A 57,671-nucleotide genomic window follows, 5' to 3' on the forward strand; every position below is an offset into this window, starting at 1 on the left:
CAGCGCTGCCTTTGTGGTCGCCATCAGGCCGATCAGGTTGAGCTCGATCATGCGGCGCCAGTCGTCGAGATCGGCTTCGGCCGCGGGCGCGAGCAGCATGACGCCGGCATTATTGACGAGGATGTCGAGCCGGTCCCATTCGGAGACCACCTTGTCGACCATGGCGGTGATATCGCCGCTACTGGCGATGTCGGCTTCAATGGCGAGCGCGGTGCCGCCGGCTTTGCCGATGCGGCCGGAGAGCGTTGCGAGGCGATCGATACGGCGGGCGGCGACCGCCACCTTCGCGCCGGCGGCGGCAAGGGCGGCAGCGGTCGCCTCGCCGATGCCGGATGAGGCGCCGGTGACGAGCGCGACCTTACCCGCAAGAGGGGAATTTGCGGATGTCATGAGATTTCTCCAGGTGCCCGCCCTTTCCTTCACATAGGCCGCGCAGCCCATTCTGGAAGCCCGCCATCGGAGCAGTTGACGCAATTGCGGCCAGGCCTGCCGCGCAGTGGAAATGCTCTAGTCCTGTTCGTGCGGGCCCGGCTCCGGCCAGGGCTCCTTGGCGGCCTCGGCATACCAGTGCCGCATTGCCGGCGTCGCCAGCACGGCGTCGACATAGGCGCGGGTAACCGGCGCAAGCTCGCCGCCATAGGTATCGAAACGGGTGACGATGGGCGCATACATGGCATCCGCCACGGTGAAATGGCCGAACAGGAAGGGGCCGCTCCGGCCATATTGCTCGCGGCATTGCCGCCAGATCGCCTCGATCCGCGCCCGCTGCGCCTCGCCCTCGGTATCGAGCGGCTTATAGGCCTTTGGCCGGCGCAGGTTCATCGGCCAACCATAGCGCAGCTCGCGGAAACCGGAATGCATCTCGGTCGCCACGGAACGTGCCAAGGCACGGGCACCGACATCGTCCGGCCAGAGCTTTTTGTGCGGAAAGAGGTCGGCCAGATATTCAAGGATGGCAAGGGTTTCCCAGACGATCCTGCCATTGTGATTCAAGACGGGCACCAGTCCGGTCGGCGACACCCTGGCCAGATTGGCGGCGGTCTCGGGCGTGCGCAGGCGCACGAAGCCTTCCTCGAAGGGGATTTCCAGATGCCGCATCGCCACCCAGGGCCTCAGCGACCAGGAAGAAAAGCATTTGTTGCCGATATAGAGCGTGAATTCCGCCATGGTTGCCCCTGATGCCGATTGCGGTGTCAGGCTAAAGTAATTCCAGGAAAAGTGTGAAACGGTTTTCTGTCCGGAATTGCGTAAAGCAAGGAGATCGCTTCGCCTTCCCGCCGAAAGTCTTTGCCGCGACGTGGCGGGCCGCGCGGAACCCAAACGCCGGCCGCTCGTTATCGAAACCGGATGCGGCAGCCGCATCCGCTCCCAGACGACCCAGGAGATGCGGATATGGTGAACAGGGATCAGGTCGCCGGCATCGCCAAGCAGGTGAAAGGCACGCTCAAGCAAGCAGCCGGCAAGGCCACGGGCAGTCGGCGCATGCAGGTGGAAGGCGTATCCGAAAGGATCGCCGGCAAGGTGCGCAAGGCCTATGGCGATGTGAAGGACAAGGTCCGCAAGGCGCTCTGATCCGTTCCACCACTCTTGGCGAGGCCGGTGCGCAACCCGCGCACCGGCCTCTTCCTTGTTTCGGTCCGCCAGCGCCCAGTCCGACATCGCCGGCGCGGGCAACATCACCGCTTTCCGCCGCGGCTGTTCAGGTGGGCCAGCTCTTGGCGAAGGCGTTGGTGAAAATGACCTCGCCATTGTCGCCGGCCGCCTCGCCCAGGACGACATCCATATGGTCATCGGTCACCCGCGCCAGCGCGAAGCCGCCCATATAGGCCGCCTTCGGCTTGACGATGTCGAGCCCGTCTCGCTGGTAGATCATCGGCACCTCGTGCTGATGGCCGTGGAAGACGGCGATCACATTGTAGCCCTTCAGCACCGCAAGCAGCGCCTGGCGATCGGCCTCGCTCCACCAGTGCGGCCGGCCCGTGCCGGCATCGTCATAGCGGCGCTTTGCCGGATCCCAGCGCTCGATCGAGAAACTGTCCCAGCCATAATGCTGGAACAGGATCACCGGACGGCCGTCGCCGGCATAGGTCGCAAGATCCTGCTTCAGCCAAGGCAGGCTACTCAGGACGCCATGGCCGGTATCGCCGGCGAAGCGGTGGGTCTGGATAAGGTGCAGGCCGCCCCAGTCCCAGGAATAGCAGTCGGTGTCGACGTCGTAGTCGGTGGCCGGCACCGGCGGCTTGAAGAAGACGCCGGTGCGATGGTTGACCTCGACATAGTCGCGCAGCTCGCGCCGATACCAGTCGACATGCGGCGGCGAGCCGTTCTGGTCGAGATCATGATTGCCGAGCCCGATATAGACCGGAATGTGGATGCGGTCCGGCCCGATGCCCTGCTGGTAGCGCTGGCTGAACTGCAGCAGCTGCGTGCCTACGCTCGGCTCGGTCACCTGGCCGCCGCCGTCGTCGGTGATGTCGCCGCCGGTGACGAGGCCAAGCGGCGTGCCGATGCGCTTGCCGGCCGACTTCAGGCCGGTGGCGACGCCGTTGATCTCTACCGGCCAGTCCTTGTCGGTCAGCGCATTCAGGGCAGCCACGCTGCGCAGCAATGCCGCGTCGGTCTTCCCCTCCTTCTGGCAGTTGGGGCTGAGCCCGTGCACCATGCGGCAGGCATGGATGTCGGCGATGAACAGGAAGGTTGCGTCGATCGGCTGGATGCGCCGGCCGGTCTGGGCGAATGCGGGGCGCGGCAAGGCGCAGGCCGCTGCGAGACCGGCCGCCTGCTTGAGGAAAATGCGACGTGAAAAAGGGATTGAAGAATGGYGATTCATAATCCTGCGATTGAACATTTTCGGCGCCGGCTCGTCCAGCTTGGCGCTGCAGAGCCCTCTTCATGCTTTGCTGCTTTACCGAGGAAGTTCGGTAGTCGGTCAGTCCGAATTTTCCTCGAGCTTTCTGAAGAACCACCCGGCTGCAATCACTGCCCCGAACCCCAATGCGGCTATGACAGCAGCAAGCGGCGTGATGCCTATCGTCAGATAGGCGAATGCTCCGATCGCAAGCCCGATGGATTTGACCCAACTGGGTAACGATTGGCCTATGTGATTTTCGAGGATGATATCGCCGCCGAACAAAACGCCGGATTGAAGGACAAACAGCCAGAATAGAGCTGCAAAGAACCCAAACTTTTTTGCAAAGAATAGTCGCTCAAGACCGTACGGGATGGCGACTGTTGCAATGGATACGATCAGAAAAAGCATCTGAAACAACTAACATTGCGCCATACGACGTCCTAACATGGACGTTGGATTTTTCCTTATCGGTCACACCCGCATAACATGGCCGGTGTCGCGCCGCCAATGACAGACGACGGCGGGACAGCAAAGGATCGCGGGCCTCCCGCGATTGTCGTCACAGCCGCTCCAGCCCCTCCAGCCCCCRCAAACACTCCCGCAGCACCCCCGTATCCTGCGYGGTCTTGGCCATCGACATGGCGCCAGAATAGGCCGCCACGGTGAGCGCGGCGAAGCGATCGGGATCTATGCCGCCCTCCCCGCCGGCTTGCTGGTCGGCGCGCACCTTGTCGGCGATCGCCTGGCGCCAGCCGGCGAAGATACCGGCCAGGGCCGAGCGGAAATCGGCATCGGCGAGCGACAGTTCATGCGCGAGATTGTTGAGGGGGCAGCCGCGCACAAAACCCTGCTGGTCGAGCTCCGCCGCCACGGCCTCGAACACCAAGCGAACGCCTTCGCGCGCGGAGGGCGCCGCCCTGAGCGGGGCGATCCAGGTCTCTTGAACTGCCGCCGCGACGCGCTCCTCGATCACCGCCAGTGCCAGCGCCTTCTTGGTCGGGAAATGATGGTGCAACGCGCCACCGGTGACGCCGGCCGCCGCCATCAGGTCGCCGAGGCTCGAGGCATGATAGCCGCGCGCCTGGAAGCAATCTTCCGCCACGTCGAGGACGCGGCGGCGCATGCCTTCGGGGTCGTTGGTGCGCTTTCTGCGCATCGCCATCTCCTCCTTCTCCCCTTGTGGGAGAAGGTGCCTGAACGCAGTGAAGGCGGATGACGGGTGTTCCAGCTTGGCAAGGACGGCACTCCGTCCAGCACCCCTCATCCGTCTTGGCGCTACGCGCCGATCCACCTTCTCCCGCAAGGGGAGAAGGAGAAGAAAATATCAGATTGACAAAACAGGACAACCGGTTTGTTTATAAACCGGATGATCATCCTGTTTAGAGATTCCAGTCATGAACCGACCCTTCAACGCCATTCTCCCGCGCCTTGCCTCGCCGATTGTCGAGCTCAGGCAATACACGCTGAAGCCCGACCAGCGCGAAACACTGATCACGCTGTTCGACCGGGAGTTCATCGAAAGCCAGGAAGCGACGGGCATGACCGTCATCGGCCAGTTCCGCGATCTCGACCGTCCCGACATGTTCGTCTGGCTGCGCGGCTTCGAGGACATGGCAGTCAGGAAGGACGCGCTGAGCGCCTTTTATGGCGGCCCGGTCTGGGCCGAGCACCGCGACGCCGCCAACGCGACGATGATCGATTCCGACGACGTGCTGCTCCTGAAGCCGGCGTGGCGGGATGCGGGCTTCGACCTGTCGGGGCTGCAACGACCGCCTGCGAACGAAGCCGGAAAGCCAAGCGAAGCTGGTCGGTTAGCCGGAATTGTTGAGATTTCGATTCATCAATTGCGCCGGGGCGCGGAGGCCGACTTCGCCGAACGCTTCCGCGCGCAGGCGCTTCCGCAGCTCACGGCAAATGGCGCGCGCCTGCTCGGCGCCTTCGTCAGCGAGCACGCCGAAAACACTTTTCCGCGCCTGCCGGTGCGAGCCGGCGAAAATGTTTTCGTTACCGTCGCCGGCTTCGACGACAAGGAAGCGCACGAGCGCTGCCATGCCAACCTCGCCAATTCGCCGGCATGGCAGGCGATCGGCGAGGCCGAGCCGGTCCGTCCCACGAAACCGGTCGAAATGCTGCGCCTGACGCCGACGGCCCGATCGCTGTTGCGGGTAGCTACCAGCTAAAGACGCGGCATCATTTCCACGACCGTTTGGGCGACAAAGGCCGGGTCTTCCCAGTGCGGGTTGTGTCCACAATGCTCCGCCCACACGAGGCGCGCGCCGGCCAGCGCTTGGGCCAGGGACTGCTGGTGCGCCTCGTCGAAAAGTGGATCGCGGCCGCCGGCGATGATCAGCGTCCGAGCCCGCACCGCCCGCGCCTCAGCGGTGAGGTCCGTGCGGCGGATTTCGTCGAGAATGGCGCGCCAGAGGGCAGCGGGCATCGCAGAAGCGTCCTCTGCCAATCCCGTCAGGAAGGCTTTCGGTACGCCTGCGTCGCACGCGTGCCACCAGTCGTAGAAAGGATCAGCCGGCGAGATCGGATCGCGCAGCGCCGCGACGCCGGCGACCAGCGGATGATCCGGCGCGAAGCCGGCGTTCAACGTGCCGGCCACGACCACGAGTCCGCCGACCAGTTGCGGATGCCGCGCGGCCAGAGCGATCGACACCATGGCTCCCAGTGAGTGGCCGATCACGACCGGCCGGTCGAGCCGCAGCCGCCGGATCAGCCCAGCGATGTCTGCGGCGAAATCGGCGATGGCGCAGCCCTCGCCCGCCTGCGAGGCGCCGTGCCCGCGCAGATCCGGCATGATCAGCCGGCAGCCGGCGAGATAGGGCACAAGCAGAGAAAAGCTGCGACTGGTGTCGGTGAAGCCGTGCACCATGACGAGCGGCGGCCCCGAACCGGCGACCTCGACATAGGCAAGGTCGAGACCGCCGACATCGACGAATTGCTTGCGACTGGCCCACGTATCTTGATCCGGCAGCGTATCCTGTTCCGGCAGGCCCAACGCCAACAGCCTCACAGTCCGAGCTTTTCCTTGACGGCGGCAAGGCCGGGCTTGCCGTCGAAGGTGGTGACGCCGGCGAGCCAAGCGTYGAGGCGACCCTTGTTCAGCGTGATCGACTTCAGCGCTCCCTCCTCCGGCTTCAGGCCGTCATTGATGAGGTAGCCCATGCCGACATTTTCCAGGTCGATGTCGAAGACGAGGTTCTTCAGGAACTGYGCGACGTTCGGGCATTCCTGCAGGTAGCCCTTGCGCGCCTGCGTGGTCACAGTCGCCGCGCCGAAATTCGGACCAAAGAACTTGTCGCCGCCGGTCAGGTACTTGAAGTCGTACATCGTGTTCATCGGATGCGGCGCCCAGCCCTGGAAGACGATGAACTGCTTCTCCTTGATCTCGTAGCCGACCTCCGAAAGCATGCCGGCTTCGCTCGATTCGACCACCTRCCAGCCGTCGAGGTGGAACTGTGGATCGGCGATGGCGTCCATCATCAGCTGGTTGGAGCCTGGTTCGATGCCGTACATCTTCTTCCCGAATTTATCGGCGAATTTGTGCAGGTCGGACAGATCCTTGACGCCGGCTTCCCAGACATAGGTCGGCACGGCGAAGGTGTATTTGGCGCCGACCAGATTGACGCGCACATTCTCGACCGAGCCGTCCTTCTTGTAGGGCTCGTAGTAGGTGACCATCGCCGGATCCCAGTAGCCGAGGAACAGGTCGAGGTCCTTGTTCTTCATGCCTTCGTAGATGACGTTGATGCCAAGCACCTCGCTCTGCGGCTCATAGCCCAGCGCCTGCAGCAGGACCTTGGCCACCCCCGTGGTGAAGGCGAGATCGTTCCAGCCGGGCTCGGCCATGCGCACCACCCTGCACCCAGCCGCCTCGGCCGCATAAGCGGTCTGAGCGGCCAGCATCAAGGCGGCGAGACAGACGCCATTCGCAAGCATGCGCAACATTCCGGTCCTCCTCATATTTTGACCAATGGGTCATATTCTTGTCCCATCGGTCAATTGTTGATCTGAACGGACGAAGATGTCAACATCGATTCGCCATGCAGGGATCGATCCGGTGAAACTCACGCGTCTCAGCGACATACGCCGCAAGGAATTGCGGCAGGCGGCATTCGCAGTGCTGGAGCGCGAGGGYATTGCCGGCGCGACGCTGGAAAAGGTCGCGGCCCAGGCCGGCGCCTCAAAAGGCATCGTCCTGCATTATTTCCGCAACAAGCAGGAGCTGTTCGAGCACGCGATGCGCGAGGCCAATGCCGTGCTCTGTGACGCCGTGGTCGCCAGGCTTCGGCGGGCGAGGACGCCGATGGAACGGCTCGATGCGGTGATCGAGGGCAATTTCGAGGAGCATTTGTTCCTGCCGCCGCTCTGCCATGCCTGGCTGTCGCTCTGCGCCGRGGTGCCGCGCGACGAGAAGCTGGCGCGCATCCAGAAGGTCATCCACGCACGCATGCGCTCGAACCTGTTGTCCGGCCTGCGCGGCCTCGCATCTGCGGAACTGGCGGACGAGATCGTGCTCGGCGTCACCGCGCTGATAGACGGCCTGTGGCTGCGGCTCGGGCTGCAGCCGGGCAGCGTATCGCGCGAGCAGGCGATCCGCCAGGTCAAGGATTTTGTCGCGGGCCGCCTCGCCCTGCGCCAGCCCTCATCCGTTGGCCTGGCCTCTGCCGGGTAAAGTTCATACGGGCCAGACAAGACCTCTGCTGGACAGCCTGCGCCGTCCGTCACTGCGTCCCTGTCATGCGGCGGGTGACTCCTGGGCTCGAAAGCTGCCGCTTTTCAGCGCCATCCCAATCCCTGAATCCGAGCGTCGCGATTTCATCGAGAACCTGCTCGCGGATCCAGCGATGCGGCGCCTCGTCGTCGTGGCGGGCGTGCCAGTACATCCTGACTTCCGGCACCGCGATGCTCAGCGGCGACTCGAAGAGCGCGAGGGGCAGGCTCCTGGCGGCGGAGACTGCGAACTGTCTGGGAACGGCGGCGAGGTGATTTCCGCCGGCTACCGCCAGGGCGACGGCCTGGAAACGCGGCAAGGCAAGGCTCACCCGGCGCTTTCGCCCGATTCGCTCGAGCGCCTCGTCGGTAGAGCCCGACATCGAACCGTCGATGGAACGCAAAACATGCGGCAGTTCGCAGAAGAGCTCGATCGGCAGAACCCCGCCGTCCGCGATCCCGGCCTGCCTGATCGCCGCGTTGTCCTTTGCGGCAATGATCACGAAAGGCGAGTGAAACAGCGGCGTGCTGGAGACCCATTCGGCGACCTCCAGCGGGCGTTCCAGCGCGGCGTCGATCTCATCCTCCTGGAGCAGCTTCGAAACGTCGCCGCGCGCACTGTCCAGAAAGCGCAGCGACACGCGGGGTGCCATCGCCGCGATGCGCGCGGCAAAGGGCGGCATCAGCAGCATGGAAAAGAAATCCGCGCCCATGAAGGTGAAGGTCCGTTCGAGTGTCGCCGGATCGAAATCCTTCGCGGGCTGGAAGGCGCGCTCGATCTCGCGCAGCGCCGCGCGCACTGGTTCCGCCAGGCTCTCGGCACGCGGGGTGGGCACCATGTCGTTGCCGCGCCGCACGAAGAGCTGGTCGTTGAGCAAGTGGCGCAGGCGGTTGAGCGCGGCGCTCACCGCCGGCTGACTGAGGCCGATCTGCTCGCCGGCGCGCGTCACGCTTTTCTCGCGCAGAAGCGCGTCGAGCACCCTCACCAGATTGAGATCGAGCGCGTTCAAATTCATCGCGTCAATTCAGCCCATACGATCATAGGATTTCCGTCGTCCGCCTGTCCTCGGTTAGGTCGCATCGACGCCRCACCGTCGGCACCAACAAAGGAAGAACAGTGATGACAATGATCAACAGCACCATCGCAGGCAAGCAACTCCTTTGGTTCAACAACACGCTGGTCGCCATCCAGGTGTCGTCAACCGACGGCGAGGACGGCATCTGCGTCATCGAGCACCGGCTGCCCTATGGCGATTCTCCGCCGCTGCACGTGCACCGGAACGAGGACGAGGTGTTCCACATCCTCGAAGGGCAAATGCGTTTTCTGATCGATGGCCGCGAGCGGATCGTCGGCGCCGGCGAAACCATCATCGCGCCGAAGGGCCTGCCGCACAGATACAGGGTCGAGTCTCCCGCAGGCGCACATACGCTCACTGTCACGCGCGGCGCGGATTTCGAGACGATGGTGCGCCAGGCGAGCCGCCCCGCCGAAAAGCCTGACCTGCCGCCGCCGGCCGAGCCGACGCCGGAGATGATCGCGGCGCTGACGAGGATTTGCGCGGAGAGTGGCATCGATATTGTTGGAGCGCCGCTGAATAGCTGATCTCGCCACAAGGGGGGAGATTGCCCAACCCTTCAAACCGATTTGCATTCCCCTCGCCCGCAATCTCCGCTTGATGCCATTTGTGCGACGCGTTACGCCCTTGCGCAAATCGACAGACCGGAGATTTCTCGTGAGCGCTGAAAAGACCAGAACCGAAACCGATACATTCGGTCCCATCGAGGTCGCGGCCGACCGCTATTGGGGCGCGCAGGCGCAGCGTTCGCTCGGCAATTTCAGAATAGGTTGGGAAAAGCAGCCGGTCTCGATCGTGCGGGCGCTCGGCGTCATCAAGCGCGCGGCGGCCGAGGTCAACATGGAGATGAAGCGGCTCGATCCTGCCATCGGCAAGGCGATCGTGCTCGCGGCGCAGGAAGTCATCGACGGCAAGCTCAACGACCATTTCCCCCTCGTCGTCTGGCAGACGGGCTCGGGCACGCAGTCCAACATGAACGCCAATGAGGTGATCWCCAACCGGGCGATCGAGCTGCTCGGCGGCGTGATGGGCTCGAAGAAGCCGGTGCACCCCAATGACCACGTCAATATGAGCCAGTCGTCGAACGACACCTATCCGACGGCCATGCACATCGCCTGCGCCGAGCGGATCGCGCACRACCTCGTCCCTGCGCTGCATCATCTGCACAAGGCGCTCGACGCCAAGGCCCGGGCCTTCAACCACATCATCAAGATCGGCCGCACGCACACGCAGGATGCCACGCCGCTGACGCTCGGCCAGGAATTCTCGGGCTATGCCGCGCAGGTCGCCTCGTCGATCAGGCGCATCGAGATGACGCTGCCCGGCCTGCAGGAATTGGCGCAGGGCGGCACCGCCGTCGGCACCGGCCTCAACGCGCCGGTCGGCTTTGCGGAGAAGGTAGCGGACCGCATCGCCGCCATCACGGGAATTTCCTTCGTCACGGCGCCGAACAAGTTCGAGGCGCTGGCGGCGCATGATTCCATGGTGTTCTCGCATGGCGCGATCAACGCGGCGGCCGCAGCACTGTTCAAGATCGCCAACGACATCCGCTTCCTCGGCTCCGGCCCGCGCTCGGGCCTCGGCGAGCTCTCGCTGCCGGAGAACGAGCCGGGCTCCTCGATCATGCCGGGCAAGGTCAACCCGACCCAGTGCGAGGCGCTGACGCAGGTCTGCGTGCAGGTGTTCGGCAACCATGCAGCGCTGACCTTCGCCGGCAGCCAGGGCCATTTCGAGCTCAATGTCTACAACCCGCTGATGGCCTACAACTTCCTGCAGTCGGTGCAACTGCTGGCGGACGCTTGCATGTCCTTCACCGACAATTGCGTCGTCGGCATCGAGGCCCGCGAGGACAACATCAAGGCGGCGCTGGAGCGCTCGCTGATGCTGGTGACGGCGCTGGCCCCGACCATCGGCTACGACAACGCCGCCAAGATCGCCAAGACCGCGCACAAGAACGGCACCACGCTGCGCGAGGAAGCCTTGGCCACCGGGCTGGTCAGCGAAGCCGACTACGACCGGCTGGTACGGCMGGAGGACATGACGCATCCGGGCTAGGTGCCGTTAGCGTTCCATATCTGCCGAGACCTTCCAACGTCGTCATCCTTGGGCGCAGCGAGGAGCGAAGCGACCCGGCGCAGACCCGAGGATGACGAAGTGAGGGATGTTTCGGCCGATCTCCGAGGCACATGATGCGACAATGCGAGCACTGCGCTGGGGGACCAGCATTTTGCGGGGGGAGAATTTACTCCCCCAACCGAATCTCGCGACACGAATTTCTGCTGGCCACGCGATCGCAGAAATATAGAATCTGTGAACAATGTGTCGCCGCATAGGCATCTTTGGTGAACATTCTTCGTCGTCTATCTGACTGGGCATTCAACCCATTCGGAGACCCGCCATGTCCATCAACACTTCCGCCGCTACCGCCGGCAACGCCTCGAACGCTTCGGGCGCGATCCTCGTCGGCCGCATCCTTCTCTCCATCCTGTTCATCCTCTCGGGCTTTGCCAAGCTGACCGCGATTTCCGCCACCGCGCAGTGGTTCGGCAGCATCGGCCTGCCGCTGCCGACGGTTGCCGCGGTCGGTTCGGGCCTGCTCGAATTCTTCGGCGGCCTCGCCATCCTGGTCGGCTTCCAGACCCGCATCGTCGCCATCGCGCTGGCGATCTTCACGCTTGCCGCCACGGCGATCGCGCACCTCAACTTCGGCGACCAGATCCAGCTGCTGATGCTGCAGAAGAATCTTGGCCTCACCGGCGGTTTCATCCTCCTCGCCATTCTCGGCGCCGGCGCCTACTCGATCGACGCCAAGCGCGGCTGACGTTTTTGTTTGACGCAATTCCGAACGGAAACTGCTTCATTTCCTGGAATTGCTTGCCCCTCCCAAGCCTGAAACGGAAGCGGCGCGGAATTTTCCGCGCCGCTTTTTCGTTTTCCGGTTGCAGGCGTACACTGCGACCGCAGCCGGCAGATGCCGGCAAGGGAGGTGGCCGATGCCCCGCAACGCATTGCTTCTCATCTCGCGGCTCCTGCTTGCCGCGCTTTTCGTGCCCTCCGGCTTCCAGGCGCTCGCCAACATCGCCGGCACGACCAGCTATTTCGCCGGCCTCGGCCTGCCGCTACCGACGATTGTCGCCTGGGGCACCGGCCTGTTCGAATTGATCGCCGGACTGTTGATCCTCGTCGGCTTCCTGACGCGGATCGCGGCACTTCTGCTTGCCGCCTTCTCTATCGCCGCCGCCTTCATCGGCCATTACGGCCAGGGCGCCGACGATGCCACGCTCGCCTTCATGCACCAGCAGATGCTGATGAAGGACATTGCGATTGCCGGCGGCTTCCTGGCGCTCGCCATGGCCGGCGCCGGCGCCTGGTCGGCCGATGGGCGCGGCGCCGGCATCGGCGCCGAGGTGACCTAGAGCGTTTCACCGTTTCACTGAAACGGCGAAGCGCTCTATCTCTTTGTTTTGACGCAATTCCGGACGGAAGGTTACGGCGAAGCCGGCGAACCTACACGTTTCACGCTTTTCCTTGGAATTGCTTTAAGCCGACCCTACTTCACCGACACGCTCGGGCCGCCCTCGACCGCCAGCACAAGGCGGCGGTTGGTGATGCGCGCGAGCTGCGCCAGCCGCCCGGCGGGGCGTTCGCCATAGAGGTCGGCAAGCGAAGCCRGCAGCACCAGCGCCAGCGCGCCGTTGCCGCGGCTTTCCCATTTCAGGCGCGGCATCACGCCCGGCATCGCCGCCGTCAGCAGATAGATGACGCGCATCATCGCCGCCAGCACGCGGGCGCGCTCGAGCACGCGCGGCGGCGCCAGCGCCTTGATCTCCGGCGCGATCGTATCGTTGAAGACGCCGTCATGGCGATAGGCGCTGGCCAAGGCCAGATAGGCACGGCCGGGATGATCGACGCCGATAAAGGAGGCATGCGCGATGATGTTGAGCGACTGCTTGYCGCGATATTCCGGATGAGCGCGCCAGCCGATATCGGCAAGCAGGCAGGCGGCATGGCGGTAGCGCGCCTCGTCCACCGTCTCGTCGATGCCGAAGGCCTTGAAGGCCTGGCCGGTCCAATCGACGAGGTCGTGCGCGTGATGGACCGAGCGCGAGCGCAGCAGCGCCAGCTCTTCGGCCGCCGAGATCAGCGGATCGGCTTTCTGCTCGGCCGCGTCGAGCAGCGAATAGAGGAAGCCCTCGCGCACGCCCTGCGCCGAGACGACGATCTTCGACGGCTGCATTGCCGCCATGATCTCCTGCAGCACCACGGCGCCGTAAGGCAGCAGCGAGCGGCGGTTCTTGGAGACGCCCTCTATGCCCCTGACCTTTTCGACCTCGCCCTTGGCCACCTGCCTGAGGAAGGCCTGGGCGCTGTCGGCGGCGATCTCGTAGTGATGCATGACGCCGAGCGGGTAGTTGTTCATCTCCATATGCAGCCGGGCGAGGTTTCGCCAGGTGCCGCCGACGGCGTAAAACACCCTGCCCTGCCCCCCCTTGAGCAGCTTCGCCCGCGCCAGTTCCTGGCGCGCGATCTTCTGCGCCTGGACGAGCGAGTTCTTCGCCATGTCCTGCAGCCGCAGGCCGCCGAGCGGCAGGGTGATGCCGTCGCCGATCGACTCGCCGTTGATGTCGATGAGCTCCAGGCTGCCGCCGCCAAGGTCGCCGGCGATGCCGTTGGCAGGATAGAAGCCGGAGATGACGCCGAGCGCCGAATAATGCGCTTCCTGGCGGCCTGAAAGCACGCGGATCTCGGTCTTGAGCACCTCCTCGGCCCGGTGGATGAAGTCCGGGCCGTTGACCGCCTCGCGCGCGGCCGCGGTCGCCAGCACATACATATGCTCGGCGCCGGCCTGATCCGAAAGCGCGCGAAAACGGCGGAGCTCCTCCATCGAGCGGGTCACCGCCTCGGGATCGAGCTTGCCCGTCGAAACGATGCCGCGGCCTAGGCCGGCCAGCATCTTTTCGTTGAACAGCAGCGTCGGCGAGCGCGCCAGCCCTTCATAGACGACAAGACGGATCGAGTTCGATCCGATGTCGATGATCGACAGCGGCCGCCGGTCCTGGAGCCGGCCCTGGGATATTGAAATCACGCGGCGGCGTTCTTCTTGCGGCGCTTGAACTGGGCAATGCGCCTTGGAGCATGCGATTTCAGCGCGTCACCCCGTCCGGAAAGGCTCGGATTGGTCATGAAATATTCCTGCGCGTTGAACGGTTCCTCGCCCTCCTCCAGCATGACGCGCCGGGAGGTGCCGTCTGCCAATACGTCGAAACTTTGCTGGTTGTCCATGACATTGCCCAGCATGATCTGGCCGAGCACCTGTTCATGCACAGTCGGATTGGTGATCGGCACCAGGGTTTCAACGCGGCGGTCGAGATTGCGCGGCATCATGTCGGCGGAGGAAATGTAGACGATCGCCTCGTCGGAGGGCAAGCCGTAGCCATTGCCGAAGCAGTATATGCGGCTGTGCTCGAGGAAGCGGCCGACGATCGACTTCACCCTGATATTCTCGGAAAGGCCGGGCACCTGGGGCCGGAGGCAGCAGATGCCGCGCACGACGAGGTCGACCTCGACGCCGGCGCGGCTGGCGTCATACAGCGCGTCGATGACGGTCGGATCGACGAGTGAGTTCATCTTCATCCAGATGCGGGCCGGCCGGYCTTCGCGCGCATGGGCGATCTCGTCCCCGATGTGCTTCAGGATGCGCTCGCGCAGCGTGAAGGGCGACACCGCAATGCGCATCTCCTCGGCGGGTTCGGCATAGCCGGTGATGAAGTTGAAGATCTGCGCCACGTCGCGCGCGATGATCGGGTCGGTGGTGAAGAAGGACAGGTCGGTGTAGATGCGGGCGGTGACCGGATGGTAGTTGCCGGTGCCGAGATGCACGTAGTTGCGCAGCCGTCCGTCCTCGCGCCGCACCACCAGCGACATCTTGGCGTGGGTCTTCAATTCCAGGAAACCGAACACGACCTGCACACCGGCGCGCTCGAGGTCGCGCGCCCAGCGGATGTTGGCCTCCTCGTCGAAGCGCGCCTTGAGCTCGACCAGCGCGGTCACGGACTTGCCGGCCTCGGCGGCGTCGATCAGCGCACGCACGATCGGGCTGTCGTTCGAAGTGCGGTAGAGCGTCTGCTTGATCGCCACAACTTCGGCATCGGCCGCCGCCTGGCGCAGGAACTGCACCACCACGTCGAAGGATTCGTAGGGGTGGTGGACGATGATGTCCTTCTCGCGAATGGCGGCCAGGCAGTCGCCGCCATGCTCTCGAATGCGCTCGGGAAAGCGCGGGTTGTAAGGCGTGAATTTGAGATCGTCGCGCGGGACGGCGACGATCTCGGAGATCTGGCTGAGCGCCAGCGGGCCGGTGAGCACGCTGATGCGGCTCGACGCGACGCCGAGCTCGCCGGCGACGAAGTCGCGCAATTCGGCCGGCATCAGCGTGTCGAACTCGATGCGGATGACCGAGCCGCGGCGGCGGCGCTTCAGCGCCGTCTCGAACAGGCGCACAAGGTCTTCCGACTCTTCTTCCACCTCGATGTCGCTGTCGCGGATGATGCGGAACGTGCCGGAGCCCTTGACCTCATAGCCCGGGAACAGCTTGCCGATATACATGCCGACCGCCTCTTCCAGCGGGATGAAGCGCACATGGTGCTTGCGGTCGGGCAGGCGGATGAAGCGCCGCAGCGCCACCGGCAGGCGCAGCAGCGCGCTCATCTCCTCGCCATTCTTGCGGTGGCGCAATTGCAGCGCGATCGAAAAGCCCAGATTGGGGATGAACGGGAACGGGTGCGCCGGGTCGATCGACAGCGGCGTCAGCACCGGGAAAACCTGTTCCTGGAAATGCTCTTCCAGCCAGACCTTCTCGTCCTTGGTAAGCGCGTCGCGGGTGATGCTCTCGATGCCTTCCTTGTTGAGCAGTTCCATCAACACCGACAGGCTCTTCTGCTGGTCCTCCTGCAGGCGCTCGACCTCGCGCAGCAGCTRCTCGAGCTGCTGTTCGGGCGTGCGGCCGTCCGGGCTCTTCAGCACGATGCCCTCGCGCACCTGGCCGGCGAGGCCGGCGACGCGCACCATGAAGAACTCATCGAGATTGGCGGCCGAGATCGACAGGAAGCGGACACGCTCGAGAAGCGGGTGGTGCTCGTTCAGCGATTCCTCCAGCACACGCCGGTTGAACTGCAGCCAGGAGAATTCGCGGTTGACGAAACGGTCGGGATTGCCGCCATCGGGGCTGGCCGCCTCGACGGTGATAAACTCGTTCTGCACCGGCTTCAGTTCGGTCATGGTTCCTGCTCTTGCCTGCAACCGCCCTTTTCAGCGCCATACACCGCCGGACGCGCAACGGACGCTCTAACATGCATTTGTGACGCATGATGTCTCGGAATCGTTTCGATTCCCGGACTCATGCGCTTAACCGGCTCAACATATTCTCTGCCAGCCTTTTGCGACAGTTTCATTTCATCGATCTTGCAAACTGGCCGGTTATGATCCAGATGCAAGCGGGCCGAATTCAAAGCCGCATTCAAATTTGGAGACGACGATGGCAGGCGGTACCATTCCCCATTTCCAGAACGACGCGGGCCATCCGGCGATCGAGATCGGCGTCAAGGAATTCATGTGCACGGGCGCCAACCCGCCTTTCGACCATCCGCATGTATTTCTCGACATGGGCGATGACAATGAGAAGGTCTGCCCTTATTGCTCGACGCTCTACCGTTATTCGCCGAAGCTGAAGGCGACGGAAACGCAGCCGCCGGGCTGCCTCTTTGTCGACCAGGCCGCCTGATCCCTGGCGATCATGGATGAGACGCGGTCCCGGCAGATCGTCATCGCCGGGGCCGGTATAGCCGGGCTGACCGCGGCGCTCGCCTTTGCCGAGCGCGGCTATGCCGTGACGGTGCTGGAACAGGCCAGGCAGCTCGAAGTGGTGGGCGCCGGGCTGCAGCTTTCTCCCAATGCGACGCGCATCCTGCGCCGGCTCGGCGTGCTCGATCGCCTGGCGGCGAGCGCGATCAGGCCGGAAGCGGTGGTACTGAAGGACGCCGCCTCCTTGCGCGAACTGGCGCGCGTGCCGCTGGGCCGGGCCGGCGAAGACCGCTGGGGCGCGCCCTATCTGGTGGCGCACCGCGCCGATCTGCAGGCGGCGCTGACGGTGCGGGTGGGGGAGTGCCGCGATATCCGACTTCTTACCGGAGCGCGGGTGACGGACATCACTGTCGCGCCGCAGAATATCGCGGTAACGGCCCAAACGGATGGCGGCAGCGTCGAGGCCGCCGCAGGCCTGCTCGTCGGCGCCGACGGCGTCTGGTCGTCGATACGCGCGCAACTTGCGGGCAGAGAGCCTGCCTTCGCGAAAAGCCGCTTCTGCGGCGAGCTCGCCTGGCGCGCCACGGTCGCGGCCGAGAGCGCCGCCGGCAAGGCCTTTGCGGCGGTCGGCGCCGGAGATAGCGTCACCGCGTTCCTCCATCCCGGCTTCCATATGGTCGCCTATCCGGTGAGCAAGGGCAGCGCCTTCAACCTCGCCGCCTTCACCAAGGGCAAGCGCATCGCCGAAGGCTGGTCGGGCCATGCCGATCCCGCGATCCTGTCACGCGCCATGCGCGGCACGGCGCCGGCGCTTGCAAGGCTTGTCGCGCTCGCCGGGCCGTGGACGGCGTTTCCGATCCACACCGTCGAGCAACGGCGCTGGACGATGCCGCAAGGCATCGCGCTGATCGGCGACGCAGCGCATGCGATGACGCCCTTCGCGGCACAGGGCGCGGCAATGGGCATCGAGGACGCCGCGATGCTTGCCGGCCTGGTCGGCGATTTCCCCGACGACCTGCGGCGGAGCCTCACCACTTGGGAAAACCTCAGACGCCCGCGCATCGAGAAGGTGCTCAGGCGCGGCGCGCTCAACCGCCTTGCCTGGCATGCCTGGGGCCCGGTGGCGATCGCCCGCAACCTGGCGCTGGCGACACGGCCGGCCGAGAAGCTCGCCGCCGATCTGGACTGGCTCTATGGCTGGGAGGAGCGGAAGGTTGTGAGGCGGTAAGATGCTCAACTGGATACCTTGGCGGGACAGTACCCCCCTCTGTCCTACCGGACATCTCCCCCGCAAGGGGGGAGATTGGCAGCTTCGCCGACGGCGCTCCCCCTGCAACGATGAAGATTGGCGAAAGCCAAGAAGACGTCCAATCTCCCCCCTTGCGGGGGAGATGGCAGGCAGGCCAGAGGGGTGTGCAGGAATGCGGCGCCTGCCGATTTGCGCAGCACTCACCCTAATCATACAGCCTCAACGACAACTCCAGCGAGACCGGCAGCGGGTTCCACCAGCCGGTGCGCAGGCCTGCGGTGCGGAGCGCGGCCGCCGTCCAGGTGTTGCAGCCCACCAGCGCGTTGAAATAGCCGTTGGCCTCGTAGAAGCGGTCGAAGCGGGAATAGCCGGGGTTGTCGATGGCGATCGGACCGTTCGGCCCCTGCCGGAAGCTCGAGGCGATATAGTCGAGGAGCGCGGAAAAATGCTCTTCGTCGATGTCGAAGCCGACGACATCCGGGTCCGGTTCCCTGATCGAGCCGGCAAGATCGACATGCATCACCGAGGCGTCGAGCGTCAGCGCCTTCAGCACCGGCACCGCCTTCAGCTGCGACCAGGTCGGCGTCTCCAGATAGAAGGCGCGGCCGCCCCAGCCGAAAACGAGGTAGCGCGCCTCCGGCGCGTCTGAGGGCAGGCCGGCGTCGGCGAGGAAATGGAAACGCCGGCGCACGGCGTCATCGAGCGGGATCGCAATGTCGGTGTGGATCGGGTTCCTCAGCACCAGTATATGCCGGGTGCCCGCGCCTGCGGCCACCGCCGCCGACCAGAGCGGGCGCGGCACCAGCGTGCCGAGCCCGACCGCAAGCAGCGCCGTGGCAACCAGCATGGCGAGGCAACGCAGGAATTTCCTCATCGGCGGCGGCTTTGCGGCTCCCTCGCCACCCGACACAGTCCGACCGGTTGCGCGAAATGACGCCGCATCGCGCAAAAGATGACGTGCCACCAACTATCGATCTCGGTGCTGCCCCTCATCCGCCTGCCGGCACCTTCTCCCCGTAAAGGCGGGGGAGAAGGGACAAGCTCTCAGTGCAGAATCTGCGACAGGAACAGTTTCGTGCGCTCATGGCGCGGATGGTCGAAGAACTCGGCCGGCGTGTTCTGCTCGACGATCTGGCCCTGGTCCATGAAGATTACCCGGTTGGCAACCTTGCGGGCAAAGCCCATCTCGTGGGTGACGCAAAGCATGGTCATGCCTTCTTCGGCGAGCCCGACCATGGTCTCCAGCACTTCCTTGATCATTTCCGGATCCAGCGCCGAGGTCGGCTCGTCGAACAGCATGATGCGCGGGTTCATGCAGAGCGAGCGGGCGATCGCCACGCGCTGCTGCTGGCCGCCGGAGAGCTGGCCCGGACACTTGTTGGCCTGTTCCGGGATCTTGACGCGCTTCAGGAAATGCATGGCGATTTCCTCGGCCYGCTTCTTCGGCGTCTTGCGCACCCAGATCGGCGCCAGCGTGCAGTTCTCCAGGATGGTGAGGTGCGGGAAGAGGTTGAAGTGCTGGAACACCATGCCGACCTCGCGGCGCACCTCGTCGATCTTCTTGAGGTCGTTGGTGAGCTCCTTGCCGTCGACGATGATCTTGCCCTTCTGGTGCTCTTCCAGCCGGTTGATGCAGCGGATCATGGTCGACTTGCCGGAGCCCGACGGGCCGCAGATGACGATGCGCTCGCCGCRCATCACCTTAAGGTTGATGTCCTTAAGCACATGGAACTCGCCATACCATTTGTGCATGCCGATGATGTCAATCGCGACATCGGTGGTCGAGATATGCATCTTCTTGGCATCGACCTTGATTTCTTCCGCGCTGACGGCGTTTTCGGTGACCATGGCCAGTTCCTCTTTATCGTTATCGTTTGTAGCCGGTGTCGAGCCGGCGTTCGGTGTACATTGAATAGCGCGACATGCCGAAGCAGAACAGCCAGAACACGAAGGCCGCGAAGATGAGGCCGGACTTGGCGGTCTGCGGCGTCGCCCAGTTGGCGTCGGACAGGTTCTGCTTGACCACGCCCAGCAGGTCGAAGATCGAGATGATCAGCACCAGGCTGGTGTCCTTGAACATGCCGATGAAGGTGTTGACGATGGCGGGGATGACCAGCTTCAGCGCCTGCGGCAGCACGATCAACCCCATCTTCTGCCAATAGCCGAGGCCGAGCGAATCGGCGCCCTCATATTGCCCCTTCGGGATCGCCTGCAGGCCGCCGCGCACCACTTCCGCCATATAGGCGGCGGCAAACAGCGAGACGCCGATCAGCGCCCGCAGGAACTTGTCGAAGGTGACGCCAGCGGGGAGGAAGAGCGGCAGCATGACGCTGGCGAAGAACAGCACCGTAATCAGCGGAATACCGCGCACGAACTCGATGAAGATGACGCACAACAGCTTGACGATCGGCATTTTCGATCGGCGGCCCAGCKCCAGCATCGTGCCCAGCGGCAGCGACACGACGATGCCGACGAACGACAGGCTGAGCGTGACCAGCAGCCCGCCCCAGCGCGATGTTTCGACAATCGGCAAGCCGAACACGCCGCCGGACAGGAGAAAGAACGAAACCACCGGCAGTACCAGGAAGAGCAGGATGGCGTTCAGCCCCTTGCGGGGCACGCGCGGGATCAGCATGGGCACCAAAAGCGCCACGAACAGGATTGCCACCACGATCGGCCGCCAGCGCTCCTCGATCGGATAGGTGCCGAAGATGAACTGTCCGAACTTGGCGTTGACGAAGGCCCAGCAGGCGCCCGTCCAGCCGTCCGGCTGGATGCCGCCCTGCGAGACGGTGGCGCAGACCGTGCGGTTGGGCCCGGTCCATTGCGCGTTGATGAAGGCCCAGTCGATGATCTGCGGCAGGATCCAGGCGACGATGGCGATGCCGAGGATCGTCAGGATCGCGTCGCCCGTCGAGGCGATCAGGTTCTTGCGCACCCAGGCGATGGCGCCGCGCTCGCCGAGCGGCGCCGGTTGCGCCAGCGCCATCTCGGTGCGGACCCAGGACGTATCGTGTTCCTGCATGGCCCTACCTCTCCACCAGCGCCATCCTGGCGTTGACCACGTTCATGACAGCGGAGGTCACGAGGCTCAGCACCAGATAGACGATCATCATGATCAGCACGCCCTCGACCGCCTGCCCCGTCTGGTTGAGCACCGTGCCGGCGGTGGCGGTGAGATCCGGATAGCCGATGGCGATCGCAAGCGACGAGTTTTTGGTCAGGTTGAGATACTGGCTGGTCAGCGGCGGGATGACGATGCGCATCGCCTGCGGCACCACGACGAGCCTGAGAATCGGACCGGAGCGCAGGCCAAGAGCGCCTGCCGCCTCGGTCTGGCCCTTGCTGACGCCCCGGATACCGGCGCGAACGATCTCGGCGATGAAGGCTGCCGTATAGCAGGACAGCGCCATGTAGAGCGACAGGAATTCCGGCTTGAGTAGGAAGCCGCCGGTGAGATTGAAGGTCGACTGCTTCGGAAAATCGAAGGAGAGCGGCATGCCGGCAAGCAGGAAGGCAAGCACCGGCAGGCCGATGATCAACGCGACCGAGGTCCAGAACACGGGGAATTGCTGGCCGGTGGCCATCTGCCGCTGGCGCGCCCGGTGGGCGACGAACCAGGCCATGCCGAGCGCCACGACAAAGGCGGCGATCATCAGCCAGGAGCCCTCGCCCCAGACCGCGCGCGGGAAATAGAAGCCGCGCTGGTTGAGGAAGGAACCGAAGGGCAGATGGATGCTCTCTCGCGGCGGCGGCAGCACGGCCAGCACGCCGGAGTACCAGAAGAAGATGACCAGGAGCGGCGGGATGTTGCGGAAGATCTCGACATAGACCGTGCAGATCTTGCGGATCAGCCAGTTGTGCGACAGGCGGCCGATGCCGATGACAAAGCCGATGATGGTGGCGGTTATGATGCCGGCCACGGCAACGATCACCGTGTTGAGYAGGCCGACCACCAGGGCGCGGAAATATGTCGAGTCCGACGTGTAGGCGATCGGCGTGTCCGAGATGTCGAAGCCCGCCCTGCCCCTCAGGAACTGGAAGCCGGAAGCGATGTGCAGCCGCTGCAGGTTGTCGATAACGTTGTTGACGATCCAATAAATCGAGCCGACCAGCAGGACGACGACCAGCGCCTGAAAGAAGAGGCTGCGTATTTTCGGGTCATTGATAAAGGAGCCGCGGCTCGGCTCCTCGCGAAGGATTTCCTGCGAAGCCATGCGACCATCCCCTGAAAAGAGAAACCGGGAGGCAGACATCTGCCTCCCGGATCACATTTCGATCAGCGGATCGGCGGAGCGTATTGCAGGCCGCCCTTGGTCCACAGCGCGTTGATGCCGCGCGCGATCTTGAGCGGGCTGCCGGAGCCGACATTGCGCTCGAACATTTCGCCGTAGTTGCCGACGGCCTTGACGATGTTGACGACCCAGTCGTTGGAGACGCCGAGATCGGTGCCGATCTTGGAGTCGGCCTCGGTGCCGAGCACGCGCTTGATCTCGGGGTTGTCCGAGTTCTTCATCTCGTCGACATTGGCCTTGGTGATGCCGAGCTCCTCGGCGTTGACCAGCGCGAACAGCGTCCACTTGACGATGTGGTACCACTGGTCGTCGCCCTGGCGCACAGCCGGTCCGAGCGGCTCCTTGGAGATGATCTCGGGCAGCACGACGTGGTCGGCCGGCGAACCCAGCGTCAGGCGGATGCCGTAGAGGCCCGACTGGTCGGTGGTGTAGACGTCGCAGCGGCCGGCGTCATAGGCGGCGTTGACCTCTTCCAGCTTCTCGAACACGACGGGGTTGTACTCCATCTTGTTCGACTTGAAATAGTCGGCGAGGTTGAGCTCGGTCGTGGTGCCGCTCTGCACGCAGACGGCGGCGCCCGAAAGCTGCAGCGCCGAGTTCACGCCCGGCAGCTTCTTGGCGTTGATCATGAAACCCTGGCCGTCATAATAGGTGACGCCGACGAAGTTCAGGCCGAGCGCGGTGTYGCGGTTGATCGTCCAAGTGGTGTTGCGCGACAGGATGTCGACCTCGCCCGACTGCAGCGCGGTGAAGCGTTCCTTGGCGCTGAGCGGGGTGAACTTGACCTTGGAGGGGTCGCCGAAGACGGCCGCCGCGACGGCGCGGCAGAAGTCGGCGTCGATGCCCTGCCATTCCCCCTTGTCGTCCGGCGCCGAGAAGCCAGCGAGGCCGGTCGAGACGCCGCACTGGATGAAGCCCTTCTGCTTAACGGTATCCAGCGTGCCGGCCGACGCTGCCGACGCCATAAGTCCGAGCGCGGCGGCGCCGAGAATGCCGATTGCAATGTGTTTCATGACCCACAGACCCTTTTCTGTTTTACAGGTGCCCCTGTCGCCAGGCAGCCCTGATCTTTTCCGCGTGTGAATGCAGCTCCCACTAACGGCCCTCTCCAGGACCCGCATCGTTGCCGATGCACTGCCTCCCATTCACGAAACGCATCGAAGGCGATTATTCCTGTGAGGTCAAGGGAAATGACCGAATTGCGACACGTTTGAAAACCGATTGTCACAAATGCCGGAATTGCAGCCAAAAGCGCCCGCGAATTGGCCAAGAGCTGCAAGCGAAACCGGCAAGTCGGGCGCCGTGGAAATTTGGAACGTTACGTGAATTCCCGCCCGTTACTACTTCGCTGCAAATGGAAGGACTGACTTGATTCATGGCGCGGCGAGGCAGGCGAGGCCGCCTTCGGCACATCTTCGCCGCAGGCGCGCGGCGGGCGCAAAAGATGAGCCGGCAATCTTTGATTTTGGCCCATCYGAACACCGCCGCTGGCGGGTACGGGGCGGGTTGCGCGGCCAGTTCAGCCGCTCTATGGCTGCCCTCCTGACATAATATGACAGGCGACGAACCATGGCGACAGACGGCAGCAAGATCGGCATCAACACCAGGCTTGCCCATTCCGGCAACAACCCGCGCGACTATTTCGGCTTCGTCAATCCGCCGGTCGTGCATGCCTCGACCGTGCTCTATCCCGACGCCGCGACGATGACCACCCGCGGCCAGAAATACACCTATGGCACGCGCGCCACGCCGACCATGGATGCGCTCACGCTCGCCGTCGATGCGCTCGAAGGGTCGGCCGGCACGATCGCCGTGCCGTCAGGCCTCGCGGCGGTGACGGTCCCCCTGCTCACTTTCTGTTCGGCCGGCGACCATCTGCTGATGGTCGATTCGGTCTATCACCCGACACGGCATTTCGCCGACACGATGCTGAAGCGCCTGGGCGTCGAGATCGAATATTACGATCCGCACATCGGCGCCGGCATCGCCCGGCTGATCAAGCCCAACACGACGGTGGTGTTCACGGAATCGCCGGGATCGAACACCTATGAGGTGCAGGACATCCCGGCGATCGTCCAGGCGGCGCATGCGGCCGGCGCCATCGTCATGATGGACAATACCTGGGCGACGCCGCTCTATTTCAAGCCGCTCGATCATGGCGTCGACATCTCGATCCATGCGGCGACCAAATATCCGGCCGGTCATTCGGATGTGCTGCTCGGCACGGTGTCGGCCAACGAAGCCTGCTGGAAGCAGCTCTATGAAGGCTTCTGCACGCTGGGCTGCTGTTCCGGGCCGGACGACGTCTACCAGGTGCTGCGCGGCCTGCGCACCATGGGGGTCAGGCTCGAGCATCACCAGAAGAGCGYGCTCGAGATCGCGCGCTGGCTGGAGGAGCAGCCGGGCGTGGCGCAGGTGCTGCATCCGGCGCTGCCCAGCCATCCTGACCATGCGCTGTGGAAGCGCGACTTCTGCGGCTCGAGCGGCGTGTTCTCCATCKTGCTGAAGGGCGGCGGGCAGAAAGCGCAGCATGCTTTCCTCGATGCGCTGACGATCTTCGGCCTCGGCTATTCCTGGGGCGGCTATGAGAGCCTTGCCGTGCCGGTCTTCCTCGGCGACCGCACCGTCGCCAAGGGCTCATACGCCGGTCCGCTGATCCGTCTGCAGATCGGGCTCGAAGATGTCGAGGATCTCAAGGCCGACATCGAGCGCGGCCTCGCCGCGGCGGCTGCCGCCGCCGAGTGACGGGCCGATTGCCTGCCAAGCCGAATCCGCAAACGCCCGTAACGCCTTGGCGCGATTGAGAAAGCGGAAGCCGCTGGCGGCATGCCGCGAGCGCCGGGCCGCAATAATATTCTCCCCGGCCGCGAATATACGGATCGGCTTGGCTTTCAAATCCGTGGTTTCGGCGGCATTGCGTGCAGCGCAAGATTCCAGCCGTTCGATAATTCAAGAATTAGACTTGGGGCCTGCCATGGCGTTCCGCCTCTTCGTTCCGATCCTTGCAGGCGCGACGCTGCGTGAACGCCTGCTCGCCTGTATCGGCGCCACCATCGGCATCGCGCTGACCGGCGTGATCAGCGGGCTCGCCATGGGCAGCGGGGCGCATGTGGCGATGCTGGTCGCGCCGATGGGCGCTTCCGCGGTGCTGCTCTTTGCCGTGCCGTCGAGCCCGCTGGCGCAGCCCTGGTCGATCATCGGCGGCAACACGATTTCGGCGCTGGTCGGCGTGACGGTGGCGCATTTCGTGCACAACCCGGTGATCGCCTCCGGCCTCGCGGTGGCGCTCGCCATCGCCGCCATGTCGTTCACGCGCTCGCTGCATCCGCCGGGCGGTGCGGCGGCGCTCACCGGCGTGCTCGGCGGTCCGGCCGTGGCCGCTGCCGGCTTCCTGTTTCCCTTCGTGCCGGTGGCTCTGAACTCGATCATACTGGTGACGCTCGGCTTCCTCTTCCATCGGCTGTCGCGGCGCAATTATCCGCATGTGGCTGTGCCCGCCGCCAACAGCCACGGCACCGCCGACCGGCCGCCGGCCGAGCGCGTCGGGTTCCGGCCCGAGGATGTCGATGCCRCCCTTGCCGCGCTCGACGAGACCTTCGACATCGACCGCGATGACATCGAAAGGCTGCTGCGCCAGGTCGAGCTGCAGGCGATGGTGCGCGCGCACCGCACCCTGCTTTGCCGGGACATCATGTCCCGCGACGTGATCTCGGTGCCGGAGAACGCTAGCGCCGACGAGGCGCGGAAGCAGCTTCTCGACCACAACATCCGCACCTTGCCGGTAGTGGACGCGGATGGCCGACTGGCCGGCGCCGTCGGCCTGCGCGAGCTGACGAGGCCAACGGATACGGTTAAGGGCGTGATGTCGACGGCGGGAACCGCCGCGCCCGACACGCCGGCGATGAGCCTGCTGCCGGTGCTGACCGACGGGCGCAGCCATGCGGTGGTGATCGTCGATGCCGGGCGGCATATCCTGGGTCTAATCACCCAGACCGATCTTCTCGCCGCCGCCGCGCGCATGCAGGCTGCAGACAGGCCGCAGCTGAGGGCTGTAGCATAGCGCGCGACTGGAGCTCGGAAATCCGGGAACCTTTTGCCGGCAGGCGCATCCAATCGACGGATGAAACGCCTGTCCGGGAGATCGGGGCGCGATGAGGAAGTCAGCAACGCAGGCAGCGACGAGTTCGGCGGCCGACACTATCGCCGGCGACATGGCACTGGTGCGCCGCGCCCTTGCGCGCGAGGCGGACGCCTTCCGCCTGATCATCAGGACGCACAACCAGCGCCTCTACCGCATCGCGCGCGGCGTGGTGCGCAACGACGCCGAGGCCGAGGACATCGTGCAGGAGGCCTATATGCGCGCCTTCGCCAGCCTCGACGCCTTCCGCGGCGATGCCTCCTTGTCCACCTGGCTGTCGCGCATCACGATCAACGAGGCGCTCGGCCGGCTGCGCAAGCGAAAGCGCACCGTGGCGATGCCCGAAATCCCGGAGGCGCAGATCATCCGGTTTCCCTTGAACCCAAGCGATGATCCGGAGCGGACGATGGCGCAGCGGCAGATCCTCGGGCTCGTCGAGCGGGCGACCGACAGCCTTCCCGACGTCTATCGCACCGTCTTCGTCGCCCGCGTCATCGAGGGCCTCAGCATCGAGGAGACGGCAGACCTACTGGGCATCAGGCCGGAGACGGTGAAGACGCGCCTTCACAGGGCGCGCAGCCTGGTGCGCAAGGCGCTGGACGACGAGATCGGCCCGGTGCTGCTCGACGCTTTTCCCTTCGCCGGCCGGCGCTGCGATCGGTTGRCAAAGGCGGTGATGAGAAGGCTGGGATTCGGCGACGCTACGTCCTGACATGCGAGGCTGGCGGGACAGCCCCCGACGGAGCTCGACGCATGAGCGCTCGCTCCTCGCTCCACCCTAGAATGTGAAAATGCCGGGAACGTTTTGCCGCCACCGGCATCCAATGGCCGTCAACACCAGATGAAGCCCGAGGCCGCGCGCCGCAGGGCGAAGGAGATGCCATGTTTATTCGACCGACCGCAGCCCTTGCCGCCCTGCTGCTTGCAGGTGCCGCGCCCTACGCGCAGGCCGCCGAGAAGCCCACCGATCCGCAGATCGCCCATATCGCCTATACGGCCGGCACGATCGACATCGAGGCGGCAAAACAGGCGATCAAGAAGTCCAAGACCAAGGAGGTCGTCGACTTCGCCAAGGACATGGAGCGCGACCACGAGGCGGTGAACAAGCAGGCGCTGGATCTCGTCAAGAAGCTGAAGGTGAAGCCCGAGGACAACGCCACCAGCAAGTCACTGGTGAAGGCAGCGAAGGAGGAGCGCGCCAAGCTGGCGAAGCTGAAGGGCGCGGCCTTCGACAAGGCCTATATCGAGAACGAGGTGGCCTATCACAAGCAGGTCGACAGCGCCCTCGAAACCCTGCTCATCCCGTCCGCAAGCAATGCCGAGCTGAAGAGCCTGCTCGAGACCGGCCTGAAAATCTTCCAGGGGCATGAGCAGCATGCCGAACATGTCGCCGGCATGCTGAAATGAGAGCGGCCCTGCTCCCGGCCGCGCTGGCGCTGGCGCTCGTCGCTTCGCCGGCGCTCGCCGCCACCATCGAGGTGACGATCGACAAGCTGGTGTTCTCGCYGGTGAGCGTTTCCGCCAAGGTCGGCGACACGATCGAGTGGACGAACAAGGACGTAATCGCCCACACTGCCACGGTGAAAGGCGGCTGGGACGTGATGATCCCGCCGAAGTCGAAGGGCAAGGTCACGCTCAAAGAGACGGGAGCGGTCGACTATTTCTGCCGCTTCCACCCCAACATGAAGGGTCACGTCGACGTGACGCAGTGACCCTTCGGGGCCGGCGGCGAGGCCGCTGCCGGCCCTCGAAACCTACGCGCCGAGGGCGTCCCTTGGCGGGAGGCCTCAGTTGTAGAGGACGGCCTTCACCTTGGGATCATCGACATTGGTCTTGTCGTACCAGTAGAAGCCGGTGTCGAGCTTCTTCGGCAGCTTCTCGCCCTTCAGCGCCTTGACCGCCGACTCCACGACACAGGAGCCGATGCCGATCGGGTTCTGGGTGATCGCGCCGGCTTCCGCGCCGGACTTGATCGCCTCGATCTGCTCCTTGCCCGAATCGTAGCCGATGACGACGACCTTCTTGTTCGACTCCTTGACGCCGTGCAGGACGCCGATGATCGAACCTTCATTGGCGCCAAAAATACCCTTCAGGTTCGGGTTGGCCTGGAGGATCGCCTTGGTGATCTCGGTCGACTTCAGCTGGTCACCGCCGCCATACTGGACGCTGACGACTTTGATGTTGGGGTGCTTTGCCTTCATCTGGTTGAGGAAGCCGTCGCGGCGATCGATGCCGGTGCGGCTGGTCTGGTCATGCACCACCAGCGCGACATCGCCGGAATCGCCGATCAGCTCCGCCATCTTGTCCGCCGCAACGCCGGCGGCCGCGATGTTGTCGGTGGCGCAGGTGGTCAGCGGGATGTCGCTGTCGACGCCCGAGTCGAAGGCGATCACCGGGATCTTCTCCTTCTTCGCCTTCTTCAGCAGCGGAATGGCCGCCTTGCTGTCGAGCGCGGCAAAGCCGATCGCCTGCGGATGCTTGGAGAGATCCGCAGTCAGCATGTCGATCTGCTTGTCGACCATGGCCTCGGTTTCCGGACCTTCGAAGCTGATCTTGACGTTCTGCTTCTTGGCTTCCTGCTCGGCGCCGAGCTTGACCGCTTGCCAGAACTGGTGCTGGAAACCCTTGGATATCAGGGGAATATAAGTATCTGCCGCCCACGCCGTGCCGCAAAGCGCGCCGAGCGCGACCGCGCCGGCAAGGGCGCCTATCTGCATTCTGTTCAACATCGCTGCTAACCTCCCTAATGTTTGGATGTTTCAGCCGGCTGGCGCCTCCGCTGTTCGGGGATGCCGGTCGGCCATGCTGTCGCTTACCAGGCTGTCCTTAGTTGGCTCCGATGGCTCCTTTGATCGACCTCCTTCACATTTGCTTGCGCCGCAGAATGTCGATGTAGACGGCCAGGATGATGATGACGCCCGTGACGACAATCTGCCATTCCTGCGCGACCGACATGATGCGCAGCCCGTTGGTGAGAACGCTCATGATGAAGGCGCCGATAATGGTGCCAAGAATCGTGCCGGCGCCGCCGCTGAGCGAGGTGCCGCCGATCACCACCGCGGCGATCGCTTCGAGCTCGTAGCCCTGGCCGAGCGCCGGCTGCGCGGAATTGAGGCGCGAGGCGATCAGCAGCCCGGCAATGCCGCAAATGGCTCCGGCCAGAACGTAGATCGTGATCTTCCAGCGATCGACGTTCACGCCCGACAGGCGGACCGCCTCCTCGTTGCTGCCGAGGGCGAATGTGTAGCGGCCGAGCGCCGTGCGGCTGAGCACGACCGACGCGGCGATCGCCAGCGCGAACAGGATGAGCACGCTGTTGGGGATCGGCACGCTGGGCAGGATGTAGCTGACCAGCGAGCCTTGCGAAATCAGCGAGAAGCTTTCGGAGTCGGTGAAATAGATCGGCTTGTCTTCGGCAACCACCAGCGCCAGCCCCTTGTTGACAAGCATCATGCCGAGCGTGGCGATGAAGGGCGGCAGTTTGAGCTTCGCCACGAAGGTTCCCGAAAGCAGGCCGCTCAGCGCGCCGGTGCCGATGGCCGCCAGCACGCCGGTCCACAATGGCAGCTCCCAATTGGTCAGGAACACGCCGGCCATCACGGCGCAGAGCGTCATCAGCGTGCCCACCGAGAGGTCGATGCCGGCGGTGATGATGACGAAGGTCGATGCGATCGCCAGCACGCCGTTGACCGCGGTCGACTGCAGGATGCCGAGCAGGTTGTCGAGCTCCATGAAGGCGGGCGAAGCGAAGCTGAAGAAGCCCATCAGCAGGATCAGGCTCGCAAAGGCGAAGAGCTTCTGGCGCGCGTTGGCGCCGAAGAACCGGGGCCAGAGGCCTRCCGCAGCGCGCCCTTTCGCCTCGGTGGCAGTGATCTTCGTCTCCACCATTCCGTCATTCCTTCCTTCAGGCCGCCCTTGCCTTCTCGCGCTGGGTGGCCAGTTGCATGATCCGCTCCTGGGTCGCGTCCTGCCAGGCGAGCTCGCCGGTGATGCGTCCTTCGCACATCACAATGATGCGATCGCTCATGCGCAGGATCTCCGGCAGTTCCGATGATATCATCACGATCGCCTTGCCCTCGTCGGCAAGCGAGCGCAGCAGCTTATGGATCTCGGTCTTGGCGCCCACATCGATGCCGCGCGTCGGCTCGTCGAAAAAGAGCACGTCGCAATTGCGCGCCAGCCATTTCGCGACGACGATCTTCTGCTGGTTGCCGCCGGACAGGAGACGCACCTCCTGCGTCGGCGAAGGCGTGCGGATGTTGAGCAGCCGGATGAAGGAATTCACCGTGGCGCGAATTGCCCGCCTCCGCAGGACGAAGCCGAACTTGAGATGCCTGGCCAAGGTGGCCATCACGACATTGGACTCCACGTCCATGCCGATCGCCAGGCCAAATTGCTTACGGTCCTCGGAGAGGTAGCCGATCCCGTGTCTGACCGCATCGACCGGCGACCTGATCCTTGCCGATACGCCGCCGACGACGATCTCGCCCGACTCCGCCCTGTCGGCGCCGAATATCGCGCGGGCGACTTCCGTCCTTCCCGCCCCCATCAGTCCGGCGAATCCCAGGATCTCGCCGCGCCTGAGCGTAAAGCTGACGTTTCTTACCAGCGGTCCGCAATTGAGGTTCTTGACCTCGAGCGCGACCTCGCCGTGCCGCGGCGCGAGCGGCGGGTGCTTGACGTCATCGGCCAGGGCGCGTCCCACCATCATGCCGATGATGGCGTCCAGGCTCGTCGTCTCGGTCGGCACCGTCGCGACATATTCGCCGTCGCGAAGCACGGTCACGCGATCGGATATCTCCTTGAGCTCGTCCATCTTGTGGGAAATGTAGATGACGCCGACGCCGCGCGCCTTGAGTTCGCGGATGATGTTGAACAGCTCGGCGATCTCGGCGGCGTTCAGCGCCGCGGTCGGCTCGTCCATGATCAGGACGCGGGACTGGTAGGAAAGCGCCTTGGCGATCTCCACCATCTGCTGCTTGGCGACCGTCAGCCTGCCGACGACCGCGCGCGGGTCGACCTTCAGGTTCATGTGGGCGAGGATTTCCCTCGCCTGGCGATTGAGCTTGTCGTCGTCGAGGAAGATGCGCGACCGGCTGCGCGGCTCGCGCCCGATGAAGATGTTCTCGGCCACGGTGAGGTGGTTCATCAGCTGCAGTTCCTGATGAATGATCCCGATGCCCATGATCTGGGCGGCGCGCGGCGTGGCGAAGTTCACCGGCTCGCCATTGTAGAGAATCTCGCCGCTGTCCCGGCTGTAGATGCCCGCCAGGATCTTCATCAATGTCGACTTGCCGGCACCGTTCTCGCCGACAAGCGCATGCACCTCGCCCGCGAGAAGCTCGAAGCGCACCTTGTTGAGCGCGCGCACGCCGGGAAAGCTCTTGCTGACATCGCGGACGGAAATGAGYGGCGCCATCATCTGTCACCCAGCTGCTCTCGTACCGACGGCACTATTGTACCGACATAGTCCCCTGACCGCACGGCTCCACAAAATTGTGATGCGGTATCACCTCTTTAGAGCAATTCCAGGCAAGGTGGGCAACGGTTTTCTGTCTGGAATACATAAAAAACAATTGGTCGGAGCAGCCAGGGACTCTACCAGAAGCTGAGCTTCGCCAGTCATTGCGCTAGGGGTTGCGACCACCGGGCAAGCGGCCATCTGCCAACGCGCGTCTCAGGCGGGCATGCGCCTCTCCCTCCAGGCCGCGAGCCCGTCGCGCAGGTCGGCGGTCGGCGCCATGCGGGCGAACTGCTCGGCCTCGACCAGCAGGCCTTCGGCGATGCTTTGGTTGAGGCCGCGCGCCACGGCGGTGAGGATGCTCGCCACCGCCGCCCGCGAATGGCGGATGATGCGCCGGGCGAGATCGTGCGCGGCCGGCATCAGTTCTTGATGCGGCACGACCCGGTTGACGAGGCCGAGCTCCAGCGCCCGCGCGGGCGAGAACGGGTCGCCTGTCAGAAGCAGCTCGAGCGCGCGCTTGCGACCGGCAAGCCTCGGCAGGCGCTGCGTGCCGCCGAAGGTCGGCGGCATGGCGAGCCTGATCTCGGGCTTGGCGAACAGGGCGCGGTCGCTGGCGATGGCCAGCGACACCGCCTCGGTGATCTCGCAGCCGCCGCCGAAGGCAAGCCCGTTGACGGCGGCGATGACCGGCTTGCGATAAGATTCCAGCCGCGCCGTCAGGCGCTGGCCGCGCATGACGAAGTCGCGCAGCGCCACATCCGGGCCTTCGGCCACGCTCAACGAGAATTCGTGAATGTCGGCGCCGGCCGAAAAGGCGCGCTCCCCTACCCCGGTCAGGATCACGGCGCGCACGGCGTCAGCGGTCTCGACATGATCGAGGACAGCCAGCAGGCGATCGATCAGGGCGTAGTTCAGGGCGTTGAGTTTTTCCGGGCGGTTGAGCGTCACAACGGCGACGCGGTCGCGGATCTCGCAAAGCACAGGCTCGGTCATGCATCTTCCTCTGGCATTTCCTCTGACATTTAACGGCCGCAAGAGATCAGCTTTCGGCTTGTTTGTATATTCACTAGTCGGTATACTTCGCGGATGAACGAAAAGGCCAGCCCCACCAGGAAACGCCTCGTCGACGCGGCTGCGAAACTCTTCTATGCCGAAGGCATCGGCCGCGTCAGCGTCGATGCCGTGGCGGAAAAGGCGGGGCTGACCAAGCGCACGCTCTACTATCACTTCAAGAGCAAGGACGAGCTGATCACGGCCTATCTCGACAGCCGCGACCAGCCGAACCTCAAGCAGATGGCCGGCTGGTTCGAGGCGGCCGAAGGCGGCGCGGACAGGAAGGTCGTGGCGATCTTCACGCATCTGGCGCGCGTGGCGCGGCACGTCAAATGGAAGGGCTGCGGCTTCCTGCGCACGGCGGCCGAACTCGCCGCGATGCCCGGGCACCCGGCGGTGAAAGCCGGCTCCCGCCACAAGGGCAATTTCGAGAAATGGCTGGCGGGCGAGCTTGCAAGCCATGGCGTGCGCGAGCCGAAGATGCTGGCGCGCGAGATCGTGCTCCTGATGGACGGCGCCTTTTCCAGCATGCTGATCCATCACGATCCCGACTACATCACCGCCGCCGGTCACGCCGCCGCGACGCTGGTGCGGGCGCGAATGGAAGCGCCGGCCGGGGCGTAGACGCAGCCGCGGGCCGAGGCTATCGTTCGAGCGACCTCACCGACCGCCACGACGCCGGCGCCTTCTTTCCTGCCCGAGCAGCCGGCCGATCATCGCGGCCGGGCTCAAAGGCTCGCAATTGTGGCAACTCACCTGACTTGCATGGTGCAATGCAGGAAGCGGATGGCCATTATAAGGAGAGTCTTTATAACGGTCGCAGGATTCATAACGGTCCCACGGTTGATAACGGCCGTTGGGATTTTCGATCAGCCAAGGGGAGACGATGCGCTACATACGTCCGCAATCAATGGAAGATGCCGTTGGCCTGCTGGCCGGCGCGGYCGGGCCGGCCGCAATCCTTGCCGGAGGCAGCGACCTGCTGGTCCGGATGAAGGGCGGCTTTGTCGAGCCCGAGCTGATCGTCGACATCAAGGCGATCGACGGCTTGACCGAGATCACCGAAACGGCTGACGGCTTCAGGATCGGCGCCGTGGTGCCCTGCGCGGTGCTGGGTGAGAACGCAGCGCTGAAGAAGGCGTGGCCGGGCGTGGTCGAGGCGGCGAATCTGATCGGCTCGAAGCAAGTGCAGGGCCGCTGCACCATCGTCGGCAATCTCTGCAACGCCTCGCCCGCCGCCGACAGCGTGCCGGCGCTGGTGGCGGCCGGCGCCAAGGCCGTGGTGGCCGGGCCGAACGGCAAGCGCACCATTGCGGTGGAGGCGGTGCCGACCGGGCCGGGCCGCACGTCGCTCGCCAAGGGCGAGATCATCGAGGCGATCCTGCTCGACAAGCGCGCGCCCAATGCGGGCGATGCCTATCAGCGCTTCATCCCGCGCACCGAGATGGATATCGCGGTGGTGAGTGCCGGCGTGAACCTGGCGCTCGACGAGGCAGGCGTGATCAAAGCGGCCCGTGTGGCGCTGGGCGCCGCCGCGCCGACGGTGCTGCTGGTCGAGGAGGCCGCTGAGGTGCTGACCGGCCGCAAGCTGGACGAAGCGGTGCTGGAGCGGCTGGCAAAGGTCTGCTCGGGCGCCTGCCGCCCGATCGACGACAAGCGCGGCACCATCGAATTCAGACGGAAAGTTGCGGGTGTGCTGGCAAAGCGTGTCGCCACCACCGCCTATAAGCGTGCAGGAGGCAAGTGATGGCCGGTGTAGCGGTTTCAACGACAATCAACGGCGATCACGTCGAGTACCTCTGCCAGCCGGACGAGACGCTGCTGGACGTGCTGCGCGACCGGCTGGGGCTCACCGGCGCCAAGGAAGGCTGCGGCACCGGCGACTGCGGCGCCTGCAGCATCATCCTCGACGACCGGCTGGTGTGCTCCTGCTTGGTCCTCGGCGCCGAGGCGGAAGGCCGCCAGATCGAGACCATCGAGGGCATGGCGCAGGGCGACAAGCTGCACCCGCTGCAGCAGAAGTTTCTGGAGCACGCCGCCCTGCAATGCGGCATCTGCACGCCGGGCTTCCTGATCGCAGCGAAGGACCTTTTGGCGAAGAACCCTTCGCCTACCGAGGAGGAAATCCGCTTCGGGCTCGCGGGAAATCTCTGCCGCTGCACCGGCTATGACAAGATCGTGCGCGCCGTCCAGGACGCCGCCAACGTGATGAAGGGAGCGTAACGATGAATTTCGATCCGCGTTACTCCAATCGCAATTTCGCTTCCGTCGGCACGCGCCCCATCCGCCCCGACGGCGTCGACAAGGTGACGGGCCGCGCCCGCTACGGCGCCGACTTCAACATGGCCGGGCAGCTGGTCGGGCGCGTGCTGCGCAGCCCGCATGCGCACGCCGTCATCAAGAAGATCGACACCTCCAAGGCGGAAAAGCTCRCCGGCGTGAAGGCGGTGATTACCGCGGCCGACCTGCCGGACCTCACCGACGGCGACGCCGCCATGTACGACATCCTCGACAACTGCATGGCGCGCAAGAAGGCGCTCTATGACGGCCATGCGGTGGCCGCGGTCGCGGCGGTCGACGCCCGCACGGCCAAGCAGGCGCTGAAGCTGATCGAGATCGACTATGAGGTGCTGCCGCATGTCACCGATGTCGACGAGGCGATGAAGCACACGGCGCCGCTCATCAACGACGCCATCTTCACCGAGGGCCTCGAGGAAAAGCCGGTCAAGCCCTCCAACGTCTCCAAGCGCACCCAATACGGCCATGGCGACGTGCATCAGGGTTTCGCGCAGGCCGACATGATCGTCGAGCGCTCCTTCAAGACCGAGYAGACGCATCAGGGCTATATCGAGCCGCATGCCTGCGTGGCGAGCGTCAATGCCGACGGCACGGCGGACTTGTGGGTCTGCACGCAAGGCCATTTCGTCTACCGCCAGCACTGCGCGCAACTGCTCGGCCTGGAAGTTTCCAAGCTGCGCGTCACCTCCTCCGAGATCGGCGGCGGCTTCGGCGGCAAGACCCATGTCTGGGCCGAGCCGGTGGCGCTGGCGCTGTCGCGCAAGGCCGGCCGTCCGGTGAAGCTGGTGATGACCCGCGACGAGGTGTTCCGCGCCTCGGGCCCGACCAGCGCCACCTCGATCGACGTCAGGATCGGCGCCAAGAAGGACGGCACGATCACCGCGGCGGAAGCGACGCTGCGCTATAGCTGCGGCCCCTATGCCGGCATGTGGGCCGAGATCGGCGCCATGACGGCCTTCGCCTGCTACAGGCTGGAGAACGTCAAGACCGTCGGCTACGAAGTGCTGGTCAACCGGCCGAAGACCGCGGCCTATCGCGCGCCCTCGGCGCCGATGGCGGCCTTCGCGGTGGAAAGCGCGGTGGACGAGCTCGCCAAGGAGATCGGCATGGATCCGGTCGACTTCCGCATCAAGAATGCAGCGCAGGAAGGCACGCGCGCCTCCTACGGCCCGGTCTATGGCCCGATCGGCATCGGCCCGACGCTGGAAGCGGTGAAGGAGCATCCGCATATGYGGGCGCCGCTGGGGCCCAACCAGGGCCGCGGCATGGCCTGCGGCTTCTGGTTCAACTTCGGCGGCCAGACCTGCACCGACCTGAACATCGGCATGGATGGCTCGGTGTCGCTTGCCGTGGGCACCGTCGATGTGGGCGGCTCGCGCGCGTCGCTGTCGCTGGTGGCGGCGGAGGAACTCGGCATCGACTACAGCCAGGTCAAGGCGGTGGTCGCCGATACCTCCAGCCTCGGCTACAATGATATGACCGACGGCAGCCGCGGCACCTTCTCCTCCTCCATGGCCACCATCTCGGCCGCCCGCAACGCCATCAAGGTGCTGCGCGAGCGCGCCGCGCAGATGTGGGACATCTCGGTCGACGACGTCGCCTGGGAAAAGGGCCATGCGGTGGCCAAGGGCGAGAAGCACGGCAATCTCGGCAAGCTGTCGCTGAAGGAGATCGCGGCGCAGTCCGGCAAGACCGGCGGGCCGATCGCCGGCCACAGCGAGCTCGTCGCCGACGGCGCGGGCGTCTCCTTCGCCACCCACATCTGCGACATCGAGGTCGACCCCGAGACCGGCTCGACTCGGGTGCTGCGCTACACGGTGGTGCAGGACGCCGGCAAGGCGGTGCACCCGACCTATGTCGAGGGCCAGTATCAGGGCGGTGCCGCGCAAGGCATCGGCTGGGCGCTCAACGAGGAGTATATCTACGGCAAGGACGGGCGGCTGCAGAACCCCGGCTTCCTCGACTACCGCATCCCGGTCTGCTCCGACCTGCCGATGATCGACACGCAGATCCTCGAGATCCCCAACCCCAACCACCCCTATGGGGTGCGCGGCGTCGGCGAGACCTCGATCGTGCCGCCGCTGGCGGCGATCGCCAATGCGGTGTCGAACGCGGTCGGCGTGCGCAYGACGCACATCCCGATGTCGCCGCCGCGCATTCTTGCGGCGCTCGAGGCCGAACGGGAAGGCTGAGGTATCCAACGCAAGGGTTAAGGTGTCTTGAGATCCAGGTCAGGCCGAGCCGAAAATGGTGGTTTCCGAGAACCGGAGCGGAGCGTACTTGAAGTACGTGAGCGCCGGAAGCGCAGGAAGCCGCCGTTTGCAGGCCGGYCTCACCTGAATAGCGACACACCTTAAGGCGCCGATGGTCGAAGTCACCCTATGGGGCTCGCTCAGCGCCGCCGCCGGAGGCAAGGACAAGCTCGACATCGAGRCCAAGGACATCAGGGAGCTGTTCCGCAAACTTTCGGAACAGTATCCCGCCTTCCAGCCCCTGATCGATCGCGGCATAGCCGTCGCGATCGACGGGACGATCTATCGCGATACGTGGTCGAAGAAGCTGCCCGAGGGGGCGGAGATTTTTTTGCTGCCGAGGCTGGCGGGGGGATAGGCGGGCAGCCTCGCCTGCTCGCTGGCAAGGGCGAAGACTTAACCGGCTGACCTTCTGCGCATCGCTGCATGGTGGGCCGTCGCTCTGCTGGCATATTGCTTTCCCCTCCCCGCATTTTTTCAAAGAGAAAAGCGCCAGCTTTTCTCTTCTGGACTCTGGATATTTGGACTCTGGATTCTGGCTTATGGCTTATGGGGCTTAACCCCGGCCTTAACCCATGCCTTATCCAAGAGCGGAATTGCTGCGTAGTTTCAATGCCTTAAGTTAAGGCCAAAAACCGGCAAGCAGATGGTCGAAGTCACGCTCTGCGRCTCGCTCAGCGCTGTCGCCGGTTGCAAGGACAAGCTCGACATCGAAGCCAAGGACATCAGGGAGTTGTTCCRCAAGCTTGCAGAACAAGTACCCGGCCTTCGAACCCCTGATCGACCGCGGCACCTCAACGCGATYGCTGTCTCTTGAGGCTCAATTGCTAGGCCGGACAAGCTCAATTGGCTTTCCTATGGACAGCAAGCTAGGGCGACCGCTATCGTTGCTTGGGGCGATGGCGGGTGGCATGGAAATMAAATTTCCGGTTGAGTTCACAGTGCTTGGAACACCTGTGTCGTTTCAGGCAAAGCGGGCAGCATCAAAAGAGCAGTGGAAAGCACGAGTGAGGGCCGCGAGCACAACAGCTATTCCGCAACCCCATTTCGTTTCAGATGAGCGCATCGCCGTGACCCTCTACTACCTTCCCGAGGAGCGCGTGGAAGGCGACGTCGACAACATTGTGAAACTTGTCCTCGATGCATTGTGCAAGCATATCTATCTCGATGATGCTCAGGTTGAGCGCGTTGTCGTTCAGAAATTTGAACCCGGCAATGTGTTCGACTTTCGTGGACCTTCGGCCGCTATGGTTGATGCACTGAACGGTGCTAAACCTGCCCTTTATGTCCGTGTTTCAAATGACCCGTTCGAGGATTTGCGATGACGCTCCCAGTCGAAAGGGAAATCCTGCAAAAGGAGGTTGAACGGYTGACCGCCGAAGGGTTCGACGTGTTTATCGAGCCAGGTCCGTCGTTGTCACCGGTCTTCATCAAGGGCTACCGACCTGACGCGGTTGCCATCGGAAACGGCCGGAAGATTGCTCTTGAAGTGGCCTCGCGCAGCGGCCCCACCGATAGAAAACTGAGTGAGGTCGCCGCACTTTTTAGCCAGCATCCCGAGTGGGAATTTCGGATTATCTGGGTAGAGCCGGCAGACTCTGCACCGCGTCTGCCCATTCAAACAAAAGATCAAATCCGGGCGATAGTAGGTGAGATTAAAAAACTCCGCGGTGATCAGTACTTCCGGCCGTCATTCCTACTCGCGTGGGCCGCTTTCGAGGCGGCAGCGCGGGCGATCGCGGAATCTCAATTAGGGCGCCCGCAGACACCAGGTCGAATTGTTCAGGTGCTTGGTCAAGAGGGCTACCTTAGCCCCAACGAAGCGGATGAGATGCGTGCACTGATAGAGAAACGAAACCGCCTCGTGCATGGTACTCTTGATGTCAAAGTAACCGGCGATGACGTGGATCGGCTAGTTCACGCGATAGAGATTGTTACTGCAGAAATTGGGGAGTAGCGGATGCTCGACAAGGTAGAGCTTTTTGCTGCCCCGCTTATCTCGTGGGCAGTAACCGATGGCTCCGCTGTCATGTTGATGCCTTCGATGATCATACAGAAAATGCTCTATCCCGCTGAAAGAACTGYTGCGGCGGCGGAACTTTTCTGCTGCCGAGGTCGGTGGAATGGTGATGGGAAGCAACCTGCTCCCCACCAGTCTCGACAGATCCGGATGCTGCAGTCAGACTTCGTAAGGAGCATCATTATATTTTTAGCCAAGCTTCATAAGCATGGCGAACTGTTGTAGGGATGCTTGAGCTATCAAGTAGCCGTACGAGTTGCGCGAATTGCTCTCTGCAGCGTGTGTAAGATCTCACGTTTGCAYCGACCACGGATTGCATTTCTGGAAGTTGCAACATGATCCGAATCTCATTCGGAGAAAACGACCGGATCATCTTCGAGTACTCCCCCATTGCTGCGTTAGACACGCCCCATGGATTGCCAGTCGCACAAGTTACCACCGTATTGACGAACTCGAATTGCGCGCTTTCCGGCACGCGATTCTGTCCAGTTATCCCCGCCAGTCTTTCGGCAAATGGAGGCTCGTTGTAGAAATTGTTGTAGGCGTTATGCACAGAAAGTAGGTTACGTGCGGCAGAAGTTATCAGGGCATGGAGTTCCGCTTCACTGAGAAGACCTAGAAGTTTGAGTCGCTCAAAGAAATTTTGAGACGCCTTGTGTCGCGAGACATCCCCTTTAGCCAAGTAGTCATAGTGTCGATCAACGAGATCCGACTTCGTACGAGGAGTGAAACTGGGTGCCAACCGCTCGCAAAGCCATAGCGCGTTGACCCTGGCCTCTTCACCCGACGCAGGATCACAGTAGATGCCRTGGAGCGTACCGATAAGCAGTTCGCGCTGGGCATCGAACGTCTGCGACAGTCGCTCAACCCAAGCCAGTAGCTGTGGTTCCGTAAACCGAGAACCCTTGACGGCGGATATGAGCCCTTGGATATCCACGCCCTTGGGATTGCGCTCATTCGACAGTGCGTGCTTGGCACATCGATTGAGAAACGACAGGAACTCCGTTTCATCCAAGGCACCCATCGTAGGATGAGCCGCGGAAAAATTGTTTCGAATGTCGCGGCACTGATCGAGGAGGAAAAATCCTTCCTCCGAAATCAGATTCAACTTTAGGCATAGTTGCAGAAGGTYAGCGTCCTTAAGTTCGACTAAGCTACCTTCGTCGAATGGCTTGCCTGTTACCTGTGGAACGACCGAGAGACCGAATCGGCGTACTTTCTGGYGCAGTTCAATTATGGCCGCATTCCAAGCGTAGTTAATTGCACTGTCAAACAACCCCGTAGCAACAGCAACGCACATTCTTACGAGAGTTTCGGATCGATGCTCGCTAGGAATGCGGTCCAGCAGGCGGGGTAGATTAGACCATGCGTGCTCAATCTGGTCGTCAGCTGCAAGAACGCTTCGAGGAACTCCCAGTGCTTGCGTCAAAGATTGAAGCATCGGCCCCGTAAGTCCACCCGTCGCGGGAAGCGCGACCGTTCCAGCCACCACAGAAGTTGTAGGCGATCCCATATTCATTCCTTCTTTTTCGTAGCTGCAACCAGACACTCGCGTACATTCAAAACAATCGTATTGGCAATGACATTCTGATTGTCGGATGAGGAGAAACCGCTGTTATGGTTATAGACCGTGCGGCATGTGGGATATGTTTGCCCTGCGCCAGTCATCCCAGGCAATAGTGCCATGATCGCGCACAACGTCCACTGTACCTGGCTCGATGTTATCGCCGAAGATGACAAGATTTGTGCACGGCCAGCGAGCATTTGGAACCACCAACCCGTCACAGTCTAGGAAATGYGCGACCTCCGAAATTTCCTGGGTACGCGGATATTCGCTAGTTCGTTCTGCATAAGAGAGTTGCCCATACCGAGTTGTATCAAGACCAAGCGCCTGAAGTTCCGGCAAAGTCGTCAGGCGTATGGTTGCTTTCAGCGCTACACGTAGCTCATAAAGCTTGAATCGCGCCTTCGATGGAAAGACCGGTTGACCACGTAACAAATGGAAATACATCTCTGCAATTGCACCGTCGCGGTGCAATGCGGTGTAGAGGACTTCAAACGTTCCATCGTCCCAACGCCCGCCCGAGCTGCTGTATTGCGTTACGTCCCGATTTTCGTGAACAACGCGCCAGACGGTCGCATCGAAGGGGGTATGCGGAAGGACCTCGAGAGCGTCGATCAATCGGCTGTCCCGAGGTGTCGCTTTGATGGTCATTGCTTAGAGATATGCCCCCGCGTCTAGTCGCTCGAGAACCCGCAGTAACTCGATCGTTTTCTGTTGACTGATCAAATCTATGGCCCGATTTCCATCTAGTTGCGGATGCCGGGCGTAGAGCCAGGTCCGAATCTCATCGGGTGAATAGTACTCCTGCAGCCGCGCAACGACGTAGTGCAAATCGGAAAGTATCAATTCATTTTGAGAATGAGGCTTGATTGTCCCCGCTTTCCACCGCGAAACTGTTGCTTTCGACACATCCGTAATGTTGGCGATATCTACTCCCTTGAGGCCTCCAAGGTCCTCAAGCTCGCCTAGAAAACGAACAACTGCCCCTTGATGAGTTGTAGTCACTGTGAGCCTGCCTTGCCTTTACCATGGTTTGCGTCGCGCATCGCGATTGGGCGAGCGCGAGGTGCTCCTAATCCGCGGGTCTCATGCAGGTCTTCAAGGCTTTGCATCATCTTTGCCATCTGCTTGCTATGATCCACAAGCCGCTTGGTAAGTTGCACTGCGTCGATTTTGCGCGTGGCCGCGTCATCACTATCGAATCTTAGGTCCTTCACCTGCCGCGCCTGCYGGACCACCTCACTCATTCGGCCATTCAAGAAATGCTGCTCGCGATTCTGGTCCGGCACTGAGGCGAGTTCCGCGACCATCTTGAAGCTTTGGTACGCGGCATGYTGGCGGGGGTCGTTTATCGTGTCCCTCAGCCCATGCGTGCAGCAATTCCGGTCGCAGCAGGTGACAAGCCTACGTCCGCCTTTTGCGTTGGCCAAGAGTTCCAGTTCGTTGATGGTCGCTGATCGATCGATGCCAGCTATCAAGATGCGGGTTGCGCGACCAAAAGAGCCATTGTCGTTCTTCGCCGCCGGCTTGTGCCAACTATGGGCGTCGAATCGTTCCCTTTCGGCGACCCCATGACTGATGCCTGACACTGCACCGAAGGCGAGGGAAGCCAGCCCAACAAGGCCTCCCAGATAGTCGGCAATAATTGGCTTGCCAAGATTGTGYAGACCCACCATCGCCACCAAAAAGCGCTTAGTGGTCAGAGGACCCGAGTCATGACCGAAACCAGATGYCCGCACCCATAAGTTGTCGTATGGTAGCCCCTCAAGCCCGGCGAGGAATTCGCTTCGCAGGGCATCGTCATTGAGCGAAGTATGYGGTGCGATCAGCGGGTAGTCGATCGCGATAGCCCGCCCGCCCTCGCGATCGAGGGCGCGACGCAACGCTCGGCAAGATGCCTGGTCGACCTTAAACCAGTCAGCAAACGAAGGATCGCCGAGAAAGTGCGTAGGTGCGAGCACTACATCAACACCGTATTCGACAGCGAAGCGCGCGATCATTCCGAAAATGTCGTGCGCGCCTGCCGGATCGAAATGGGTCGGATTGAGTGGCTTCCCGGCGCCAAGTTGTGCCCAAGGAGTATGTCTCGCATGCCCCTCGAATCGCCCCAGCGCGGACAATTCTGCAACTTTGGTATCCARCACGATTTCAGCGCCTTTTGCCCTCAGAGAGGCAACCAACTCCTTWTGATGTCTGAGGCGCGACGCGTCGGCTACGACACGCGTAGCGGGCAATCGTCCAGCCGCATGTAGGTTTGCCAACTTTTGATAGCCGGACTCACCCAGTCGAATGTAGTGCGCCACAGGCTGCACCGGGGGGATTAAATAGGGGAATTGGATAACGTTCTGCATGGGCATTAAATCCGTCGCATTTTCGTTTCACAGGCGTAGTTTATGAAACAAAAACGCAACTTTCAAGGGATTTATCCCGCATTAAGGCCCTCACTCCGGGCCCCTCTCAGAACAATTCGTACCTTGTATGTTCTCTATCCCAGACTTAACCTTGTCGTTACCCCTACACCCCCAGCGTCGGCTCGGTATTCACCTCCAGCGCCGCTTCCGCCTCGTCCTCCTCGCCGAGTTCATCGCCGTTCACCGGCAGCGGGCGACCTATCCAGATCGGATCGATCAGATGGTCGCGCTTGGGGTTGGTGGTGTTGGGGTGGATGAGGATGCTCAGGCCGCCGTGGTTCAGCATCAGCCACGGCACGAGCGTGGCGAAAATCTCGTTCGCGAAGGAGACCTGGTACATGGCCTGCTGATGCGGGCCGACCGGCTCGTCGCGCCAGTGGCCCAGGCGCACGCGGAAGCGTTCGCCGATGCGCTGGCGCAGCCATTCGRCCTGCTGCCGCTGCGCCTCCCCGTCATAGTAGATATGGGCGTGATAGCTGGCGATCTCCGAAAGCGGTCTGACTTCTTTCATCGCGATGCTCCCTCCCCGATGATGTCGCTCGGCGGTTGTCGCGCCTGGTGGAATTCTAGACGAAGCACGCGCGCTTTGTCTGCAGGCAGGACGGCGTCCGCGAAGGTGTCAGGTTGAGGGATGTTCCGCCACTGGCTGCGGAGGCAATCTCAGACGCCGGCGCCGGCCCCCCGCTCCGTCTCGGCGCTGCGCGCCGAGCCACCTCTCCCGCGCTCCCGCGGGGGCGAGGAAACCGAGCTTTCCGAGGCCGCGCCTCGGCGATTGGCGTTTCCGCACCCTCGGCGATTGGCGTTTCCTCGCCCCCATGAAATGGGGAGAGGTGGCTCGGCGAAGCCGAGACGGAGCGGGGGAGCGACCTCCGCGATTGGTCTCAGGGCGCGTAATGTCCCGCCAACCTGCCCTCACCGCGCCTCACCTCTGCGTCCCCACTCCCCCACAGGCACGCCGGAACACGTTCCGCTTTCGCCTCTTCGGCACAAAGCTCGATATCGCTACCARCTTCGCCCTGCTCTCGCGTCGCTCCAGGATGATCTTTGCAGCGTGAAGGCTTCCAACTCGGCGCGGTGCGACACGCTGATGATGACTCGTGAACAAAGGGCATAGGCACGCCCTAAGGCGCGTCGCGATCTTTCAGATTCGCTCCATGCGCATTTTTTGATTTACGCATGCCTCCCGAAACCGGTTCCCACTTTCGGGAGGCATGCCCTAATCCCACGCGATCCCGCCTAGACTCGGCAGGCCGCCGCTTGCGAACTGGTGATAGAGCGCGACGATGAGCTCGTGCTGCTTCCAGATCATCAGGGCGCCGCTCACGGCCATCAGCGCCACGACGGCCGTGCGGAATTGGCGTCCGCTCATGCGCTCGAGCCACGGCTTTGCCGCAAGCGTCGAGAGCGCCRCGCCGAACCCGGTCGCCAGRCCGAAGACAAGGGTTTTCCCGCTGAACACGCCGAGGCCGGTGAACACCACGATCTTGRCCACGTCGGTCGCCAAGGAGCCCACCGACTTCGTCGCCACCAGCGTCTCCTTGCTGGAACCATAGTTCAGGTAGAGCGAGTTCAGCACCGGGCCGACCGTGCCCATCAGCGCCGAGAGCAGGGCCACGATGAGCCCTGCAGGCAGGAACCACCAGCGCCGCGCCCGATAGCTGCGCTTGCGCGCGCCGCCGCGGAACTCCCAGACCGCGCCGATCAGATAGAGCCCGATGAATATCTGCAGCCACTCGGCGCGCGCGCTGGCGAACAGCCAGGCGCCGGCTGCCGCGCCGGCGATGGCTCCGGGCAAATACCAGCGCACGATGCTCCAATCGACATCGCGGCGAAACGCCAGGATCCGCGCCGGATTTGCCATCAGCTCGGTGAGCGTGATCACCGGAGCGACGGCGGCGCTGCCGGTCAGGAAGGTGACTGCAGGGATCAGCAGCAGACCGGCGCCGCCGGCCGACAGCGTGTTGAGGGTCCAGGCCAGAAAGCCCGAACCGCAGAGCAGTGCCAGTTGCAGCCAGTCCATCGGCCAGAAACGCGCCCCGCGCCCGGCCGTTCCGGCGGGATGGGTACACACGGCAACCGTGACGTCCGGAAGGCAGCGGCTGGGGCTATGAGCCGCGCTTGCCGCCATGTTCCGGCTCACGCCGCCTTTGCAGCCCGGAGCCCCACAGAGCGCGCGAGATGAAATTGCGCCTGTGCTTCCTCGGCACCAGCGCGATATCGCTGACCAGGATGGCGCCGCCCTCGCGGCGCTCCAGCGTGATCTTGCGGCTATGGAAGGCTTCCAGCTCGGCGCGGTGCGCCACGCTGATTATGGTGACCTTCGGCAGTTCGTGGATCACCATCTCCATCATCTTGTCCTGGCTCTTCTCGTCGAGCGCCGAGGTCGCCTCGTCCAGCACGACGATGTCGGGGCAGTGCAGCAAGAGGCGCGCGAAGGCGAGGCGCTGCTTTTCGCCGCCGGAGAGCGTCTGGTCCCACGGCGCGTCCTCATCGAGCCTGTCCTTCAGGTAATCGAGGCCGACCTTGTCGAGGGTGGCGTTGATCTTCCTGGTCCTCCAGTGGCCGGCAGGGGCGGGATAGGCGACCGCGCGGCGCAGCGTGCCGGTCGGGATATAGGGGCGCTGCGGCAGCATGAACAGCCGCCTGTCGGTGTGGAAGTCGACGCTGCCGCCGCCCCATGGCCACAGGCCCGCCACGGCCCGCACCAGCGTCGACTTGCCCGTGCCGGATTCGCCGGCCACCAGCACCCGCTCGCCCGGCTCGATCTCGACCTCGGTTTCCTTGACCACGCCGGTGCCGTCGTTGAGCGACACCGAGAGATTGTTGAGGTTGAGGATCGCGCCGTTGGTGGTCCTGCCGTGCCTGATGCGGCCGAAGGCGTCGCTGCGTTCGGCGCGCTCAAGGCCGTCGAGCGACATCATCAGCGAGGCGATGCGGCGCGCCGACGCGTTCCAGTCGGCAAGACGCGGGTAGTTGTCGACCAGCCAGCCGAAGGCGCCCTGCACGATGGCGAAGGCGGAAGCGGCCTGCATGACCTCACCCAGCGTCATCGAGCCTTCGAGGAATTTCGGCGCGCACAGCAGCACCGGCACGACCGGCGCGAACAGGCTCGAGCCCTGCGACACCAGCGTGGTGCGCATGTGCTGGCCGGCCAGCAGCGCCCATTGCCTCAGCACATGGCCGAAGGTGCTGTCGATGCCGCTGCGCTCCTCCGCCTCGCCGCCGAGCAGCGCGATGCTCTCGCCGTTTTCGCGCACGCGCGTCAGCACGTAGCGGAACTCGGCTTCCGCCTGGTTCTTCTGCTCGGAGAGCTGGACGAACTGGCGGCCGATCACCGTCATGGAGGTGGAGGTGATGACGGCATAGAGCACCGCGGCGGTGACGAGGAAGCCGGGAATGGTGATGCTCAATCCGGCTAGCGTGAAGCTCAGCGCCCCGCCGATCGTCCACAGCACCACGATGAAGGTCGACGCCGACAGGAAGGCGGAGGTGACGCCGGCGATGAAATCGACGGGCGACTCGGTGGCGATCCGCAGATCCTCCGAGATGCGGGCCTCGGGGTTCGTGTGGTCGCCTCTGACGAGGTTGAGCTGGTAATAGCGGCCATGGGCGAGCCAGCGCGCGATGACCGCGGTGGTGAGCCAGGAGCGCCAGCGGCGCTGGATCGTCATGCGCAGGTAGACCTGTGTGACGACAAGGCTGACGCTGCCGGCCACCAGCGGCAGGAAGACGGCACTCAGCACATAGACGGTATGGGCGTCGTGCAGCTCGATGGCGTCGAAGATCGCGCGGTTCCAGACATTGATGCCGTACTGGAAGCCGACATTGACGCATATCAGGGCCACAAGCCCGATCGTGAGCGGCAAGGCGAGCCTGTCGCCCTGCCCGCCCCAGTAGCCGCGCCCGCTGATCCAGAAACGCCGCAGCAGGTATTTCCTGCGCGCCCGCTCGGCCTGCTCCGGCGTCAGCTCGGGATCGGGCTCGACGGCCTCGGGCGGCGGCGCGGGCTGGCCGACGGCCTCCGGCGCGGCTTCGTCAGAGGGTGAATTCTCACGCCTCTCCCGGCGGTGCGGCTTCTCGGCACCGTTCGGTTTGGCGTTGTCGGCCGGCTTCTGGTTGGGTTCAACATCGTGCATCTCGCCCGACAACGGCTTAAAAATCAGAAGGTTTCACGATGCGGGCGTGGGGCGCTCCTGCCTCCCGGTCTTCGCATATGGTAATTTTGGAGGCACCCCGCGCGGCACGTATGCGCTGGCCGGGAGCTCAGCCGGCGAAACCCCGGCGCGCGGCGGCCATGCCTTCCCACATCAGCTTGATCCCGAGCGCGCCCACGACGGCGCCGGCGGCGCGGTCGATCCAGTGCTTGGTGCTGAGATAGGCCGAGCGCGGCCTGCTGGAGGAAAAGGCGAAGGCGACGACCGCGTACCAGACGAATTCGTTCAGGAAGAGCAGCGGCGGCAGCACGAAGAGCATCCAGAGCGGCGGCGAAGACGGCAGCATGGCCGCAAACATCGAGGCGTAGAAGATCGCCGTTTTCGGATTGGCGAGTTGCACCAGCAGTGCGCGGCGCAGCGCCCGCCAGAACGAGCCGGCGCGCGCCGAGGCATCATTGGCGATCTCGACCGGCTGGTTGGCGCCGCGCCAGATCTTGATGCCGATCCACAAAAGGTAGGCGCCGCCGGCAATGCGCAGGAAAATGTCCAGCCAGGCGACCTGGACGAGCAGCGCGGTCAGGCCCGCGACCGCGATGGTGGCGAAGATGAAGCCGCCGATGCCCATGCCGATGGCGGCCGCCAGGCCGTCGGTGCGCTCGCCGGCCACCGCGATGCGCGAGACGACGACGAAGCTCGGCCCGGGGCTCATCGCGCCCAGCAGGAAAACGCCGAGGATGGAAAGGATGGTTGCAATCTCGGACAAGGCTCTCTCCCCGATCGRTACAGGTTGCGGCACCATACCAATGCACGCGGCGCGCGGCTTGTCACCTCCCCGGTGGGCCGATCGGCGATCTCGCGCCCGTGGAGGCGGCGCTGGTCGGGCCGCAGCCCTGCCCTATTTCTACCACTGCCCGTACAACGATCGGGCAGACCGCCTCTGCGGAACAAGCGGCAGATGCTTGGGTCGGGTGCCCCCGTTCCGCAGTTGGCCGGTGCTGGCAGGAGTGCCACGGCATCCGGGGAGACTTCGGAATGAATGGTACCGCGGAACGCGCCTCTCACCGGCGCGAGTTTCTCAAGAGACAGGGCCTGGGCGCCCCGCGCCGACGACGCGCCGTTCGCAGCGATCACGTCCCACCGACCCGCCGTGCGTGATCCGTTCCGTGTTGTCGTTCCCCGAACCAAGGCGAGGCCGCCCGCCGCTCTGGATAGCTTGGATCGCAACGCTCTCCGGCTGCGCCGGAGGGGTGCTCGACCCGCAGGGGCCGATCGGCACGGGCAACCGCACGATCCTGCTCAACTCGCTGGCGGTCATGCTGGTCATCGTCGTTCCGACGCTGGTGGCGCTGCTTCTGTTTGCCTGGATGTTCCGCGCCTCGAACCGCAACGCCCGCTACGATCCGGAATTCACCTATTCGGGCCGCCTCGAGCTGATCGTCTGGTCGATTCCGACGCTCACCATCCTCTTCCTCGGCGGGCTGATCTATTATGGGTCCTACCACCTCGACCCGCGCCGGCCGATCGCCTCCATCAAGCCGCCGCTCGACATCCAGGTGGTGGCCCTCGACTGGAAGTGGCTGTTCCTCTACCCGGACCAGGGCGTCGGGACGGTCAACCAGCTGGTCATCCCGGCCGGCGTGCCGGTGCGCTTCAAGCTGACCTCGGGCAGCGTCATGAACACCTTCTTCGTGCCGCAGCTCGGCAGCATGGTCTATGTCATGAACGGCATGCAGACCGAGCTCAACCTGCAGGCCGACCGCGAGGGCGATTATTTCGGCCTGTCGGCGCATTTCAGCGGCGACGGTTTTTCCGACATGAATTTCCGCGTGCGGGCGGTCTCGGCCGACGCTTTTTCCCGCTGGATCTCTTCCCTGCATAGCGGGGGCGGCGTGCTCAACGCCAGCGCCTATCGCGATCTTGCCCGGCAGAGCATCAATGCGCCGCCGGCCTCCTTCGGCCATGTGCAGCCCGGCCTGTTCGACGCGATCGCGCACCAGACGCTGCCGCCGGGCCCCGGACCCGCCGAAACCGCCGGCGGCGAGACACAGGTAAGCCCGAAATTCAAGGCGAAGACCCAGCAGCCGCAGCCGAAAGTGGGAGGATGACGATGCTCGGCAAGCTCGACTGGTCGGCCATTCCCTTCGATCAACCCATCCCGCTGGGCGCTGCCCTCATCGTCTTCCTGGCGGCCGTCGCGGTGCTGATCTGGGTCACGGTGAAAGGATACTGGCCCTATCTCTGGCACGAGTGGATCACCTCGGTCGACCACAAGCGCATCGGCGTCATGTACATGGTGCTGGCGGCGCTGATGCTRTTCCGCGGCTTCGTCGACGCCGTCATGATGCGCACCCAGCAGGTGCTCGCCATCCACGGGCCGGRCTACCTGCCGCCGGAGCACTACGACCAGGTCTTTTCGGCGCACGGCACGATCATGATCTTCTTCGCCGCGATGCCCTTCGTCATCGGGCTGATGAATTTCGTCGTGCCGCTGCAGCTCGGCATTCGCGACGTCGCCTTCCCGACGCTGAATTCGGTGAGTTTCTGGCTGACGGCGACCGGCGCGCTTCTGGTCAACATCTCGCTGGTCGTCGGCGAGTTCGCGCGCACCGGCTGGCTCCCCTATGCGCCGCTGTCGGAGACGACCTACTCGCCTGGAGTCGGCGTCGATTATTATCTCTGGTCGATCCAGATCTCCGGCGTCGGCACGCTGCTCACCGGCGTCAACCTGGCGACCACCATCCTCAAGATGCGCGCGCCCGGCATGGGCTATCTGCACATGCCGATGTTCTGCTGGACCTCGCTCGCTTCCAACCTGCTGATCGTGGCGGCCTTCCCGATCCTCACCGCGACGCTCRCCATGCTGACCCTCGACCGCTATCTCGGCTTCCACTTCTTCAGCAATGAAGCCGGCGGCAACCAGATGATGTTCGTCAACCTCGTCTGGGCCTGGGGACATCCTGAGGTCTACATACTGGTGCTGCCCGCCTTCGGGATCTATTCCGAGATCTTTTCGACCTTCTCTTCGAAGCCGCTGTTCGGCTACCGCTCGATGGTCGCGGCGACGATGTTCATCTGCATCGTCTCCTTCATGGTCTGGCTGCACCACTTTTTCACCATGGGCGCCGGGGCCGACGTGAACGCGGCATTCGGCATCGCCACCTCGGTCATCGCCGTGGGCACCGGGGTCAAGATCTACAATTGGCTCTTCACCATGTATGGCGGGCGCGTGCGCTTCGACACGCCGATGCTGTGGGCGCTGGCCTTCGTGACCACCTTCATCGTCGGCGGCATGACCGGCGTGCTGCTCGCCGTTCCGCCGGCCGACTTCATGCTGCACAACTCGCTCTTCCTCGTGGCGCATTTCCACAATGTGATCATTTCGGGCGTGCTGTTCGCCGCCTTCGCCGGCATCACCTACTGGTTCCCGAAGGCCTTCGGCTTCCGGCTGCATGAAGGCTGGGGCAAGGCCGCGTTCTGGTTCACGCTCGCCGGCTACGTGCTGGTCTTCGTGCCGCTCTATATCGTCGGCCTGCTCGGCATGACGCGCCGCCTCCAGCATATCGACATGGATCTGTGGACGCCGTGGCTGATCGTGGCCGCCATCGGCATCGCGGTGATGGTCGTCGGCGCCGGGTGCCAGATCGCGCAGCTCGTCGTCTCGATTAGGCATCGCGACAAGCTGCGCGACGAGACGGGCGACCCCTGGGACGGTCGCACGCTGGAATGGTCGACGTCCTCCCCGCCGCCTTTCTTCAACTATGCGCACCTGCCCTATGTCGAGAACGAGGAGCCCTACTGGACCGTCAAGGAGCGGGCGCTGGACGGCCAAGGYCCGGACGAAAAGGAAAGCTATGAGCCGGTCGAGATGCCGCGCAACAGCCCGACGGGTTTCGTCGCCGCCTTCTTCAGCACGCTGATCGGCTTCGCGCTGATCTGGCACATCTGGTGGCTGGCGATCGTCGGCTTCCTCGGCGCCTACGCCACCTTCGTCGTCTTCGCCTGGCGCGAGCATGGCGACTACGAGATCCCCGCAAAGGAGGTCGAGCGCATCGATCGCGACGGCAAGGCCGCGCAGCTCGCCTGGCTGCGCAGGCGGGAGCGTGTGGCATGAGCGACATCACGGCTGGCAGCGCTGCACGCGATCCGCACCGGTCCGGCGGGCACGGTCATGGCGGACATGGACACGGCCTGTTCCCGGCGACGGGCCATGGCAAGGGCGGGCCGGCTTCGAAATTCGTCACGGTCGCCTACGGCTTCTGGATCTTCCTGTTGTCCGACATCATCATGTTCTCGGCCTTCTTCGCGTCCTTTGCGGTCCTGTCCAAGGCGACGGCCGGCGGACCGAGCGGCAAGGAGCTGTTCGAGCTTACGCGCGTCGCGGCGCAGACGGGGCTGCTGCTCACCTCGAGCTTCACCGGCGGGCTTGCGATGCTCGCGACCCATCGCCGGTCAGTCGCCGCCACCCAGTTCTGGCTGCTCGTCACCGGCCTGCTCGGCGCCGCCTTCCTGTTCCTCGAGGTGCAGGAGTTCGCGACGATGGCGCACGAACAGGCAGGCCCTTCGCGCAGCGCCTTCCTGTCCGCCTTCTTCGCCCTGGTCGGCTGCCACGGCACTCATGTCGGGCTCGGCCTGCTCTGGCTCGGCACCATGATGGCGCAGCTCTGGGTGAAGGGTTTTCGGCCGGACCTGCTGCGGCGGCTTCATTGCTTCGCGCTGTTCTGGCACGCGCTCGACATCATCTGGATCGCCATCTTCACCCTGGTCTATCTCCTGGGAGCATCGCCATGAGCGACATCGAAAGCCGGATCGAAGAGGAGCTCGACCGCCACGATACTGCGCCGGGCGAAGAGAGCATCACCGAGCACGAGCTGGCGGGCGGCCTGTCGGGCTATCTGCTCGGCTTCGGCCTGGCGATCCTGTTGACCATTGCCTCATTCCTCGCCGCGCAAACCGAGCTGATCTACCAGCCGGCGGTGATCTCGGCCCTGGTGGTGCTGGCCATCGCGCAGATGGGTGTCCATCTCGTCTTCTTCCTGCACATCACCACGGGGCCCGACAACACCAACAACGTGCTGGCGCTCGCCTTCGGCGTGCTGATCGTCGCACTGGTCGTGATCGGCTCGGTCTGGATCATGGCCCATCTCAACCTGAACATGGCTCCGATGACCGCCCCGCAGGCCGAGATGATGCCTTGACCGGTGCCGCCCGGAGCACTCGCAACGCTTACGACGCCAGCGCCAGCCACGCCGTGCCGAAGGCGAGCGTCAGCAGGGTCAGCGGCAGGYCGACCTTGAAGAAGGCCATGAAGGAGAGTTGCTTGCCCGCCGCCCTCGCCTGTTCGGCGACGATCAAATTGGCGACGGATCCGAGCAGCGTGAAATTGCCGGCCAGCGTCGAGCTCATCGCCACGACCAGCCAGGCGCGCTCGGGGTTCTCAAGGCCCGGGATGAAGGGCCTGAGCGCCAGCACCGCCGGCACGTTGCTCATGATGTTGGAAAGCACCGCGGTGAAGCCGGAGAGGCACCAGACATCGTCGAGGCCGATATTCTTCGCCCAGGCGATCGTGTCGGGGTTGAGCAGCGTGCGTTCGGCGCCGGCCACCACCACGAACAGGCCGGCGAACATGAAGAGCAGCGGCCCGTCGACCTCGCGGTAGATGCGGTGCGGCTTGATCGCGCGGGTGACCAGCAGGAAGGCGCCGGCGATCAGCGCCGCCTTGGCGACCGGCACGCCGGCGAAGAAGGYGACCGCCAGCGCGACGCAGACGATGGTCGCCTTCAGCACCTGTCCGGGCAGCATGCGGCCGCGATAGACCTCGGGGCTGAGTTCCGCGGGCCGCGAGAATTCGGCGCGGTAGACGATGCGGATGATGACGATGACGGCGATGAGGCCGAATAGCGCCACCGGCGCAAGCGCCGCCGTGAACGCCGGATAGGAAATGCCGGACAGCGCGCCGATCACCATGTTTTGCGGGTTGCCGGTGATGGTTGCCACGCTGCCGCAGTTGGAAGCCGTGCAGGTGGCAATGAGATAGGGCACCGGGTTGCGCCTGATGACGCGGGTGACGTGGACGACGATCGGCGCCATCACCAGGCAGATCGCGTCATTGACGAGGAAGGCCGAGAGCACGCCGGTCAGAAGCGTCACCATGACGAGCAGCATGAAGGGCGCGTGCGCATGCTCGATCGCGAAGCCGCCAAGGGCGCGGAAGGCGCCGGACACCTTCAGATGCGCCACGACGATCATCATGCCGAGAAGCAGCGTGATGGTGTCGAAATTGATGGCGCGGTAGGCGTCCTCCATGCCGATCGCGCCGATGGCGATCATGGCCGCACCCCCGAGCAGCGCGATGCCGGCGCGATCGAGCCTGAGACCCGGAATGCGGCCTATGGCGACGCCGGCATAGGTGAGCACGAGGATGAAAAGCGCGCCCGCCCCCGTCCATGTCATCGCCAGATGTTCCCGTTCGCCCTGCCCTGCCCGCCRGAATCTGTCCGTGCGTTCGCGGGACCACCTTTAGCGAGGGCAACGCAAAGGGGAAGCGCTGGTTGTTGAAACTTTCGTTATCCGTCCCCCGGGCTTTTATATCGCAGACGGCTAATGTAATGTTTTGCCAAAATATACCGGACCGACAATCCAGTCGTTGGGGACTAAACGGATGAACACGGTCGTTGAAGGGGGGCATCGCATCTCGCCCAAGGAGAGAGCGGTGCCCTCGACGGAGTGYCCGCGCTGCCACGGCGCGAGGAAAGTCTTCATTTGCGCCCGCTGGGTCAGTTCCAACGGCCATTGCTGCCCGGAAGGGACGCATCGGCTGAACTGCCCGGGACACAGTGTGGTGTGCCTGGAATGCGAGGGACGCGAAGGCCGAAGCGCTTGACGCTCCTCTGGAGGAGTCCGCCGTCCAACCGGGGTGCTCGCTGATTTTGGCATGGTTTCCGAGGCTTCGTTACTCCACGCGCCTTCCTGCCTCGCCGGACGCGATCAGAGCCGTCCGAGCACCACCAGGATGATCACGATGACGAGGAGAAGTCCAAGGCCACCACCGCCATAGTAACCTGTACCATAGAACGGCCCGCCGCCAATTCCGCCTAGGCCACCAAGCAAAGCAAGAATGAGAATAATGATGAGAACTGTACCAAGGAGGCTCATGGCCCATTTCCTTTCTACTACGCAATCTGCACTCGTTTTGAGATGAATAACTTCAGAAACGCGCGTATGTTCCAGCACAATTCTTAAATATATTCTATTGCAAATCGATTTGGTCGGACRTCACGACAGGACCCGGATTGGCCTCGAAGCCCTTGGGAGCCAACAACATGAGCGCGATGACGACAGCGATCGACGCTATGATTGCGGCGGTGCTGAAAACGTCCTTCATCTTCCATCCGCAGCATTCGAAAGTGCTGAATCAACGCTCCGCACCTCTTCGTGTTCCGCAATACATGTTTTGCGTCGAGCCGGACCCGTCCGGAACTATTGCCGAGCCGGCAACGTTGGGTAGAGCCCGCTTCAGGGCAAGAAGGAGGCAAGCAAATGGGCGCATCGGTTCTGATAGGCATCCTCATCACATTCCTGGTGGTGATCCTTGTGCTCTATCTCGTGCAGCGCCTGCCGCTCGACGGCCGTACCAGGCAGATCGCCCAGATCGTCGTCATCGTCATCGGCATCGTATCGCTGCTCAAATACCTTGCAGTGTTCTAGCGGCGATGCATATTCGCTTGCCGCAAGCCACGACGGAAAGCCCAGGTCCCCATGAAACGCCTGACGATCGGCCTTGCTGCCGGCACGATATTGTGGGCCACAGGCGCCCATGCCCGGCCCGACACGCGCGCCATGACCTGCGCCGAGACGCAGGCGCTGATCCAGGGCCGGCACGCCGCGGTGCTGACCACCGGGCCCGACACCTATGATCGTTTTGTGCGCCAGTTCGGCAATGAATGCGACTGGCCAGAAGTGCCGATGTCGATCTCCGTTCCGACCCGGGACGGCCAGTGCCGCGTCTATCGCTGCGAGGAGCCGGTCTTCACTTTCCCGAATTGAGGATCGCGTCGCCTTTCCCAGGCAAGTTGGAACCGTCACCGCCTGGCATGAATTGTAGCCGACAGCGGCCCGGGCGATGCCAGGACTCGGCTTGCATCGCGCGGACTTTGGCCTTCGGCGTGGACAAGGAGGAACGGCCATGTCCAACGATATCATGCGCAGCGGCAGTTGCCTGTGCGGCGGCGTCCAGTTCCGGGTGACCGGCGAGCCGCTCCGGGTCGGCCTTTGCCACTGCAAGGACTGCCGCAAAACCAGCGGGTCGGCCTACCAGACCTTTGCCATTTGGCCGCGCCAGGCATTCGAGAGCACGGGGATCACCAGCAGCTATGGCGGACGCAGCTTCTGCCCGACCTGCGGCAGCCGCTTGCCATCGGTCGGCGAGGACGAGGTCGAGGTGATGATCGGCAGCCTGGACGTTGCGCCGACGGTAGGGCTGGAGCCCGGCTACGAGCTGTGGATCGGCCGACGCGAGCAATGGTTGCATCCCCTGCCGGAGGCGCGGCAGTTCGAGCGTGACAGGACCGCCGACGATTCGGCGGCCGACGCTGGCGAACCTGGGCGGGAGCCATACCGGAAATGGGCCTGAAGCGTCGCGCTGAACCGGATTCAGGCGGCGCGCTGCAAGTCTTGGCATTATGCATACCGGTTTCCCAAAAGCGCTGCCCACTTTCGGCGACATGCCTTGGATCCTGGCGCCAGGCGAAATCCCAGGCCAACAAAGCTTCGGTCCCGGCGGGCCCGGCAATAGGCCGGGAAGGACCAGCCACCCGGCGCCGGACCGTGCCTTCGTCTTGACGTTCGCGCATTTTCAACCACAGGTGTGTTTGCCGGAGCGCCGATGGCCGTTAGCATTTCGGAAGCGGCAATACATTTGGAGGCCGCTCTGGCCGGCGCGGCTCAGGCAACTTACCAGCATCACCGCGCCGGCCTTGCAAGATCGCTAGAATGCTCTCCCTTGACCGCGCTACCCGACGAAGACAGCCTTCGAGGTTGTTTCGATCTCACGGCCCTTTGCTTATGGCGTGAAGCGTGACGCTTCCATTGCGGCCACGAAGTGATTATCGTTTCAGCGAGAGAATTTTTTATTCATATTTCTGTCATGGGAACTATGCACAAAAACTGTGCGCGCAAGCAGTTCACCAATGATTTCCGGACTTGTACAAARGGCCAACTTTGTTTATTTGAACTTTTCGACATAGTATTCACGACGCTTGAACCCGGGCTGGGYGGTTTTCATGACGTGGGCGCCTGAACGCGGCCGCAACGTGCATATGCGATATCCATCGATCGACGGGTTCTGGACCTGGGATATCAAGCGCGACCGCGTCTACGGCGACGCAAATCTGGCCGCCTATTTCGACCTGACGCTCGAGGAATTCTCGCAGGGCGCGCCTCTGGAAAGATACATGCAAGGCATAGAGCGGGAAGACCAGCCGAGGGTTCGGCTGGCGATCCGCAAGGCGGTCGAGCACAGGTCGGGCTTTCGCGAGGTCTACGGAGTCCGCTCACGGAAGATGGGGCTGYGCAAGATTCTGGCCGTTGGCCAATGCCATGTCGACGGCGTCGCCGAGCCGGCGCTCTATCTCGGCTGGTTCGTCGACCTGACGCAGGACGCCGCGAGCGAGGAGCACTCGCTGCATGAAATCCACAACCATGTCGAGCAGGCCAAGGAGATCGCGCAGTCGATCGGGAACGACATGCTGGCCTACCTCCTGGACAACATCCAGGAAGAAATCCAGCAGGGGCTCGGCGAGAAATCGAGGAGGCGCAAATCGTCCTGAAGCGATCTTCGCCGGTTTCTTTGCCGGTTTCCGGGCTAGTTTCTCGGCGGGGGCCTGCCGCGTCTGGCAACCTCGGCCGTTACCATGCGCGCGAAATACGACTGGGGCGAACGACGTTCGATGAGCCTGGCGCGCTCCAGCGCGGCATCGCCATAGAATTCGATCAGCACATTGGCCGCCTTGGCGGCGTCGGCCTTCAGCCGGCCGACATCTGCCTGTCCGCTCTGGCTCACGGGCTCGCTCTTGGCAATCGCGTCAAGCATAGCTTGCAGCCTGGCGGGAGTGCTGCCCTCGTCTTCGTGCATGATTGCTACCCGATTGGGTCACAAAATATCGACATTTCCGCGCAATGTCCAACGGCTTCGTCGATCGAGCGCGGATGCAACCGGGATCAGCTTCTCTGTTAATCAGACCACAATCTTCGTACAAGTATAGCAAGCCAACTTTTCCAGTCAGACATTGAGGCAGCAATGAACCAGCCAAGCAAAATGGAAAACCTGCAG

General features: G+C 63.6%; 59 protein-coding genes (2 of these 59 cut by a window edge). 30 read left to right on the forward strand and 29 right to left on the reverse strand.

Features of this window, described 5'->3' with window-relative positions; translation table 11 throughout:
* Positions 1-390, reverse strand: the 5' portion of a protein-coding gene (locus tag ORS3428_RS06975; protein ID WP_071096087.1) for an SDR family NAD(P)-dependent oxidoreductase. The gene continues 366 nt to the left of window position 1, outside the view; 390 of the gene's 756 nt are visible here — the first part of the coding sequence; its start codon is at positions 388-390; its stop codon lies off the left edge, out of view.
* A gap of 117 nt (positions 391-507) precedes the next feature.
* On the reverse strand, positions 508-1,167 hold the full coding sequence (locus tag ORS3428_RS06980) for a glutathione S-transferase family protein (RefSeq protein ID WP_071095834.1): 660 nt from the start codon (positions 1,165-1,167) through the stop codon (positions 508-510).
* Positions 1,168-1,392: 225 nt separating this feature from the next.
* On the opposite strand from ORS3428_RS06980, the gene ORS3428_RS06985 reads away from it, so the two are divergent.
* Positions 1,393-1,572: a CsbD family protein gene (locus ORS3428_RS06985; RefSeq protein ID WP_083355033.1), complete on the forward strand. Its 180-nt coding sequence runs from the start codon at positions 1,393-1,395 to the stop codon at positions 1,570-1,572.
* A gap of 127 nt (positions 1,573-1,699) precedes the next feature.
* On the opposite strand, the gene ORS3428_RS06990 is transcribed toward ORS3428_RS06985, so the two are convergent.
* The 3 genes from ORS3428_RS06990 to ORS3428_RS07000 form a co-directional block, all read right to left on the reverse strand.
* On the reverse strand, positions 1,700-2,830 hold the full coding sequence (locus ORS3428_RS06990) for a metallophosphoesterase (RefSeq protein WP_071096091.1): 1,131 nt from the start codon (positions 2,828-2,830) through the stop codon (positions 1,700-1,702).
* A gap of 99 nt (positions 2,831-2,929) precedes the next feature.
* Positions 2,930-3,259, reverse strand: a complete 330-nt coding sequence (locus ORS3428_RS06995) for a hypothetical protein (protein ID WP_071095836.1) — start codon at positions 3,257-3,259, stop codon at positions 2,930-2,932.
* A gap of 151 nt (positions 3,260-3,410) precedes the next feature.
* Positions 3,411-4,007 carry a TetR/AcrR family transcriptional regulator gene (locus tag ORS3428_RS07000; RefSeq protein WP_244507874.1) on the reverse strand — a complete coding sequence of 199 codons (597 nt, stop codon included), beginning with the start codon at positions 4,005-4,007 and terminating at the stop codon, positions 3,411-3,413.
* A gap of 238 nt (positions 4,008-4,245) precedes the next feature.
* Between ORS3428_RS07000 and ORS3428_RS07005 the strand changes: the two genes are divergently transcribed.
* The gene (locus ORS3428_RS07005; RefSeq protein WP_071095840.1) at positions 4,246-5,031 is read left to right on the forward strand and encodes an NIPSNAP family protein; all 786 of its coding nucleotides are present in this window, start codon (positions 4,246-4,248) and stop codon (positions 5,029-5,031) included.
* On the opposite strand, the gene ORS3428_RS07010 is transcribed toward ORS3428_RS07005, so the two are convergent.
* Both ORS3428_RS07010 and choX read right to left on the reverse strand, forming a co-directional pair.
* Entirely contained in the window at positions 5,028-5,855 is an 828-nt protein-coding gene (locus tag ORS3428_RS07010; protein WP_244507875.1) for an alpha/beta fold hydrolase, read from the reverse strand. The two genes, ORS3428_RS07005 and ORS3428_RS07010, sit on opposite strands and share 4 nt — an antisense overlap.
* Positions 5,856-5,866: 11 nt before the next feature.
* A complete protein-coding gene (gene choX / locus ORS3428_RS07015; protein WP_071095844.1) occupies positions 5,867-6,805 on the reverse strand; it encodes a choline ABC transporter substrate-binding protein in 939 nt (312 codons plus the stop codon).
* Positions 6,806-6,881: 76 nt separating this feature from the next.
* On the opposite strand from choX, the gene betI reads away from it, so the two are divergent.
* A complete protein-coding gene (gene betI, locus ORS3428_RS07020; RefSeq protein WP_108722999.1) occupies positions 6,882-7,532 on the forward strand; it encodes a choline-binding transcriptional repressor BetI in 651 nt (216 codons plus the stop codon).
* Positions 7,533-7,581: 49 nt separating this feature from the next.
* Here the strand turns inward: betI and ORS3428_RS07025 are convergent, their stop codons facing one another.
* Positions 7,582-8,586: a LysR family transcriptional regulator gene (locus ORS3428_RS07025; protein WP_071095846.1), complete on the reverse strand. Its 1,005-nt coding sequence runs from the start codon at positions 8,584-8,586 to the stop codon at positions 7,582-7,584.
* Between the two features lie 104 nt (positions 8,587-8,690).
* Between ORS3428_RS07025 and ORS3428_RS07030 the strand changes: the two genes are divergently transcribed.
* The 4 genes from ORS3428_RS07030 (at position 8,691) to ORS3428_RS07045 (ending at position 12,062) form a co-directional block, all read left to right on the forward strand.
* Entirely contained in the window at positions 8,691-9,173 is a 483-nt protein-coding gene (locus ORS3428_RS07030) for a cupin domain-containing protein (RefSeq protein WP_071095848.1), read from the forward strand.
* A gap of 130 nt (positions 9,174-9,303) precedes the next feature.
* A complete protein-coding gene (fumC, locus tag ORS3428_RS07035) occupies positions 9,304-10,701 on the forward strand; it encodes a class II fumarate hydratase (protein WP_071095850.1) in 1,398 nt (465 codons plus the stop codon).
* Between the two features lie 343 nt (positions 10,702-11,044).
* On the forward strand, positions 11,045-11,467 hold the full coding sequence (locus ORS3428_RS07040) for a DoxX family protein (protein WP_071095851.1): 423 nt from the start codon (positions 11,045-11,047) through the stop codon (positions 11,465-11,467).
* Positions 11,468-11,639: 172 nt separating this feature from the next.
* Positions 11,640-12,062 (forward strand): DoxX family protein, encoded by a 423-nt coding sequence (locus ORS3428_RS07045; protein ID WP_071095853.1) that lies wholly within the window; start codon positions 11,640-11,642, stop codon positions 12,060-12,062.
* A 134-nt stretch (positions 12,063-12,196) separates the two neighbouring features.
* Here the strand turns inward: ORS3428_RS07045 and ppx are convergent, their stop codons facing one another.
* Entirely contained in the window at positions 12,197-13,732 is a 1,536-nt protein-coding gene (gene ppx / locus ORS3428_RS07050) for an exopolyphosphatase (RefSeq protein ID WP_071095855.1), read from the reverse strand.
* On the reverse strand, positions 13,729-15,924 hold the full coding sequence (locus ORS3428_RS07055) for an RNA degradosome polyphosphate kinase (protein WP_071095857.1): 2,196 nt from the start codon (positions 15,922-15,924) through the stop codon (positions 13,729-13,731). Before ORS3428_RS07055 ends, ppx begins: the two co-directional genes overlap by 4 nt.
* A 256-nt stretch (positions 15,925-16,180) precedes the next feature.
* On the opposite strand from ORS3428_RS07055, the gene ORS3428_RS07060 reads away from it, so the two are divergent.
* The gene (locus tag ORS3428_RS07060) at positions 16,181-16,426 is read left to right on the forward strand and encodes a zinc-finger domain-containing protein (RefSeq protein ID WP_071095859.1); all 246 of its coding nucleotides are present in this window, start codon (positions 16,181-16,183) and stop codon (positions 16,424-16,426) included.
* A gap of 12 nt (positions 16,427-16,438) precedes the next feature.
* Entirely contained in the window at positions 16,439-17,674 is a 1,236-nt protein-coding gene (locus tag ORS3428_RS07065; protein ID WP_071095862.1) for an FAD-dependent monooxygenase, read from the forward strand.
* Between the two features lie 226 nt (positions 17,675-17,900).
* Here ORS3428_RS07065 and ORS3428_RS07070 read toward each other — a convergent pair whose 3' ends face one another.
* From ORS3428_RS07070 to ORS3428_RS07090, 5 genes are all read right to left on the reverse strand, one after another.
* Complete coding sequence (locus tag ORS3428_RS07070; protein ID WP_071096097.1) at positions 17,901-18,569, reverse strand: TIGR02117 family protein; 669 nt, start codon at positions 18,567-18,569, stop codon at positions 17,901-17,903.
* A gap of 170 nt (positions 18,570-18,739) precedes the next feature.
* Entirely contained in the window at positions 18,740-19,543 is an 804-nt protein-coding gene (locus ORS3428_RS07075) for an amino acid ABC transporter ATP-binding protein (protein WP_071095864.1), read from the reverse strand.
* 19 nt (positions 19,544-19,562) lie between these two features.
* Positions 19,563-20,720: an amino acid ABC transporter permease gene (locus ORS3428_RS07080; RefSeq protein WP_071095867.1), complete on the reverse strand. Its 1,158-nt coding sequence runs from the start codon at positions 20,718-20,720 to the stop codon at positions 19,563-19,565.
* A 4-nt stretch (positions 20,721-20,724) separates the two neighbouring features.
* Positions 20,725-21,912, reverse strand: coding sequence for an amino acid ABC transporter permease (locus tag ORS3428_RS07085; protein WP_071095869.1), 1,188 nt, complete (start codon positions 21,910-21,912; stop codon positions 20,725-20,727).
* A gap of 62 nt (positions 21,913-21,974) precedes the next feature.
* Positions 21,975-23,003: an amino acid ABC transporter substrate-binding protein gene (locus tag ORS3428_RS07090; RefSeq protein WP_071095871.1), complete on the reverse strand. Its 1,029-nt coding sequence runs from the start codon at positions 23,001-23,003 to the stop codon at positions 21,975-21,977.
* A gap of 556 nt (positions 23,004-23,559) precedes the next feature.
* Here ORS3428_RS07090 and ORS3428_RS07095 point away from each other — a divergent pair.
* The 5 genes from ORS3428_RS07095 to ORS3428_RS07115 all read left to right on the forward strand — a co-directional run bounded on the left by ORS3428_RS07095 (position 23,560) and on the right by ORS3428_RS07115 (position 27,840).
* On the forward strand, positions 23,560-24,735 hold the full coding sequence (locus ORS3428_RS07095; RefSeq protein WP_071095873.1) for a cystathionine beta-lyase: 1,176 nt from the start codon (positions 23,560-23,562) through the stop codon (positions 24,733-24,735).
* A 229-nt stretch (positions 24,736-24,964) separates the two neighbouring features.
* Positions 24,965-26,050 (forward strand): HPP family protein, encoded by a 1,086-nt coding sequence (locus ORS3428_RS07100; RefSeq protein ID WP_071095875.1) that lies wholly within the window; start codon positions 24,965-24,967, stop codon positions 26,048-26,050.
* A 91-nt stretch (positions 26,051-26,141) separates the two neighbouring features.
* Positions 26,142-26,840, forward strand: a complete 699-nt coding sequence (locus ORS3428_RS07105; protein WP_071095877.1) for an RNA polymerase sigma factor — start codon at positions 26,142-26,144, stop codon at positions 26,838-26,840.
* A gap of 170 nt (positions 26,841-27,010) precedes the next feature.
* Positions 27,011-27,535, forward strand: a complete 525-nt coding sequence (locus tag ORS3428_RS07110) for a DUF4142 domain-containing protein (protein WP_071095879.1) — start codon at positions 27,011-27,013, stop codon at positions 27,533-27,535.
* A complete protein-coding gene (locus ORS3428_RS07115; RefSeq protein WP_071095881.1) occupies positions 27,532-27,840 on the forward strand; it encodes a cupredoxin domain-containing protein in 309 nt (102 codons plus the stop codon). The genes ORS3428_RS07110 and ORS3428_RS07115 overlap by 4 nt, the downstream gene beginning before the upstream one ends.
* Before the next feature lie 75 nt (positions 27,841-27,915).
* On the opposite strand, the gene ORS3428_RS07120 is transcribed toward ORS3428_RS07115, so the two are convergent.
* The 4 genes from ORS3428_RS07120 to ORS3428_RS07135 form a co-directional block, all read right to left on the reverse strand.
* Entirely contained in the window at positions 27,916-28,845 is a 930-nt protein-coding gene (locus ORS3428_RS07120; RefSeq protein ID WP_443136843.1) for an ABC transporter substrate-binding protein, read from the reverse strand.
* Positions 28,846-28,990: 145 nt separating this feature from the next.
* Positions 28,991-30,016 (reverse strand): ABC transporter permease, encoded by a 1,026-nt coding sequence (locus ORS3428_RS07125; protein WP_071095888.1) that lies wholly within the window; start codon positions 30,014-30,016, stop codon positions 28,991-28,993.
* A 16-nt stretch (positions 30,017-30,032) separates the two neighbouring features.
* Positions 30,033-31,550, reverse strand: coding sequence for a sugar ABC transporter ATP-binding protein (locus tag ORS3428_RS07130; RefSeq protein ID WP_071095890.1), 1,518 nt, complete (start codon positions 31,548-31,550; stop codon positions 30,033-30,035).
* Between the two features lie 255 nt (positions 31,551-31,805).
* Positions 31,806-32,585, reverse strand: a complete 780-nt coding sequence (locus tag ORS3428_RS07135; RefSeq protein WP_071095892.1) for a crotonase/enoyl-CoA hydratase family protein — start codon at positions 32,583-32,585, stop codon at positions 31,806-31,808.
* Positions 32,586-32,678: 93 nt separating this feature from the next.
* On the opposite strand from ORS3428_RS07135, the gene ORS3428_RS07140 reads away from it, so the two are divergent.
* The 7 genes from ORS3428_RS07140 (at position 32,679) to ORS3428_RS07170 (ending at position 39,152) form a co-directional block, all read left to right on the forward strand.
* Entirely contained in the window at positions 32,679-33,269 is a 591-nt protein-coding gene (locus ORS3428_RS07140; RefSeq protein ID WP_071095894.1) for a TetR/AcrR family transcriptional regulator, read from the forward strand.
* 262 nt (positions 33,270-33,531) lie between these two features.
* Positions 33,532-34,392, forward strand: coding sequence for an FAD binding domain-containing protein (locus ORS3428_RS07145; RefSeq protein ID WP_071095896.1), 861 nt, complete (start codon positions 33,532-33,534; stop codon positions 34,390-34,392).
* Entirely contained in the window at positions 34,392-34,868 is a 477-nt protein-coding gene (locus ORS3428_RS07150) for a (2Fe-2S)-binding protein (protein ID WP_071095898.1), read from the forward strand. The genes ORS3428_RS07145 and ORS3428_RS07150 overlap by 1 nt, the downstream gene beginning before the upstream one ends.
* A gap of 2 nt (positions 34,869-34,870) precedes the next feature.
* Entirely contained in the window at positions 34,871-37,135 is a 2,265-nt protein-coding gene (locus tag ORS3428_RS07155) for a xanthine dehydrogenase family protein molybdopterin-binding subunit (RefSeq protein WP_071095899.1), read from the forward strand.
* 172 nt (positions 37,136-37,307) lie between these two features.
* Entirely contained in the window at positions 37,308-37,553 is a 246-nt protein-coding gene (locus ORS3428_RS07160; protein WP_071095901.1) for a MoaD/ThiS family protein, read from the forward strand.
* Positions 37,554-38,052: 499 nt separating this feature from the next.
* Positions 38,053-38,520: a RusA family crossover junction endodeoxyribonuclease gene (locus ORS3428_RS07165; protein ID WP_244507877.1), complete on the forward strand. Its 468-nt coding sequence runs from the start codon at positions 38,053-38,055 to the stop codon at positions 38,518-38,520.
* Positions 38,517-39,152 (forward strand): HepT-like ribonuclease domain-containing protein, encoded by a 636-nt coding sequence (locus ORS3428_RS07170; protein ID WP_071095904.1) that lies wholly within the window; start codon positions 38,517-38,519, stop codon positions 39,150-39,152. The genes ORS3428_RS07165 and ORS3428_RS07170 overlap by 4 nt, the downstream gene beginning before the upstream one ends.
* 244 nt (positions 39,153-39,396) lie before the next feature.
* Here ORS3428_RS07170 and ORS3428_RS07175 read toward each other — a convergent pair whose 3' ends face one another.
* From ORS3428_RS07175 to ORS3428_RS07205, 7 genes are all read right to left on the reverse strand, one after another.
* On the reverse strand, positions 39,397-40,734 hold the full coding sequence (locus ORS3428_RS07175; RefSeq protein ID WP_201788297.1) for a hypothetical protein: 1,338 nt from the start codon (positions 40,732-40,734) through the stop codon (positions 39,397-39,399).
* Between the two features lie 102 nt (positions 40,735-40,836).
* Positions 40,837-41,397: an RES family NAD+ phosphorylase gene (locus ORS3428_RS31255; RefSeq protein ID WP_201788298.1), complete on the reverse strand. Its 561-nt coding sequence runs from the start codon at positions 41,395-41,397 to the stop codon at positions 40,837-40,839.
* Between the two features lie 383 nt (positions 41,398-41,780).
* The gene (locus tag ORS3428_RS07185) at positions 41,781-42,923 is read right to left on the reverse strand and encodes a hypothetical protein (RefSeq protein ID WP_131802854.1); all 1,143 of its coding nucleotides are present in this window, start codon (positions 42,921-42,923) and stop codon (positions 41,781-41,783) included.
* 370 nt (positions 42,924-43,293) lie between these two features.
* Positions 43,294-43,701, reverse strand: a complete 408-nt coding sequence (locus tag ORS3428_RS07190) for a DOPA 4,5-dioxygenase family protein (RefSeq protein WP_071095910.1) — start codon at positions 43,699-43,701, stop codon at positions 43,294-43,296.
* 705 nt (positions 43,702-44,406) lie between these two features.
* Positions 44,407-45,330: a sulfite exporter TauE/SafE family protein gene (locus ORS3428_RS07195; protein WP_131802855.1), complete on the reverse strand. Its 924-nt coding sequence runs from the start codon at positions 45,328-45,330 to the stop codon at positions 44,407-44,409.
* Positions 45,296-47,326, reverse strand: coding sequence for an ABC transporter ATP-binding protein/permease (locus ORS3428_RS07200; protein WP_071095915.1), 2,031 nt, complete (start codon positions 47,324-47,326; stop codon positions 45,296-45,298). Before ORS3428_RS07200 ends, ORS3428_RS07195 begins: the two co-directional genes overlap by 35 nt.
* Positions 47,327-47,453: 127 nt before the next feature.
* A complete protein-coding gene (locus ORS3428_RS07205; RefSeq protein WP_071096102.1) occupies positions 47,454-48,107 on the reverse strand; it encodes a LysE family translocator in 654 nt (217 codons plus the stop codon).
* 400 nt (positions 48,108-48,507) lie between these two features.
* Here ORS3428_RS07205 and cyoA point away from each other — a divergent pair, with 400 nt between their 5' ends.
* The 4 genes from cyoA to cyoD are packed head-to-tail and all read left to right on the forward strand — an operon-like array spanning position 48,508 to position 52,539.
* The gene (cyoA, locus tag ORS3428_RS07210; protein WP_443136844.1) at positions 48,508-49,449 is read left to right on the forward strand and encodes a ubiquinol oxidase subunit II; all 942 of its coding nucleotides are present in this window, start codon (positions 48,508-48,510) and stop codon (positions 49,447-49,449) included.
* A 2-nt stretch (positions 49,450-49,451) separates the two neighbouring features.
* A complete protein-coding gene (gene cyoB / locus ORS3428_RS07215) occupies positions 49,452-51,455 on the forward strand; it encodes a cytochrome o ubiquinol oxidase subunit I (RefSeq protein WP_071095919.1) in 2,004 nt (667 codons plus the stop codon).
* Positions 51,452-52,132, forward strand: coding sequence for a cytochrome (ubi)quinol oxidase subunit III (locus ORS3428_RS07220; RefSeq protein ID WP_071095921.1), 681 nt, complete (start codon positions 51,452-51,454; stop codon positions 52,130-52,132). The genes cyoB and ORS3428_RS07220 overlap by 4 nt, the downstream gene beginning before the upstream one ends.
* The gene (gene cyoD / locus ORS3428_RS07225; protein WP_071095923.1) at positions 52,129-52,539 is read left to right on the forward strand and encodes a cytochrome o ubiquinol oxidase subunit IV; all 411 of its coding nucleotides are present in this window, start codon (positions 52,129-52,131) and stop codon (positions 52,537-52,539) included. Before ORS3428_RS07220 ends, cyoD begins: the two co-directional genes overlap by 4 nt.
* 28 nt (positions 52,540-52,567) lie before the next feature.
* Here cyoD and ORS3428_RS07230 read toward each other — a convergent pair whose 3' ends face one another.
* Together ORS3428_RS07230 and ORS3428_RS07235 are read right to left on the reverse strand one after the other, a co-directional pair.
* The gene (locus ORS3428_RS07230; RefSeq protein ID WP_071095925.1) at positions 52,568-53,794 is read right to left on the reverse strand and encodes an anion transporter; all 1,227 of its coding nucleotides are present in this window, start codon (positions 53,792-53,794) and stop codon (positions 52,568-52,570) included.
* A 534-nt stretch (positions 53,795-54,328) separates the two neighbouring features.
* On the reverse strand, positions 54,329-54,496 hold the full coding sequence (locus ORS3428_RS07235; protein WP_071095927.1) for a DUF3309 family protein: 168 nt from the start codon (positions 54,494-54,496) through the stop codon (positions 54,329-54,331).
* Between the two features lie 384 nt (positions 54,497-54,880).
* Here ORS3428_RS07235 and ORS3428_RS32235 point away from each other — a divergent pair, with 384 nt between their 5' ends.
* The 4 genes from ORS3428_RS32235 to ORS3428_RS07250 all read left to right on the forward strand — a co-directional run bounded on the left by ORS3428_RS32235 (position 54,881) and on the right by ORS3428_RS07250 (position 57,168).
* The gene (locus tag ORS3428_RS32235; protein WP_108723001.1) at positions 54,881-55,048 is read left to right on the forward strand and encodes a Thivi_2564 family membrane protein; all 168 of its coding nucleotides are present in this window, start codon (positions 54,881-54,883) and stop codon (positions 55,046-55,048) included.
* Between the two features lie 51 nt (positions 55,049-55,099).
* Positions 55,100-55,387: a hypothetical protein gene (locus tag ORS3428_RS07240; RefSeq protein ID WP_071095929.1), complete on the forward strand. Its 288-nt coding sequence runs from the start codon at positions 55,100-55,102 to the stop codon at positions 55,385-55,387.
* 139 nt (positions 55,388-55,526) lie between these two features.
* Positions 55,527-55,973 (forward strand): GFA family protein, encoded by a 447-nt coding sequence (locus tag ORS3428_RS07245; protein WP_071095931.1) that lies wholly within the window; start codon positions 55,527-55,529, stop codon positions 55,971-55,973.
* Positions 55,974-56,622: 649 nt separating this feature from the next.
* The gene (locus ORS3428_RS07250; RefSeq protein ID WP_131802856.1) at positions 56,623-57,168 is read left to right on the forward strand and encodes a hypothetical protein; all 546 of its coding nucleotides are present in this window, start codon (positions 56,623-56,625) and stop codon (positions 57,166-57,168) included.
* A gap of 35 nt (positions 57,169-57,203) precedes the next feature.
* On the opposite strand, the gene ORS3428_RS07255 is transcribed toward ORS3428_RS07250, so the two are convergent.
* Positions 57,204-57,431, reverse strand: coding sequence for a hypothetical protein (locus ORS3428_RS07255; protein WP_131802857.1), 228 nt, complete (start codon positions 57,429-57,431; stop codon positions 57,204-57,206).
* A gap of 225 nt (positions 57,432-57,656) precedes the next feature.
* On the opposite strand from ORS3428_RS07255, the gene ORS3428_RS33465 reads away from it, so the two are divergent.
* Positions 57,657-57,671 carry the 5' portion of a hypothetical protein gene (locus ORS3428_RS33465; RefSeq protein WP_172833651.1) on the forward strand. 162 nt of this gene lie beyond the right edge of the window, so only the first 15 of its 177 coding nucleotides appear in the window; its start codon is at positions 57,657-57,659; the stop codon falls past the right edge of the window.

The organism is Mesorhizobium sp. ORS 3428 (genome assembly GCF_001854785.1).
Classification (GTDB): Bacteria; Pseudomonadota; Alphaproteobacteria; order Rhizobiales; family Rhizobiaceae; genus Mesorhizobium.

Bases quoted from the DNA above. Each gene is read 5' to 3' on its own strand.
- ORS3428_RS07200 (WP_071095915.1), bottom strand. From the start codon at position 47,326: ATGCACGATGTTGAACCCAACCAGAAGCCGGCCGACAACGCCAAACCG.
- ORS3428_RS07065 (WP_071095862.1), top strand. From the start codon at position 16,439: ATGGATGAGACGCGGTCCCGGCAGATCGTCATCGCCGGGGCCGGTATA.
- ORS3428_RS07060 (WP_071095859.1), top strand. From the start codon at position 16,181: ATGGCAGGCGGTACCATTCCCCATTTCCAGAACGACGCGGGCCATCCG.
- ORS3428_RS07110 (WP_071095879.1), top strand. From the start codon at position 27,011: ATGTTTATTCGACCGACCGCAGCCCTTGCCGCCCTGCTGCTTGCAGGT.
- ORS3428_RS07235 (WP_071095927.1), bottom strand. From the start codon at position 54,496: ATGAGCCTCCTTGGTACAGTTCTCATCATTATTCTCATTCTTGCTTTG.
- ORS3428_RS07030 (WP_071095848.1), top strand. From the start codon at position 8,691: ATGACAATGATCAACAGCACCATCGCAGGCAAGCAACTCCTTTGGTTC.
- ORS3428_RS07005 (WP_071095840.1), top strand. From the start codon at position 4,246: ATGAACCGACCCTTCAACGCCATTCTCCCGCGCCTTGCCTCGCCGATT.
- ORS3428_RS07150 (WP_071095898.1), top strand. From the start codon at position 34,392: ATGGCCGGTGTAGCGGTTTCAACGACAATCAACGGCGATCACGTCGAG.
- ORS3428_RS06995 (WP_071095836.1), bottom strand. From the start codon at position 3,259: ATGCTTTTTCTGATCGTATCCATTGCAACAGTCGCCATCCCGTACGGT.
- ORS3428_RS07045 (WP_071095853.1), top strand. From the start codon at position 11,640: ATGCCCCGCAACGCATTGCTTCTCATCTCGCGGCTCCTGCTTGCCGCG.
- ORS3428_RS07220 (WP_071095921.1), top strand. From the start codon at position 51,452: ATGAGCGACATCACGGCTGGCAGCGCTGCACGCGATCCGCACCGGTCC.
- ORS3428_RS32235 (WP_108723001.1), top strand. From the start codon at position 54,881: ATGGGCGCATCGGTTCTGATAGGCATCCTCATCACATTCCTGGTGGTG.
- ORS3428_RS07025 (WP_071095846.1), bottom strand. From the start codon at position 8,586: ATGAATTTGAACGCGCTCGATCTCAATCTGGTGAGGGTGCTCGACGCG.
- ORS3428_RS07135 (WP_071095892.1), bottom strand. From the start codon at position 32,585: ATGACCGAGCCTGTGCTTTGCGAGATCCGCGACCGCGTCGCCGTTGTG.
- ORS3428_RS07120 (WP_443136843.1), bottom strand. From the start codon at position 28,845: ATGCAGATAGGCGCCCTTGCCGGCGCGGTCGCGCTCGGCGCGCTTTGC.
- ORS3428_RS07040 (WP_071095851.1), top strand. From the start codon at position 11,045: ATGTCCATCAACACTTCCGCCGCTACCGCCGGCAACGCCTCGAACGCT.
- ORS3428_RS06980 (WP_071095834.1), bottom strand. From the start codon at position 1,167: ATGGCGGAATTCACGCTCTATATCGGCAACAAATGCTTTTCTTCCTGG.
- ORS3428_RS07240 (WP_071095929.1), top strand. From the start codon at position 55,100: ATGAAACGCCTGACGATCGGCCTTGCTGCCGGCACGATATTGTGGGCC.
- ORS3428_RS07140 (WP_071095894.1), top strand. From the start codon at position 32,679: ATGAACGAAAAGGCCAGCCCCACCAGGAAACGCCTCGTCGACGCGGCT.
- ORS3428_RS07070 (WP_071096097.1), bottom strand. From the start codon at position 18,569: ATGAGGAAATTCCTGCGTTGCCTCGCCATGCTGGTTGCCACGGCGCTG.
- ORS3428_RS07245 (WP_071095931.1), top strand. From the start codon at position 55,527: ATGTCCAACGATATCATGCGCAGCGGCAGTTGCCTGTGCGGCGGCGTC.
- ORS3428_RS06985 (WP_083355033.1), top strand. From the start codon at position 1,393: ATGGTGAACAGGGATCAGGTCGCCGGCATCGCCAAGCAGGTGAAAGGC.
- ORS3428_RS07255 (WP_131802857.1), bottom strand. From the start codon at position 57,431: ATGCTTGACGCGATTGCCAAGAGCGAGCCCGTGAGCCAGAGCGGACAG.
- cyoD (WP_071095923.1), top strand. From the start codon at position 52,129: ATGAGCGACATCGAAAGCCGGATCGAAGAGGAGCTCGACCGCCACGAT.